The 57285-nt window shown below is 64.4% G+C and carries 54 protein-coding genes and 2 tRNA genes (2 of these 56 running past the window's edge); 29 read left to right on the top strand and 27 right to left on the bottom strand.

Annotated elements, in window-relative coordinates; translation table 11 throughout:
* Positions 1 to 158: the 3' end of a DUF559 domain-containing protein gene (locus tag AOP77_RS09445; protein ID WP_062212881.1), read on the top strand. Its footprint begins 760 nt before the window's first position; the window shows 158 of its 918 coding nt (coding positions 761-918); the start codon falls outside the window, past its left edge; it ends in the stop codon at positions 156 to 158.
* 193 nt (positions 159 to 351) lie between these two features.
* On the opposite strand, the gene thrB is transcribed toward AOP77_RS09445, so the two are convergent.
* The 5 genes from thrB to AOP77_RS09470 form a co-directional block, all read right to left on the bottom strand.
* Complete coding sequence (thrB, locus tag AOP77_RS09450; protein WP_062212884.1) at positions 352 to 1278, bottom strand: homoserine kinase; 927 nt, start codon at positions 1276 to 1278, stop codon at positions 352 to 354.
* 2 nt (positions 1279 to 1280) lie between these two features.
* Positions 1281 to 2339 (bottom strand): threonine synthase, encoded by a 1059-nt coding sequence (thrC, locus tag AOP77_RS09455; RefSeq protein WP_062212888.1) that lies wholly within the window; start codon positions 2337 to 2339, stop codon positions 1281 to 1283.
* Positions 2339 to 3631 carry a homoserine dehydrogenase gene (locus AOP77_RS09460; RefSeq protein ID WP_062212891.1) on the bottom strand — a complete coding sequence of 431 codons (1293 nt, stop codon included), beginning with the start codon at positions 3629 to 3631 and terminating at the stop codon, positions 2339 to 2341. Before AOP77_RS09460 ends, thrC begins: the two co-directional genes overlap by 1 nt.
* A 160-nt stretch (positions 3632 to 3791) precedes the next feature.
* Positions 3792 to 4013: a hypothetical protein gene (locus tag AOP77_RS09465; protein WP_062212892.1), complete on the bottom strand. Its 222-nt coding sequence runs from the start codon at positions 4011 to 4013 to the stop codon at positions 3792 to 3794.
* A 91-nt stretch (positions 4014 to 4104) separates the two neighbouring features.
* Complete coding sequence (locus AOP77_RS09470; RefSeq protein WP_062212895.1) at positions 4105 to 4299, bottom strand: hypothetical protein; 195 nt, start codon at positions 4297 to 4299, stop codon at positions 4105 to 4107.
* Between the two features lie 125 nt (positions 4300 to 4424).
* On the opposite strand from AOP77_RS09470, the gene AOP77_RS09475 reads away from it, so the two are divergent.
* On the top strand, positions 4425 to 4976 hold the full coding sequence (locus AOP77_RS09475; protein WP_062212898.1) for an arsenate reductase/protein-tyrosine-phosphatase family protein: 552 nt from the start codon (positions 4425 to 4427) through the stop codon (positions 4974 to 4976).
* A gap of 52 nt (positions 4977 to 5028) precedes the next feature.
* Here AOP77_RS09475 and lysA read toward each other — a convergent pair whose 3' ends face one another.
* The 6 genes from lysA to AOP77_RS09505 all read right to left on the bottom strand — a co-directional run bounded on the left by lysA (position 5029) and on the right by AOP77_RS09505 (position 10140).
* Positions 5029 to 6366: a diaminopimelate decarboxylase gene (gene lysA, locus AOP77_RS09480; protein WP_062212901.1), complete on the bottom strand. Its 1338-nt coding sequence runs from the start codon at positions 6364 to 6366 to the stop codon at positions 5029 to 5031.
* A 2-nt stretch (positions 6367 to 6368) separates the two neighbouring features.
* Positions 6369 to 8042, bottom strand: a complete 1674-nt coding sequence (gene argS, locus AOP77_RS09485; RefSeq protein ID WP_062212902.1) for an arginine--tRNA ligase — start codon at positions 8040 to 8042, stop codon at positions 6369 to 6371.
* 76 nt (positions 8043 to 8118) lie between these two features.
* Positions 8119 to 8883, bottom strand: a complete 765-nt coding sequence (locus AOP77_RS09490; protein WP_062212905.1) for an MBL fold metallo-hydrolase — start codon at positions 8881 to 8883, stop codon at positions 8119 to 8121.
* Positions 8884 to 8921: 38 nt separating this feature from the next.
* Complete coding sequence (locus AOP77_RS09495; protein ID WP_062212908.1) at positions 8922 to 9272, bottom strand: DUF202 domain-containing protein; 351 nt, start codon at positions 9270 to 9272, stop codon at positions 8922 to 8924.
* Positions 9273 to 9314: 42 nt separating this feature from the next.
* The gene (locus AOP77_RS09500) at positions 9315 to 9686 is read right to left on the bottom strand and encodes a YidH family protein (RefSeq protein ID WP_062212911.1); all 372 of its coding nucleotides are present in this window, start codon (positions 9684 to 9686) and stop codon (positions 9315 to 9317) included.
* 58 nt (positions 9687 to 9744) lie between these two features.
* A complete protein-coding gene (locus AOP77_RS09505; RefSeq protein ID WP_062212914.1) occupies positions 9745 to 10140 on the bottom strand; it encodes a hypothetical protein in 396 nt (131 codons plus the stop codon).
* 140 nt (positions 10141 to 10280) lie between these two features.
* Between AOP77_RS09505 and AOP77_RS09510 the strand changes: the two genes are divergently transcribed.
* Positions 10281 to 10353, top strand: a tRNA-Arg gene (locus tag AOP77_RS09510).
* Between the two features lie 15 nt (positions 10354 to 10368).
* Here the strand turns inward: AOP77_RS09510 and AOP77_RS09515 are convergent.
* Positions 10369 to 13275 (bottom strand): alpha-L-rhamnosidase, encoded by a 2907-nt coding sequence (locus tag AOP77_RS09515; RefSeq protein ID WP_084622522.1) that lies wholly within the window; start codon positions 13273 to 13275, stop codon positions 10369 to 10371.
* Positions 13276 to 13346: 71 nt separating this feature from the next.
* A complete protein-coding gene (locus tag AOP77_RS09520; RefSeq protein WP_062212920.1) occupies positions 13347 to 13952 on the bottom strand; it encodes a TetR/AcrR family transcriptional regulator in 606 nt (201 codons plus the stop codon).
* A gap of 138 nt (positions 13953 to 14090) precedes the next feature.
* On the opposite strand from AOP77_RS09520, the gene AOP77_RS09525 reads away from it, so the two are divergent.
* The 6 genes from AOP77_RS09525 (at position 14091) to AOP77_RS09550 (ending at position 21851) form a co-directional block, all read left to right on the top strand.
* The gene (locus AOP77_RS09525) at positions 14091 to 15653 is read left to right on the top strand and encodes an ABC transporter substrate-binding protein (protein ID WP_062212923.1); all 1563 of its coding nucleotides are present in this window, start codon (positions 14091 to 14093) and stop codon (positions 15651 to 15653) included.
* A 107-nt stretch (positions 15654 to 15760) separates the two neighbouring features.
* Positions 15761 to 16702 (top strand): ABC transporter permease, encoded by a 942-nt coding sequence (locus AOP77_RS09530; RefSeq protein ID WP_062212926.1) that lies wholly within the window; start codon positions 15761 to 15763, stop codon positions 16700 to 16702.
* On the top strand, positions 16699 to 18447 hold the full coding sequence (locus tag AOP77_RS09535) for a dipeptide/oligopeptide/nickel ABC transporter permease/ATP-binding protein (protein WP_062212929.1): 1749 nt from the start codon (positions 16699 to 16701) through the stop codon (positions 18445 to 18447). Before AOP77_RS09530 ends, AOP77_RS09535 begins: the two co-directional genes overlap by 4 nt.
* On the top strand, positions 18444 to 19301 hold the full coding sequence (locus AOP77_RS09540; protein ID WP_062212932.1) for an ATP-binding cassette domain-containing protein: 858 nt from the start codon (positions 18444 to 18446) through the stop codon (positions 19299 to 19301). The genes AOP77_RS09535 and AOP77_RS09540 overlap by 4 nt, the downstream gene beginning before the upstream one ends.
* A 63-nt stretch (positions 19302 to 19364) precedes the next feature.
* Positions 19365 to 21746, top strand: a complete 2382-nt coding sequence (pgmB, locus tag AOP77_RS12460) for a beta-phosphoglucomutase (RefSeq protein WP_062212935.1) — start codon at positions 19365 to 19367, stop codon at positions 21744 to 21746.
* Positions 21747 to 21778: 32 nt separating this feature from the next.
* Positions 21779 to 21851 (top strand) — tRNA-Arg (locus AOP77_RS09550).
* 2 nt (positions 21852 to 21853) lie between these two features.
* Here AOP77_RS09550 and AOP77_RS09555 read toward each other — a convergent pair.
* Positions 21854 to 22876 carry a LacI family DNA-binding transcriptional regulator gene (locus AOP77_RS09555; RefSeq protein WP_369345409.1) on the bottom strand — a complete coding sequence of 341 codons (1023 nt, stop codon included), beginning with the start codon at positions 22874 to 22876 and terminating at the stop codon, positions 21854 to 21856.
* A gap of 92 nt (positions 22877 to 22968) precedes the next feature.
* On the opposite strand from AOP77_RS09555, the gene AOP77_RS09560 reads away from it, so the two are divergent.
* From AOP77_RS09560 to AOP77_RS09600, 9 genes are all read left to right on the top strand, one after another.
* Positions 22969 to 23316 carry an L-rhamnose mutarotase gene (locus AOP77_RS09560; protein WP_062212938.1) on the top strand — a complete coding sequence of 116 codons (348 nt, stop codon included), beginning with the start codon at positions 22969 to 22971 and terminating at the stop codon, positions 23314 to 23316.
* Positions 23317 to 23469: 153 nt separating this feature from the next.
* Positions 23470 to 24996 carry a sugar ABC transporter ATP-binding protein gene (locus AOP77_RS09565; RefSeq protein WP_062212941.1) on the top strand — a complete coding sequence of 509 codons (1527 nt, stop codon included), beginning with the start codon at positions 23470 to 23472 and terminating at the stop codon, positions 24994 to 24996.
* Positions 24996 to 26054 carry an ABC transporter permease gene (locus AOP77_RS09570; RefSeq protein ID WP_062212944.1) on the top strand — a complete coding sequence of 353 codons (1059 nt, stop codon included), beginning with the start codon at positions 24996 to 24998 and terminating at the stop codon, positions 26052 to 26054. Before AOP77_RS09565 ends, AOP77_RS09570 begins: the two co-directional genes overlap by 1 nt.
* Positions 26047 to 27153, top strand: coding sequence for an ABC transporter permease (locus AOP77_RS09575; RefSeq protein ID WP_062212949.1), 1107 nt, complete (start codon positions 26047 to 26049; stop codon positions 27151 to 27153). Before AOP77_RS09570 ends, AOP77_RS09575 begins: the two co-directional genes overlap by 8 nt.
* A 9-nt stretch (positions 27154 to 27162) precedes the next feature.
* Entirely contained in the window at positions 27163 to 28245 is a 1083-nt protein-coding gene (gene rhaS / locus AOP77_RS09580; protein WP_062212952.1) for a rhamnose ABC transporter substrate-binding protein, read from the top strand.
* A 101-nt stretch (positions 28246 to 28346) separates the two neighbouring features.
* Positions 28347 to 29513 carry an L-rhamnose isomerase gene (rhaI, locus tag AOP77_RS09585; protein WP_062212956.1) on the top strand — a complete coding sequence of 389 codons (1167 nt, stop codon included), beginning with the start codon at positions 28347 to 28349 and terminating at the stop codon, positions 29511 to 29513.
* A gap of 46 nt (positions 29514 to 29559) precedes the next feature.
* Positions 29560 to 31596, top strand: coding sequence for a bifunctional rhamnulose-1-phosphate aldolase/short-chain dehydrogenase (locus AOP77_RS09590; protein ID WP_062212959.1), 2037 nt, complete (start codon positions 29560 to 29562; stop codon positions 31594 to 31596).
* Positions 31597 to 31607: 11 nt separating this feature from the next.
* Positions 31608 to 33035, top strand: a complete 1428-nt coding sequence (locus tag AOP77_RS09595; RefSeq protein ID WP_201774117.1) for a rhamnulokinase — start codon at positions 31608 to 31610, stop codon at positions 33033 to 33035.
* Positions 33036 to 33079: 44 nt separating this feature from the next.
* Positions 33080 to 34390, top strand: coding sequence for an alpha-hydroxy acid oxidase (locus AOP77_RS09600; protein ID WP_152649862.1), 1311 nt, complete (start codon positions 33080 to 33082; stop codon positions 34388 to 34390).
* 12 nt (positions 34391 to 34402) lie between these two features.
* On the opposite strand, the gene AOP77_RS09605 is transcribed toward AOP77_RS09600, so the two are convergent.
* On the bottom strand, positions 34403 to 35272 hold the full coding sequence (locus AOP77_RS09605) for an aldo/keto reductase (protein ID WP_062212965.1): 870 nt from the start codon (positions 35270 to 35272) through the stop codon (positions 34403 to 34405).
* 156 nt (positions 35273 to 35428) lie between these two features.
* On the opposite strand from AOP77_RS09605, the gene AOP77_RS09610 reads away from it, so the two are divergent.
* Positions 35429 to 36424, top strand: coding sequence for a patatin-like phospholipase family protein (locus tag AOP77_RS09610; protein ID WP_062212968.1), 996 nt, complete (start codon positions 35429 to 35431; stop codon positions 36422 to 36424).
* Between the two features lie 12 nt (positions 36425 to 36436).
* Here the strand turns inward: AOP77_RS09610 and ald are convergent, their stop codons facing one another.
* The 4 genes from ald to AOP77_RS09630 all read right to left on the bottom strand — a co-directional run bounded on the left by ald (position 36437) and on the right by AOP77_RS09630 (position 40990).
* Positions 36437 to 37516 (bottom strand): alanine dehydrogenase, encoded by a 1080-nt coding sequence (gene ald, locus AOP77_RS09615; protein WP_062212971.1) that lies wholly within the window; start codon positions 37514 to 37516, stop codon positions 36437 to 36439.
* Between the two features lie 156 nt (positions 37517 to 37672).
* Positions 37673 to 38485, bottom strand: a complete 813-nt coding sequence (locus AOP77_RS09620) for a M15 family metallopeptidase (RefSeq protein WP_236685810.1) — start codon at positions 38483 to 38485, stop codon at positions 37673 to 37675.
* 163 nt (positions 38486 to 38648) lie between these two features.
* Positions 38649 to 39668, bottom strand: a complete 1020-nt coding sequence (locus AOP77_RS09625; RefSeq protein WP_062212977.1) for a hemolysin family protein — start codon at positions 39666 to 39668, stop codon at positions 38649 to 38651.
* A gap of 8 nt (positions 39669 to 39676) precedes the next feature.
* Positions 39677 to 40990: a hemolysin family protein gene (locus tag AOP77_RS09630; protein ID WP_062212979.1), complete on the bottom strand. Its 1314-nt coding sequence runs from the start codon at positions 40988 to 40990 to the stop codon at positions 39677 to 39679.
* Positions 40991 to 41410: 420 nt separating this feature from the next.
* Between AOP77_RS09630 and AOP77_RS09635 the strand changes: the two genes are divergently transcribed.
* Positions 41411 to 45151 carry a multifunctional oxoglutarate decarboxylase/oxoglutarate dehydrogenase thiamine pyrophosphate-binding subunit/dihydrolipoyllysine-residue succinyltransferase subunit gene (locus tag AOP77_RS09635; protein ID WP_439644706.1) on the top strand — a complete coding sequence of 1247 codons (3741 nt, stop codon included), beginning with the start codon at positions 41411 to 41413 and terminating at the stop codon, positions 45149 to 45151.
* Positions 45148 to 45762, top strand: coding sequence for a GDSL-type esterase/lipase family protein (locus AOP77_RS09640; RefSeq protein ID WP_062212985.1), 615 nt, complete (start codon positions 45148 to 45150; stop codon positions 45760 to 45762). The genes AOP77_RS09635 and AOP77_RS09640 overlap by 4 nt, the downstream gene beginning before the upstream one ends.
* 122 nt (positions 45763 to 45884) lie before the next feature.
* Here AOP77_RS09640 and AOP77_RS09645 read toward each other — a convergent pair whose 3' ends face one another.
* Positions 45885 to 46973, bottom strand: coding sequence for a type IV pilus twitching motility protein PilT (locus AOP77_RS09645; protein ID WP_062212988.1), 1089 nt, complete (start codon positions 46971 to 46973; stop codon positions 45885 to 45887).
* Between the two features lie 125 nt (positions 46974 to 47098).
* On the opposite strand from AOP77_RS09645, the gene AOP77_RS12640 reads away from it, so the two are divergent.
* On the top strand, positions 47099 to 47173 hold the full coding sequence (locus tag AOP77_RS12640; RefSeq protein ID WP_371327667.1) for a 50S ribosomal protein bL37: 75 nt from the start codon (positions 47099 to 47101) through the stop codon (positions 47171 to 47173).
* A gap of 119 nt (positions 47174 to 47292) precedes the next feature.
* Here AOP77_RS12640 and rsrA read toward each other — a convergent pair whose 3' ends face one another.
* Positions 47293 to 47535: a mycothiol system anti-sigma-R factor gene (gene rsrA, locus AOP77_RS09650; RefSeq protein WP_062212991.1), complete on the bottom strand. Its 243-nt coding sequence runs from the start codon at positions 47533 to 47535 to the stop codon at positions 47293 to 47295.
* Positions 47528 to 48157 (bottom strand): sigma-70 family RNA polymerase sigma factor, encoded by a 630-nt coding sequence (locus AOP77_RS09655; RefSeq protein WP_061962769.1) that lies wholly within the window; start codon positions 48155 to 48157, stop codon positions 47528 to 47530. The genes rsrA and AOP77_RS09655 overlap by 8 nt, the downstream gene beginning before the upstream one ends.
* A 188-nt stretch (positions 48158 to 48345) precedes the next feature.
* On the opposite strand from AOP77_RS09655, the gene AOP77_RS09660 reads away from it, so the two are divergent.
* The 4 genes from AOP77_RS09660 to AOP77_RS09675 all read left to right on the top strand — a co-directional run bounded on the left by AOP77_RS09660 (position 48346) and on the right by AOP77_RS09675 (position 52104).
* Positions 48346 to 48870, top strand: coding sequence for a hypothetical protein (locus AOP77_RS09660; RefSeq protein ID WP_062212994.1), 525 nt, complete (start codon positions 48346 to 48348; stop codon positions 48868 to 48870).
* Positions 48867 to 50189 carry a 3-phosphoshikimate 1-carboxyvinyltransferase gene (aroA, locus tag AOP77_RS09665; protein ID WP_062212997.1) on the top strand — a complete coding sequence of 441 codons (1323 nt, stop codon included), beginning with the start codon at positions 48867 to 48869 and terminating at the stop codon, positions 50187 to 50189. Before AOP77_RS09660 ends, aroA begins: the two co-directional genes overlap by 4 nt.
* Before the next feature lie 8 nt (positions 50190 to 50197).
* The gene (rsgA, locus tag AOP77_RS09670) at positions 50198 to 51238 is read left to right on the top strand and encodes a ribosome small subunit-dependent GTPase A (protein WP_062213000.1); all 1041 of its coding nucleotides are present in this window, start codon (positions 50198 to 50200) and stop codon (positions 51236 to 51238) included.
* A 68-nt stretch (positions 51239 to 51306) separates the two neighbouring features.
* Complete coding sequence (locus AOP77_RS09675; RefSeq protein ID WP_062213003.1) at positions 51307 to 52104, top strand: inositol monophosphatase family protein; 798 nt, start codon at positions 51307 to 51309, stop codon at positions 52102 to 52104.
* 35 nt (positions 52105 to 52139) lie between these two features.
* Here AOP77_RS09675 and AOP77_RS09680 read toward each other — a convergent pair whose 3' ends face one another.
* The 3 genes from AOP77_RS09680 to AOP77_RS09690 are packed head-to-tail and all read right to left on the bottom strand — an operon-like array spanning position 52140 to position 54479.
* The gene (locus AOP77_RS09680; protein ID WP_062213006.1) at positions 52140 to 52580 is read right to left on the bottom strand and encodes a DUF6912 family protein; all 441 of its coding nucleotides are present in this window, start codon (positions 52578 to 52580) and stop codon (positions 52140 to 52142) included.
* Between the two features lie 4 nt (positions 52581 to 52584).
* On the bottom strand, positions 52585 to 53850 hold the full coding sequence (locus tag AOP77_RS09685) for a CpaE/TadZ family protein (RefSeq protein WP_174435923.1): 1266 nt from the start codon (positions 53848 to 53850) through the stop codon (positions 52585 to 52587).
* Complete coding sequence (locus tag AOP77_RS09690) at positions 53847 to 54479, bottom strand: hypothetical protein (protein WP_152649856.1); 633 nt, start codon at positions 54477 to 54479, stop codon at positions 53847 to 53849. The genes AOP77_RS09685 and AOP77_RS09690 overlap by 4 nt, the downstream gene beginning before the upstream one ends.
* 107 nt (positions 54480 to 54586) lie before the next feature.
* Here AOP77_RS09690 and AOP77_RS09695 point away from each other — a divergent pair, with 107 nt between their 5' ends.
* Complete coding sequence (locus AOP77_RS09695) at positions 54587 to 54793, top strand: helix-turn-helix domain-containing protein (protein WP_062213012.1); 207 nt, start codon at positions 54587 to 54589, stop codon at positions 54791 to 54793.
* Positions 54794 to 54822: 29 nt separating this feature from the next.
* Here the strand turns inward: AOP77_RS09695 and AOP77_RS09700 are convergent, their stop codons facing one another.
* Complete coding sequence (locus tag AOP77_RS09700) at positions 54823 to 55350, bottom strand: hypothetical protein (protein ID WP_062213015.1); 528 nt, start codon at positions 55348 to 55350, stop codon at positions 54823 to 54825.
* Positions 55351 to 55470: 120 nt separating this feature from the next.
* Here AOP77_RS09700 and AOP77_RS09705 point away from each other — a divergent pair, with 120 nt between their 5' ends.
* Both AOP77_RS09705 and AOP77_RS12645 read left to right on the top strand, forming a co-directional pair.
* Positions 55471 to 56262, top strand: a complete 792-nt coding sequence (locus AOP77_RS09705) for a LysM peptidoglycan-binding domain-containing protein (protein ID WP_062213017.1) — start codon at positions 55471 to 55473, stop codon at positions 56260 to 56262.
* 173 nt (positions 56263 to 56435) lie between these two features.
* Positions 56436 to 56729, top strand: coding sequence for an Rv3235 family protein (locus tag AOP77_RS12645; RefSeq protein ID WP_062213020.1), 294 nt, complete (start codon positions 56436 to 56438; stop codon positions 56727 to 56729).
* On the opposite strand, the gene secA is transcribed toward AOP77_RS12645, so the two are convergent.
* On the bottom strand, positions 56726 to 57285 hold the 3' end of the coding sequence (secA, locus tag AOP77_RS09715) for a preprotein translocase subunit SecA (RefSeq protein WP_062213023.1). The gene runs 2290 nt beyond the window's last position; the window shows 560 of its 2850 coding nt (coding positions 2291-2850); its start codon lies off the right edge, out of view; the stop codon is at positions 56726 to 56728. The genes AOP77_RS12645 and secA overlap by 4 nt on opposite strands.

A 57285-nucleotide genomic window follows, 5' to 3' on the forward strand; every position in this document is an offset into this window, starting at 1 on the left:
AGCTTGCGCACGAACGGGATATTCGGCGCGATTCCGATCTCGCGTCAATTGGAATCTTGACAGTGAGATTTGGATATTCGGACGTCATGCAACGTCCCGAATGGTGTCGCGCCAGGCTGATCAAGGTGCTGCTGCATCGCAAATCAACCACGGTGTGAACATAGGGGCCCCGGAGCCTCAGAGTTCAACCATTTCCTGAACGCTGGAGTTTAGGCGCGGGTGGTCGAGCACGTGGGGCGGGAGTGGTGAGGGCGAGGGAGGTGCAGGTGCAGGTGCAGGTGCAGGTGGACGCGCAGGTGCAGGTGGACGCGCAGGTGCAGGTGGAGGAGGCGAGCGGGTGAAGGAACCGCGCTAGATGCGCAGCGCCGTGGCTCCCGGAACCCGCTCGACCGTGTGGATCACGCGCCAATCGTCGCCGCCAAGGCCCTTGGCCCACTTCGCGTCGCCAGTGGTCAGGAACGAGTCCGCGAGCGATTCCCCCATCACCAAAACAGAAGGGCCAGCTCCCGAGATTACGGCAGCCAGCCCCTGGTCACGCAGGTAACGCATCATCTCCATGGCGGACGCCATGATGTCGGCACGGTAGTGCTGGTGCAGCTTATCCTCGGTCGCGGCAAGGAGGTCCTCGGGACGGCCCGCCAACGCGTTGACCAGGAGCGCGGCGCGCCCAAGGTTGAACGCGGCATGCGTGTGAGGCACTTGCGCGGGCAGCACCGATCGCGCCTGCTTGGTCGGCAGTACCGAGCCGGGGATCAGCACGGCAGTCTCGATCTCGGGAGCAATCGCGAGCGGGGACGCATGAGCGCCTACCTCGTCGAGCCACGCCACCGTCGCGCCGCCGTAGATTGCCGGTGCGGCGTTGTCTGGGTGCCCCTCAAACTTAGTCGCCAGATCCAGTGCGATCTCTGCAGACAGCGCCTCGGGCTCCGCGATCAGCCCGCGCGCGGCAGAGATTCCAGCCACGACCGCGGCCGCCGAAGATCCCAAGCCACGGCCATGCGGGATGCGATTGGTCGCCTTGATGTGCAGGCCCATCTGCGGGGCGTTCACGTGATCGATGGCCGCACGCAGCGCCTGCACAAGCAGGTGCGACTCGTCGCGCGGCAGGGTGTCGGCACCCTCGCCCTCAATCTCGATTGTTACCTGGCTACTGCCGAGCGCGCGCACCTCGACCTCGTCCACCAAGCCCAGCGCCATGCCGAGGGCGTCGAAGCCGGGACCTAGATTTCCGGCGGTTGCCGGAACGGTGACCCGTACATGGTCAGCACCCAGTCGCATTGTTACAGTCCCAGCGCGTGTGCCGCGGCCGCGACATCGACGGGGATCACCTCAGGCTCGACCTCGCGCCCCTTGAGCGCAGTGGCGGTGTCCTTCAGGCCGTTGCCCGTGACGGTGCAGGTAATGGTCGCGCCCTTGGGTACTTCCCCCGCGGCCGATGCTGCCAGAAGTCCGGCGATGGGTGCGGCCGATGCCGGCTCGACGAACACGCCGACGTCCGCTGCAAGCATGGCCTGGGCACGCAGGATCGCGTCGTCGGAGACGGCACGGATCCAACCGCCGGACTCGTCGCGGGCGGCAATCGCCAGGTCCCACGAGGCGGGCTTGCCGATGCGGATCGCGGTGGCGACGGTTTCTGGGTCCTTGATCGGGTGTCCTGCGACGAATGGCGCGGAGCCCTCAGCCTGGAGGCCCCAAATCTTGGGCCGCTTGGTCGCTATACCTGCGTCGGCGTACTCGTTGAAGCCCATCCAGTAGGCAGAGATGTTGCCGGCGTTACCGACGGGGAGCATGTGGATGTCTGGCGCGTCGCCCAACTGATCGACTATCTCAAAGGCCGCCGTTTTCTGACCCTGCAGGCGGTACGGATTCACCGAGTTCACCAGTGCTACGGGGTAGTCCTCGCTGAGGGCTCTCACGATGTCGAGGCACTCGTCAAAATTGCCATCTACCTGAACGAGCTTCGCGCCGTGGACGATTGCTTGAGCCATCTTTCCTGCAGCGATCTTGCCCTGCGGGATCATCACGACGCACTGGAGTCCCGCGTGTGCTGCGTAGGCAGCGGCGGAGGCGCTGGTGTTGCCAGTGGACGCGCACACCACCGTGTGGTCTCCGTCCTTGACGACTTGCGTGATCGCGGACGTCATGCCCCGGTCCTTGAACGAGCCCGTGGGGTTCATGCCCTCGTACTTGACGTAAACCTCAGCACCCACCATCGACGAAATCGTCGACGCGTGGATCAGCGGCGTGCCACCCTCGCCAAGCGAAACCACGCGGTCACCCTCGTCAAACGGCATTCGGTCCATGTACTCACGGATAATTCCGTTCCACACGTGCGCCATTACTCCCCCTCAATTCGCAGCACGGACAGCACTGCGTTGACAGCATCGTTGGCGCGCAGGTCCGAGACCATCTGATCCAAGTCCTTCTCTGGCGCTCGATGCGTCGAAATCACTAGTTCGGCGGTGCCCTCGGCACCCGCGCTCTGACGCACTGTCTCGATCGAGATGCCCTTACCCGCAAGGATCGCGGACACTGCCGCGAGTACGCCCGGCCGGTCCGCGACATTGAGTCGCAGTTGGAAACGCGTGAGCGCCGCCGAAATCGGCAGCACAGGCAGGTCGGCGTAGTTGGACTCACGGGGCCCCTTGCCGCCACCAGCGATGTGGCGGGCGACGGATACGACGTCACCCATGACGGCCGATGCTGTGGGCGCCCCGCCCGCTCCCTGTCCGTAGAACATGAGCTCACCCGCGGACTCCGCCTCGATGAACACGGCGTTGAACGCGCCACGTACTCCGGCGAGCGGGTGTGTTAGTGGAACCAGAGCCGGGTGCACGCGAACCGTCACTCCTCCGTCTGTACTTTCCGCAATAGCAAGCAGCTTGATGACGTGACCAGACTCGGTGGCCGCGGCAACGTCGTCTGCCGTCACCGCACTGATGCCCTCGCAGAAGACGTCGTCGAGCGAGACCCGCTGGTGGAACGCGAGAGACGCGAGGATCGCGGCCTTCGCCGCGGCATCATGCCCCTCCACGTCTGCGGTGGGGTCGGCCTCGGCGTAGCCCAACCGCTGGGCTTCGGCCACGACCTCGTCGTAGGGCAGCCCCTTGGTGGTCATCTCGTCGAGCACGTAGTTGGTGGTGCCGTTCACAATCCCGAGGATGCGCTGCACGCGGTCCCCTGCGAGTGACTCGCGCACCGGACGCACCAGCGGAATCGCGCCCGCGACGGCGGCCTCGAAGTAGAGATCCGCGTTGGCTGAGTCGGCGGCCTCGTAGAGTTCGGCTCCCTTTAGGGCGAGCAAGGCCTTGTTTGCAGTGACAACGGCCTTGCCAGCATCAAGCGCGCCCATGATCGCGGTGCGGGCCGGCTCAATGCCGCCCATCAGCTCGACCACGATGTCGGAGGCTGCAATAAGCGAGGCGAGATCCGAGGTAAGGAGGTCACGGGGCACCACGGCATCCCGCTCCACCGAGGTGTCGCGGACGTACACACCGCTGATCTGGACGGGTGCGCCTACACGGGCGGCCATGTCCTCGGCCTGCTCCGTGAGCAGCCGGATCACCTGGGTGCCCACAGTTCCGCATCCAAGGATGGCGATTTTCACGGGGTCAGCAGTCTGTTGAGGCACGGCTACACCTTAGCGGTTGTCCGGGCCAGGGTGGGAGTCGCCTACTCACCATCGCCCAGACATGGACAGGCCCACGGCCCCGGCGTGCTGAGGGATACACCGGGGCCGTGGGGGTCTTGTGTGAGGTCGGGCCTTCGCAGGCGGGGACCTCACAAACTCGTTAGTTGCCGCCCGGACGGGCGGGGGGAATGCTCTCTACATCGCCGGCGAGCGTGGCGTCCTCGTTGCCTTCAGAATTGTCAGGCTCATTGCTCACGACCTTCTCGCCGTCCAGTAGTGAATGTCCGCGCTCTTCGCGCTCCTTCACTACCTCTTCAGCGATCTCGTGCAGGGCCGCAGTCTTCTCATGCTCAGTTGCGGAAACGTTCTCTGAACCAGTCATCGGAACCACTCCTTTTTACGACGTCGTTGTGCGGGCCTTCACTAGTTATAACGAATAGGTCACGGAAGTATTCCGCCCCGTTCAAAGTCTATTAAATTCCCGGCGGCCTAGGAGGGATCTGAGCACGAGCCTCCCGCGCCTCCGCCTCGTCATGTTCGCGCTGGATGGGATCCTCAGTGCCGTCAAAGTGCTCCTCGAGGGCGGCATCGTTGTCAGCGTTCCGACGCGGCTTGTCGGCCTCGCCGTCCTCCGGCTTGCCTTTGTCGTGGTGCTTGAAGATAGACACGTGTCGCCTGCCTCTCGCTCGCCTTGATCCGCGTCACCATGACGCTCTCTCAATATAACTTTGTGCGCGGCCGCGTGACGGCTCAGCGGCCACATTGGGGACAACACGTCCCTTACGGTTGACCAATGACTTCCACTGCGCGCGTACTGATGGTCTGCACCGGCAACATTTGCCGCTCCCCCGCGATGCACTATCTCGCCGCGCGAAACTGGGCCGAGGCGGCGGAGGTCAGTTCCGCCGGCACGTACGCGGAGATTGGCATGGACGTCCCGTCGCCGATGCGCAGGTCGGCTTCCGCTGCGGGGCTCGCCATTCCTCGCCACCAGCCCACGCAACTCGACGAGGGCCTCATTGCGCGCGCAGATCTGGTCCTGGTGGCCACCGAGTCTCACCGGCGCTGGATAGAGGGCGAGTTTGGGACCGTTCCGGATCACGTGTTCGGACTGAAGCAGGCCGCGGAACTCGCATCGCGAGCTCCGGCGCCCCACGGCGAGACTGCGTCAGCACGACTAGCGAACGCGGCGGCAGTCCTACGGGCCGAGCACAACCGCGAACGCGCACCCCTGCGCAGCCTGGACGACCCGTGGTCGCGAGACCAGGCCACGTACGACCGCGTTTACGGCGAAATCGCCGATGCACTGGCCGAGATCGCCGCCTGGGCGCGACTTTCCGACTAGGCGCCTCGGGACGAACCCCCGGCTGCGGACCCTAAAAAGGAGGCGGACTGGCCTATTCAGCCGCGACGTCCCAGCGCAGCAGGTCGTCGAGGGTGTCGCGCCGGATCAGCACCTTGGACTGGCCGTCGCGCACGGCAACTACGGCTGGACGCAGTGCGGCGTTGTAGTTGTTCGCCATCGAGCGGCCATAGGCACCGGTGGCGGGAACCGCCAGCAGGTCTCCTCGCGCAGTGTCGTGGGGAAGCTGAACATCCCGCACCACTACGTCTCCCGACTCGCAGTGCTTGCCCACCACGCGACTTAGGGCCGACTCGGCGTCAGAGAGACGTGAGGCCAGCGTGGCCGTGTACTCGGCCTGGTAGGTAATGGTGCGCATGTTGTCGCTCATGCCGCCGTCGACGGCTACATATTGACGACCGCCACCGTCCTCGAGCTGCACCTGCTTGACCACGCCAACGGTGTAGAGCGTCATGCCAGCGGGGCCGGCAATCGCACGGCCGGGCTCAATGCTGAAGCGAGGCCAGGTGCCGCCCACCTTTGTGACGGCCGCCTCCACGGCATCGGCGATGCCGTAGGCGGCGTCACGGGTCTCGAGGGCCTCGCCGGTCTCGGTGTACGCGATCGCGTAGCCGCCGCCCAGGTCCACCTCGGGAAGCTCGGCGCCAGTGTCCGCGGTGAAGGCACCGCGCAGCCCGAGCATGCGCTCCGCGCTCTCCTGGAACGCTGCGAGCGACAGTATCTGGCTGCCAATGTGAGTGTGGATGCCCAATAGGTTGAGATTTGCGGCGTCGTGGCACGCGACTAGCGCCTCGTACGCTGCGCCGGTCGCCAACGACAGGCCGAATTTCTGGTCCTCGTGGCTTGTGGCGATGTACTCGTGCCCGCCCGCATGCACTCCAGTGGTGACGCGCACCATGACGGGCGCGGAGACGGAGAGCTCCGCGGCGAGCGCGTCTAGCACCTCGATCTCGGTGAACGAGTCGACGATGATGCGCCCCACGCCTACCTCGAGCGCGCGGCGCAACTCCGCGTCTGACTTGTTATTGCCGTGCAGACCGATGTGCTGGGGCGCGACACCCCCGCGGAGCGCAATCTCTAGCTCACCCAACGAGGCGACGTCCACACACAGATCCTCCTCGCGCATCCAGCGCGCGACCTGGGAACACAGAAACGCCTTGCTCGCGTAGTACACGTCCACCTCGGCGCCCTTGCGTCCAAACGCGGCGGAGAAGTGGTCGCGGAACGCCGCTGCACGGGCACGCATGTCCGCCTCGTCCACCACATAGAGAGGGGTGCCGTGCTCGGCGGCGAGCTCGCGCACGTCAACACCGCCCACGGAGATCGCGCCGTCGGAAGAGCGCTTGACGGACGAGGACCAGACGGAGGCCATGGTTACATCCTCTCCGGAGCGCTCACGCCCAGCAGGTGCAGGCCGTTGCGCAGCACGACGCCGGTCGCGTCGTTCAGCCATAGGCGCGTGTGGTTGAGGTCGGTGACCTCCTCGTCGCCCAGGGGCGTCACGCGGGTGCGGTCGTACCAGCCGTGGAAGGCCGAGGCGACGTCCTCGAGGTAGCGGGCAACGCGGTGCTGCTCGCGGAACTCAACGGCCTGCGCGACGATGCGGGGGAACTCGCCAAGGATGCCCAGCAGCTTGGCCTCAGCCTCGTGAGTGAGCAGGCTCGGGTCGAATGCCTTGTCCCGGGAGATGCCGTACTCGGCGGCGTTGCGGGCCACGCCAGCGGTGCGGGCGTGCGCGTACTGGACGTAGAAGATGGGGTTCGCGTTGGACTTTGACGAGAGCAGGTCGAGGTCGATGTCGATGGTCGAGTCCGCGCTCGAGCGGGCCAGCGCGTAACGTGCGGCGTCCACTCCGACCACCTCGACCAGGTCCTCCATAGTGACGACCGTTCCAGCTCGCTTAGACATGCGCACGGGGGCGCCGTCCCTCACCAGGTTAACCATCTGGCCGATGATGACCTCGACGGTCTCGGCATCGTCTCCAAACGCAGCCGCCGCGGCCTTCAGGCGCGCGATGTAGCCGTGGTGATCCGCGCCCAGCAGGTAGATGCAGAGGTCGGCGCCACGGTGGCGCTTATCGCTGAAGTACGCGAGGTCGCCGGCGATGTAGGCGGGCTTCCCGTCCGACTTGATGACCACGCGGTCCTTGTCGTCTCCGTAGTCGGTGGAGCGCAGCCACCACGCACCTTCCTCCTCGTAGAGCGAGCCCGTGGTCTTCAGGTGGTCGAGCGCCTTGGTCACGGCGCCGGACTTGTGCAGCGAGTCCTCGTGGAAATAGACATCGAAGTCCACGCCAAAGTCATGCAGCGACTGCTTGATCTGAGCAAACATCAGGCGCACTCCGCGGTCGCGGAAGAATTCCTGCGCCTCGTCGCGCGGCAACTCGATGGGGTCCACGTCGCCTGCGGCGGCGGCCTCGAGCATGACCTCGTTCGCGATGTCCTGGATGTACTGACCGGCGTATCCGTTCTCCGGAGTGTCCTCGCCCAGCACCACTGCAAGCAGCGACTTGGCGAAGTTGTCGATCTGACCGCCGTGGTCGTTGAAGTAGTACTCGCGCACCACCTCGGCGCCGTGGAACTCGAGCAGACGGGCGATCGAGTCGCCAACCGCAGCCCAGCGCGTGCCACCCAGGTGGATGGGGCCGGTGGGATTTGCGGAGACAAACTCGATGTTGACGGTCTTGCCTGTCAGCGACTCGCCACTTCCATAGCCGTCACCAAAGTCGACGATGCCCTTGGCCAGTTCGCCAGCCGCACCCGCGGCGAGGCGAATGTTGATGAAGCCGGGGCCTGCGACCTCCGCCGAGTCGATGCCGTCCGCGTCGGCCAACCGCTCGCACAGCGTCTCCGCGAATTCGCGCGGGTTGGTGCCTGCCTGCTTGGCAAGCTGCATCGCGATGTTTGTGGCCCAGTCGCCGTGCTCGCGCTGGCGCGGGCGGTCAACACGCACCTCGGGTACGTCGAAGGGGGACAGCTGGAAGTCGCTGTCGTCGATTCCGCTGAGAATGGCGGCACGAATGGTCTCGGAGAGTTCTTCTGGAGTCACCCTGTAAGTCTATCCGCGTCGCCCACGCCCCCGTGTGCGCCCCCTACCCGCGGCGGGAGCGCGAGCCCACCCCTTGCTACTGGGGCGCGACCTCGCGGGGCACGCCGCGCTCGAGGACCGCCAGGCGCTCACCGTCGCTGAAGTGCGCGAAGTTCTCGAGGAACGCTTCTCGGGGCTCGGTGAAGTGCGCCCAGTCGTCGATGTGCACGGGGACGATGCTCGCAGACGGCCACAACCCGGCCACCTGGGCCGAGCGCTCTGCATCGAGCGTCAACAGCACGTCGCCGATGCTCGCGGCCTTCGCTCCCCCGGCGAACAGTACGGCGACCGCGACGTCGGGAAAGCGCTCGGAGACCTTTCGTGCCTTGGCAACCGACGCATTGTCGCCCGACACGTAGACGGTGGGCCAGCCATCGGCTTCCAACACAAATCCGGTGACCTGTCCGGCCAGGTGCTTGACCGCACTCGTGCCGTGCCTTGCCGCGACGGCGGTGATGGTGACCGCGGCATCGGCGCCCTCGACGGAGAGCGAATCCCAGCGGGCCATCCCCTGCGCAAAGTCCAGCCGCTTTCCGCCCTCGGGCGTCGTGAGGACCAGGCCGGCGCCCGACAGCATGGCGCGTCCGGACACGTCCAGGTTGTCCTCGTGCTCGTCATGAGAGAGCAACACGACGTCCACACGGCCGATGCTGTCGCTGGGTACGGCAGGTCCTTCCAGCTTGACGAGATTCCCGTTGGGGCCGGGCGCGTCGAATGTGGGATCTGTGAGGAAGCGCAGCCCGGCATAGTCAAACGCGACCGTGGGGCCACCGATGAGGGTGAAGGTCATGGGTTGAGTCATGAACCTATTGTCGCGCGCAACTTTGAAACACGACTCCGCTAGCGAGCAAGCGCGTCGGTGACCAGGTAGATCACGCAGGCGAGGCCGAGTGCAAGAACTGCAAGTGTGAGAACCGCGGCGGGCGGACCCGAGGGCTGCAGGGACCCCGTTGCGACGAGTTCCGCGTGCGCACCGCGATATCTACGTGCGGAGGCAACATAGGTTGCCACTGCGAGCGCCATGCCGATCACGCCTAGGGCGAGGATCACCACTCCGCCACGCCCCGAAAGCACCTTGATGGATACCGCGCACGCGAGCCCAAAGGACAGCGCGGTGCGCCGCCACGCCAGCAGCGTCCGCTCGGGCTGCAGCCCCTCGTCGAACGGCTTGTCGAGGTATCCCTCGGTCATACCGACTCCGCTAGGCGCGCGGCTGTCTGCGGGCGCCGCACGTCACCACAGCAGCCCGGCACCGATCAGCACGACGCCGATCGCGATGCCTATAGAGAGGACTGGCCCGGTCATCGGCCCCGGGAGCGCTCGCCCTTGGCGTAGCGATTGCTCGGTGCGCGCCCATCCGAACCAGGCCTGGGCCGTGGCAAGGAGACCAAGGCCAACAAACAGGCTGGCGGCGACCAGGCGCAGCACGGGGTTGATCGGTACGGCGAGCGCCTCGAGCGCCACACCGGTGGCAAATAGAGCAAGGGCGGTGCGGGTCCACGCCAGGAACGTGCGTTCGTTGGCGAGGCTAAACCGAGGATCCGGCTCGTCGCCCTTCGAATACACGCGCAGAGGGAACCGCTTCCACCCGCGATCGTCGCTCATGAGACCAGTGTGCCCTGCCCTGAGCCGTTGGCATAGCCTCGTGTCTTCCGCTGTTCGGCTATGAGTCGCCCGAGTCGACGGCGATGCGTGCGATTGGGTCTGCACACTGAACGGGCTGGGATTCCGCGCACTCGTTGACCCACACCTCGATGTGGTCGCCCACCGCCAGGTTATTCGGGTCCGCCGCGAGGCCGTCTGGGTCCTCGAGACCGCCCGCAGTCGCAAGGTCAAAGGTCGTGCCGTCAAAATACTCGTAGCCCTTGTCCGCCGCGAAGCCCACGGAGACGGTCGACGCATCCTTCGAGACAGAAGTCACGACGCCTACCGCATCTGCCGGCTCCTGATGGCGGATGTCGTTGCTTCCGCCCGCCTCTCCTGCGCAAGCAGCGACGAGTACGCACGCCGGGATCAGGGTAAGTGCCCACAACTTGCGGCGCGTTCGCTTCTTGGCCATACCTTCTCAACGCACGATGCTGGCAAAGGGTTTCTATGTCACGCGACTTTGATACGAGTTTTGCGAGCGGTACCTCAAGGCAGCGCCAGCGGCCTCCGCTCACCCTGGTATTCTCGACTGTCGCGGCAAGCCCGCGTCACGCCCTCGTAGCTCAGCGGATAGAGCACCGGTTTCCGGTACCGAAGGTCGCAGGTTCGACTCCTGTCGAGGGCACCGTCCAGTCTTCCCCTACGAGCCGAGATCCCATTCCCCCGGGACCGACTCGAATCCTCGCGAGGCATTGAGACCGCCAAGGACCTGGGACAGCATCTCCCATTGATCGCGCTTGATCATCGGCAAGCCGTTGCGCAGCGTGAAGTCTGGGCGCCACCTTCCGCCATCGCTCCACCCGAGCCCGATGAAGTAACCTGTCTGCGCAAATGCGCCCATGAGCGCACCTGCCGCCGCGGGATCGTCAACCAGATCAGACAGGGGCGTGTCAAGAGTAATTCGCTCACTGTTGGACGGGACTGACAACCACGCAACTTCGCGCCGATGAGTTCCGCTGCCCACAGACTCGGGCGTCATACCAGGTAGGTCGATCAATGACTCACCGTTGGCGGGAACCGTCATCACCACGGATAGCACGTCTTCGGAAATCCTCCAGGTCACGTCGAAGCGGCCGATTGACGTGTCGAGGGATGCCGACGCGGAACTGAGGCCACCTCCCGGGCGTGGCGCGAATCGCACCCTCGCGATGCCGGCGTCCGAGCTCGCGTGCCAGGTGCGAGCCGCGTCGAGTCCAGCGATTTCGCGATGCATCCAATCTGCCACCGCGCCCAGCGCATAGTGATTGAACGAGGTCATCTCCCCCGGGTTTACTGACCCATCGGGCAGCAACGAGTCCCACCGCTCCCAAATGGTGGTCGCCCCCTGAGTAACGGGGTACAGCCATGAAGGGCAGTCAGTCTCAAGCAGGAGGCGGTAGGCGACGTCGCGATGACCGGTGGACGTGAGCGCATCGCAGATCACGGGCGTCCCGACAAACCCCGTGCGAATGCGGTAGGCATGGGACACGACGAGCTCGGCAAGGCGCGCGCCAGCGCTTTCACGACGCTCGTCGCCATCGAGGAGGCCAAAATCGATGGCGATCGCGTACGCGGTGTGAGCATCGGACGTCATCCGACCCGAGGCCGTGACGTAGGTAGCGACGAATGCCGACTTGGTCCGCTGGGCAAGCGACGCAAAACGGGCCTGGTCATCTTTCTCACCTAGCCGGCCGGCCGTCGCGGCCACGACTGTCAGCGAACGAAAGAGGTACGCCGACGCGACAATTTCCGGCTTGGTCTTGGCGTCGGCCGGATTGAAGTGAGGTGCGGTGGGGTCAAGCCAGTCGCCGAACTGGAAGCCGCCTTCCCACAGCCCAGCGTCATCGGCCTGGGCGAGAACAACCTCGACCCAGGAGACCATCGAGTCGTACGAACTCCGCAACACTGCGTCGTTGCCGAACATCCCAAAGAGCGCTGCGGGCACCAACGTTGCGGCATCCCCCCACGCCGCCGCCGGCAAGACGGGACCCGCGTCCACCGACATGGGGACAACCGACGGTACGACACCTTTGAACCGCTGTTGCTCGAGCGCCAAATCTTCGAGCCATGACTCGAGCATTGCGGACGAATCGTAGAGGTAGGTGGCCGTAGGGGCAAAGACCTGAACGTCGCCAGTCCAACCCAGGCGCTCGTCACGCTGGGGGCAATCAGTCGGGATGGACAGAAAGTTGCCGCGCATGCCCCAGACGACGTTTGAGTGCAACTGATTGAGGAGTGGGTCGCTCGACTCGAAGTGCCCGGTCCTAGTCATGTCGGTGTGCACCACGACAGCGGTGACTGAGCGCAACGCATCCTCGCTAGCCAGCCCCGAGATCTCTGCGTAGCGGAAGCCGTGAAAGGTGAAGCGGGGTGCAAAGTTGATTGTTCCCGCCGAGCCGGCAATAACGGAGTCAGTTGCCGAGGCGTGACGTAGTGGACGAGTGGCCAGTTCGCCTTCCTCGAGCACTTCCGCGTGGCGGATCGTGACGGTGGAGCCCTCTGGGACGATGGCAGACACGTCTAGCCACCCCACGAGGTTCTGACCAAAGTCAATTCGAGCAGTGCCATCGAGCCAGGTGACTTCGGCGACCTCAATGCGTTCGATTCGTCTCACCGGAGGAGCTGACGCAGGACGCAGAACCGATTGATCGGTCTCGACGACGCACGCGCTGGCGGCTGCCTCCAGAGCTGGCTTCCCGTCGCGAATGCTGCTCAGACCCTGATCGCATAGGCGATCATCTCGCTGCTCTCCCTGGTAGATGGAGGCCGACCTGGTCGGGCCCGACCAGGTCGCGGACCAGGTCTCATCGGTACCGATGCAAACGATTCGGCCGTCCTCGTATTCGAGCCGTAGTTGCATCCAGACAGACAGCGGCCCCTCATAACCCTTGGCAAACACACCGTCGAAGCCCATCCGCTCGCCAAACCAACCCTCGGCGACCTCGGCACCAACAACGTTGTCACCCTCATGCAGCAGTGATGTGACATCGGCTGTTTGGGTAAGCAGCCGGCGGCCATAAGCCGTCCACCCCGGAGCCAGCACTTCATCGGAGGCGGCGGCACCGTTGACCACTGCCTCGTAGACGCCGTGTGCCGTGGAGGTGAGTATTGCGCGCCGAAGGCCCTGCTGCACTCCGACTACTGTCGCGACACGGAAAGTGGGTCGCGGATCCTTGAGGTCTGGACCGTCGGCGGGGGCGTCCTGCGCTGTGACAAACCTGGCCGCGAGCGAATGCGGTTGCAGAGCGGCAGTACGGACGGGAATCCACCTCGAGTACTCACTCGTCGATCCATCAACACCGATCACTCGCGCTCGTAGCCGCGCGTCCGCAAAATCATCGAGGGGCTCGAATGGCCAGGTGACGCCGGACGACCGAGGTGTTGACAACCTTTCCGAGATGGTCGCACCATCGCGCTCAAGTTCCATCTCGACCTCACCCTGGCGCCAGCCATCGACGTCTGCCTCAACCATCCACGACAGGATGGGGGTAGGCGTGGGCAGAAACTCTGGGCCTCCACGTGGCCCTACATGTACCTGATCGACGACCACATTCCGAGCCTGTGACATGGTTAACAACCTTTCAGTTTTTGTGCGATTTCGCTGCCAATTATCAGCCAAGCACCGGAAAAGGAAGAGGCTTAAAGGGCGACCGTGACGAGGGACTGAAGGTGTGTGCGCACGTCTGCCACCAGGTCGAACTTGGTCCGGCCATAGAGCCACTGCAACTGCAGTCCGTCAACAATCGCCATCATTGAGCGCGCCGCGTGACCCGGCTCGACGCCAGGGCGAAGCGTGCCTTCTTCGCGCATCACGATAAAGGACTGGCGCGCCTGCGCCCCGATCCAGTCGTAGCGTCCCCGGAAATACTCATGGGCAGGGTGCTCTTCCGCCGTTCCCTCGGCAGCAAGGATCGCGTAAAGCTCTATCATCCCTGGTTCTTCACAGTTCATGCGCACGACCTCGAGGAATCCACGAAGGGCCTCGATGCCGGGAGAGGTGACCGTGGCGAAGTACTCGCGGCTCCTCTCGTCCCGCAGATCGAGCACTGCCTGCAGCAGTCCGGTCTTGGATTTGAAGTGGAACAGAATACCCGCCTGGCTCAGCCCAACCCTGTCCGCGACGGTACGCAGTGAGCCGTTGGTATAGCCGCTCTCCGCGAACACCTCGAATGCAGCATCGAGGATGTCCCGGCGTCGATCTGCCGTCTTCGCGTAGCTTCCGCGGGTTGCCGTTGTGTCGCTCATAATGCGCCACGTTAGCACCCCGAGGGCCCGCATTGGGGACGAGGTAATTGAAAACTAACCACCCCTTCAGTTTCCGTGCTACATTTCCTAGGTCGCCGGTCGAACTGTCCAGCGAACTCATACTGAGATTGGGGAACAATGAAGTTTTCATATCGCGCCACGGCAGTCACTGCGGTCGGTGTTCTGGCCTTGGCGGCATGCTCGTCGTCCGACAACGACCCGGGCGCCGAGCCCTCGAGTTCCACAGCTTCCACCGAGACGGGCGCCGCAATGGCACCTCTGCTGAACCTCGGGGTAGTCGACTCTCCTGGCCAAGGTGGCTTCGTGGCGGCGGACATGTCCTTTGCCACCAAGGCCCCGTACGGCCAGGCGATTTACGACACTCTCGTGCGCGCCACGCCGGACAATCTGCTGGAGCCTGCGCTTGCCTCGGACTGGGGATACGACTCGGGCAAGACCGAACTGACGTTGAAGCTTCGTGATGACGTGAAATTCACGGATGGCACCGACTTCAACGCCGATGCTGCGGCGCAGAACATCCTGCGATTCCGCGATGGCTCGGCCGAGAACGCAAACTGGCTAGCGAATGTTTCCGACGCTGTCGCGAAGGATCCCCACACACTTGTCATCACCCTCAGCGCGCCGGACCCGGCACTGTTGCTCAACCTGTCGCGGGCTGCTGGCTATCAGCAGTCCCCAGCCTCGTTCGACACTGACACTCCCGTGGGATCTGGTCCGTACGTGCTGGACCAGGCCGCGTCAGTCGTGGACGCGTCGTACATCTTCGATGCGAACCCCGACTACTGGGCTTCCGACTACCAGCACTATGACGAGATCGCCATGACGGTATTCGACGACCCCGTCTCTATGCAGAACGCGCTCATGGGCGATCAGCTGGACGCGGCACTTTTCACGGGTTACCAGGGGTTTGACCAGATTGAGGGCGCGGGTTACACCGCACACGAATACGCTCAGGACTGGGAAGGCCTGCTCCTGTTCGACCGCACCGGTCAACTTTCCGAGCCCATGGGCGACGTACGAGTACGCCAGTCGATCAACTTTGCGATCGACAAAGAGGGCCTCCTCCAGGGACTGGCCGGCGGGCGTGGCGAGGTCACTACACAGGTCTTCGGTAAAGAAACGCCTGGATATGACGCCGAGCTCGAATACGCGTACCCGTATGACCCCGAGAAGGCCAAGTCACTGCTTGCGGAAGCTGGCTACGCCGACGGTTTCACCATCGACTTCCCCACCGTGAGCTTTGTCCCGCAGGCCACTTTCGACCTCGTGGGCCAGCAGCTTGCCGAGGTTGGCATCACTGCTAACTTCACCGACATCGCACCCCAGGACTACTTCCCCACCATGCTGGGAGGCAACGTTGCCCTGGCATCGTTCCGCCTCGAGCAGCCGGCTACTGCATGGGAGACCTACTCTCTCGAGCTGAGCCAGGGAGCACCCTGGAACTCGTTCCACACGCCTGACGACGCAGTCGCAGGCTATGGCGAGATCATTCAGACGGGAAGCGATGCAGATTCCGCAGCTGCGGCGGCCGAGTTGAACAAGTACATCGTCGACCAGGCGTGGTTTAACCCGTGGTACCGCACTATCACCACGTTCTACACCGACGCCGAGACTGATGTCACGCCTCAGGTCGGAAACGTGTACCCCTACCTCTGGAACATCGTTCCGGTCACCAACTAGAAGTCGTTTGGGGGGCGCGGGGTGTGCCCCCCAAACGGTTTCTCAACTACCCATGTGGGAGCTCACCTCAGTAGAGACTCCTACTCACCACCACACTGGAGACTGACGTGGGACGCTTTATCGCGCGGCGCATACTGGCAGGAATCAGCCTGCTGTTCGTCATCACGAGTGCCGCCTATTTCCTGTTGTACTTGAGCGGCGGCGACGTCGCTCGCAACCTCTTGGGGCCCACCGCGAGCGACGCACAGGTGGCCGCGAAGGCAACTGAACTCGGTCTCGACCAGCCGCTCCTCAATCGCTACTGGGACTGGCTCAGCGGCGCCCTCACCGGGGACTTTGGAACCTCGTGGGCATCCCGCGCTCCGGTGACTGAACTGCTCTCCGGCCGCGTAGCCGTCACCCTGACCATCGTCGTCGCAGCCGTGATTGTGTCCGGAATAGGCGCCGTCGTACTCGGCTCGCTCGCCTCCTCACGAGGTGGCTGGGTGGACCGGACCATCCAAGTCGCATCGCTCGTCGGCGCAGCCGTGCCGGGATTCCTGATCGCCATGGTGCTGGTGCTGGTCGTCGCGATCAATCTCGGGTGGTTCGAGCCCACCGGCTACATCAACCCTTCGACGTCGATCACCGGCTGGCTATCGACCGCCGTGCTCCCCATCACCGCGCTTGCCGTCGCTGGTGTTGCCGGAGTCACCCAACAGGTCCGTGGGTCCATGCTGGACGAGCGCCGCAAAGACTACGTTCGCACCCTCGAATGCCGTGGCCTCTCCTCCCGGACCATCACCTATCAGCACGTGCTGCGCAACGCATCGGGGCCCGCCCTGAACGTATTGGCCCTGATGTTCGTAGCGATGTTAGGTGGAGCAGTCGTTGTCGAACAGGTGTTCTCAATTCCCGGCCTCGGCAAACTCACTGTTACTTCAACCCTGAGTAGCGACGTCCCCGTCATCATGGGCATTGTTGTGGTCACCGTCGTCCTCGTCGTCATTCTCAACCTGCTGATCGACCTATTGCAGGCTTGGCTCAACCCGAAGGTGCGCCTGTCATGACCGCTCCGCTTGCCCCAACCCCTCGCGTTGCCACACGCCGGCGCGCATCACTTCTACGATCCGTTCTTCGCCAGCCACTCGGCGCCGTCGCTCTCGCAGTGATTGCATTGTTTGTCATCGTCGCGATCATTGGACCGTGGATTGTGCCCGGCGACGCCTACACGGCACATCTGGACGCGATCCTTCTGCCGCCTGGGCCCGACCACATCTTGGGCACTGACCCCTCGGGGCGCGACGTCCTCAGCAGGCTCATCATCGCCACTCGTTCCAGCATGCTCGGTGCTGCGATCGCCCTCGTGGTCGCAGCGGCCATCGGGATCTCGACTGGTTTGATTGCCGGCTATTACCGTGGCTGGTTCGAATCTGTCTTCAGCTACGGCGCGTCGCTCTTCCTTGCACTTCCGTCGATGGTCGTGCTGCTTGCAGCACGCTCGGTCATCGGACCCAACCTTTGGTGGGCGATGGTGATCTTCGGAGTGATCGTGTCACCAGCGTTCTACCGGCTAACCTTCGCCACTGTCGCAGGCGTCCGCCACGAGCTTTACGTTGACGCCGCACGCACGTCGGGATTGTCCGACGTCCGCATTGTCGGCCGACACATCCTCTCCGTGGTTCGCGCCCCCGTCATCATTCAGGCGGCTGGAATTGCCGGTGTCGCCATCGGCATTCAGGCTGGCCTCGAGTTCCTAGGAATGGGCGACGCCAAGCTCATCACCTGGGGAGGGATGCTGAACGACGGGTTCCAGGCGATTTACCGGCAACCCTGGCTGCTGGCGTGGCCCACGCTCGCGCTAGTACTCATTTCTGTGGCCCTCACCCTCGTCGCCAACACCCTGCGTGACGTCCTGGAGCGGTCATCCAGTGCCCGCCGGTCTCGCTCCAGCGAGCAAGCGCCCGCGGTGTACACGATTCCGGCGGGGACAGCCCTGAGCGTGCGCGACCTTGAGGTCGCCTACGGCGACGACAAGGCGAAGCAGGCTGTAGTCGTACGTAACGTCAGCTTCGATGTCGCACCTGGCGAGGTCCTTGGCCTCGTTGGCGAATCCGGCTCCGGCAAGACTCAGACAGCCTTCGCCATCCTCGATGTACTGCCTGGTGGTGGACGAATTACTGCGGGTTGCGTGGCGTTGGCCGGCAAGGTCACGACCCAGGCTGAGCGAGCACATGAACGCGGACGCTCTGTCGCGTACATCCCTCAGGAGCCGATGTCTAACCTCGATCCGTCTTACACAATCGGCGCCCAGCTCACCAAGCCGATGCGCAAGTGCGCGAAGATGACCAAGACCGAGGCCAACGCTAATGCGCTGCGACTCCTCAACCGGGTCGGTATCGCCAATCCCGAGCGCGTGATGGGGCTCTACCCTCACCAGGTGTCGGGAGGCATGGCACAGCGCGTACTCATCGCGGGCGCCATTGCGACCGAACCCGACGTCTTGATCGCGGACGAGCCGACAACCGCACTGGACGTGACCGTGCAGGCCGAGGTTCTCGACCTGCTCAGGGACCTCCAGGCGGAGTTTGGTATGGCCATGGTGATCGTTACTCACAACTTTGGCGTCGTCGCGGATATTTGCGACCGAGTCGCGGTCATGCAGGACGGATCGATCGTCGAGACCGGAGACGTGGAGTCGGTCTTTGACCACCCGCAACACCCTTACACGCGCGAGTTGCTCGGCGCGATACTCGACGACGCCAGCGTCCGTGAGCTGCCTTCGCCCACGACTACGAATGGGGTGCTGTCATGACCGAGCCATTGTTGGCAGTTGAAGACCTGCGTGTCGCCTATCCAGGGCGAGGCTTTCGCTCGCCTGACACGGAGATCCTGCACGGCGTCTCGCTCGACATCACCGCCGGCGAAACAGTCGGCCTCGTAGGCGAATCCGGGTCGGGCAAGACGACGCTCGGTCGCGCGCTTCTGGGCCTCGCGCCAGTGACCGGCGGACGCATCAAGTTCAAGGGTGAGGACATCACCCACGCCGACAAGGCCGCGCGCCGACGCCTCACACGCGACATTCAGGTGGTATTTCAGGACCCCTACACGTCCATGAATCCCAACCTGACAATCGAGCAGACGCTCACCGAGCCTCTGCGAGCGAACGGAACGAGCAAACGGGATGCCCTCGACAAGGTAGCCGCGATGCTCGATGCCGTACACCTGCCCACCGACTCATTGGGGCGCTATCCCAACGAGTTCTCCGGCGGACAGCGTCAGCGCATCGCGGTCGCACGCGCGCTCACTCTCGATCCCTCGCTGATCGTTTGCGATGAGCCCGTGTCCGCCCTCGACCTCAGCAATCAGCGCCGTGTTCTCGACCTCTTTATCGAGATCCAGGAACGCACCGGCGTCGCATATCTCTTTGTGTCGCACGACCTGGCGGTAATCCGTCACCTCAGCCATCGTGTCGCTGTGCTCTACCAAGGCGACATCGTGGAGTGGGGCGGGTGCGACCAAGTGACAGCGTGTCCGGAACACCCGTATACCCAGCGCCTCCTCATGGCAGCGCCAGTTCCCCACCCGATCAAGCAGGCACGGCATCGCGCGGATCGCCAGCGAGTCCTTGCGGCGCAACGCGAAGCCGAACTGCAGTCCGGCGCTTAACACCACTTTCGCTCGACCTCACGGCGGGCACCCACCCCCAGTCCCGCTGAAAGGACAACCCCCATGTCTCTACCAAGTGCCGCCATTTTCGACCTTGACGGCGTGATTGTCGACACCGCTCCCTTGCACTTCAATGCCTGGCGCCACACCGCGGCAGAGCTGGGATTCGAGCTCGACGCCGCCACGGGCGAGGGACTCAAGGGAGTCGGTCGTGGAGACGCGCTCGAGATCGTGCTTCGCTCCGGCGGCATCGACCCCTCCACGGTCGATGCGGGCAGGCTCGCGGACCAGAAGAACGACCGCTACGTGAAGTCACTGGAGTCCATCTCCACTGCAGATCTGCTTCCGGGCGCACTCCAATTGCTGACGGACCTGCGTGAAGCCGGCGTCCCCGTCGCATTGGCAAGCGCGAGCCGCAACGCCCTCACTATCTTGGAGCGGCTCGGCATCGTCGGACTCTTCGACGCCATCGTCGACGGCAATCAGATTCTGCGCACCAAGCCCGACCCAGAGGTCTTCCTTCTTGCCGCCGAACTACTGGGAGTCGATGCCGCAAAGTGCGTCGTCTTCGAGGATGCCGATGCCGGGGTGGCTGCGGCGACCGCGGCAGGAATGAGGGTTGTCGGCATCGGTTTGCCGGGCACCCTTCTGGCGGCCGATGCTGTGGTGCCCGACCTTGCGCACGTCACTGAGACACCGGCGGCGCTCCTTCCCGACCTCAACGCGCTGCACGGGGTTCACCTTGACCGAGCACCATTCCACCTCGACGACGAGGCTCAGCAGTGGGTTCGTTCCACTCTCGCATCCTTAAATGGGGACCGGCGCGTGGGTCAGCTCTTCTGCCTACTTGCCGACCCCGACACCACCACACAGGCAGACGCGGATTTCGCGGTGGCGGAGCCCGGCGGCTACATGCGGCGCCCCTCGATGTCTCACGACGTCGTTTCCTTCAACACGTATCTCCAGAGCAAGGCCGACGTCCCGCTGCTCATCGCGGCTAACCTTGAAGCCGGCCCCCACGGCGTTGCCTTTGACCAGACATCCATGGGCTCTCCTCTCCAGGCAGCCGCTACGGGTGACGCAGAGAGTGCGCGCCGCATCGGCGAAGTCTGCGCCGTCCAGGGTCGCGCCATGGGAGTGAACTGGGCCTTCTCACCCATCGTGGATATCCAACTCAACTGGCGCAACCCCATTGTCCTCACGCGGGGCTTTGGATCCAACGCGAGTGTCGTTGCCGACATGGGCGAGGCATTCGTCAAGGGACTGCAGGACAACGGCGTCGCCGCTTCGGTCAAACACTGGCCGGGCGATGGCGTAGACGATCGCGACCAACACCTGGTCACCACTGTTAATACGTTGTCGACCGACGAATGGGACTCATCGTTTGGTGCCGTCTACCGCCGCATGATCGAAGCAGATGCGCTGACCATCATGGCCGCCCACATCGCCCTTCCCAGCTACTCGAGGGCGCTGCGTCCGGGCATCGCCGACGACGACATTCTGCCCGCAAGCCTCGCTCCAGAGATCACCACCGAGCTGCTCCGTGACCGACTTGGCTTCGCCGGCGTCGTCGTGACAGACGCGTCGCTCATGGCTGGAATGCAGATGTCGATGCCCCGTGCTCAGGCAGTTCCGCAGTCCATAGCCGCGGGTTGCGACATGTTCCTCTTCACTGAGGACTACGCCACCGACCTCGAGCACCTACGTGCCGGAATCGCAGCGGGGATCGTCTCAACAGCGCGACTCAACGAGGCTGTGACCCGAGTTCTCGCGCTCAAGGCCGCTCTTGGGCTGCACCACGCCTCGACTCAGGCCGACCTCGTTCCTGACTCACTGGCCCAGGTCAATCGCGGTCAGCACGAGGGCTGGGCCGCTGAGCAGGCGGCTCGCGCCATCACGCTCGTGAAGAGTGAGGAAGGCCTACTGCCACTTTCCGTAAGTGAGCGTCCGCGCGTCCTGCTTTACTCACTTCGCGGCGGTCCTATGCCGTCAACAGGTCCCGCGGAGAAGTTCCGGGATGCCCTCAATGAGCGCGGATTTACTGCCACGTTGCACGTCGATCCGCCCCGCGAGGAAACAATGTTCCGCCCCGTGGGCCAGGCTGGTGCCGTCACGGGCGCCGAACTCTTCGAGGGCTACGACGCGGTGATCTACGTCGCCGACATTCAGCCGTCCTCGAATTTCCACACCGCTCGCCCAGATTGGACCTTCTGGACGGCGGCGAACCTGCCGCGCTTCACTCACTCGATTCCTACCCTGTTCGTGTCGCTCGGCAACCCGTACCACCTGCAGGATGTCCCTCGTGTCAAGACGTATGTCAACGCATACGCCGCCAATGATGCGACCGTGGAGGCTGTCGTCAATTGCCTCACCGGCGCGGCACCCTTCCTGGGAACCTCGCCCGTCGACCCGTTCTGTGACTATTGGGATGCGAGGCTGACCTAGGTCAGCTTCCTGGGGCGGCAAGCCCGCGTCACGCCCTCGTAGCTCAGCGGATAGAGCACCGGTCTCCGGTACCGAAGGTCGCAGGTTCGACTCCTGTCGAGGGCACCCTATGTTGCGGCTGCGGCCGTTGACTCGCGCACCACGAGCTCCGGCTGAAACACCACCTGCTGACTGTCGCGCTCCTCACCAATATCTCCGAGCAAAAGTTCGACCGCCGTCGAACCGATGAGCTCGCGAGGCTGGCGCACGGACGTGACGGGAACCACTGCGGCGGCCGCAAAGCTGATGTCGTCGTAGCCGACCAGCGCCACGTCGCGGGGAATGCTCAGCGGCTCCGGGCCGCTCAGGAGGGCCTGTTGCACACCGAGAGCGACCAAATCGTTCGCGGCAAAGATGGCATCGAAGCGGCCGGTGCGCACTCCCGCTCCGACGCGGGCGCCGGCAGTCTGACCTGCGGCGAGAGTCAGGGCGCTCGTCTCGATGTACTCGACGCTGCCGCGGCCAGCGGCCTCGACCGCATCGCAGGCTCCGCGATACCGATCCGCCACCTGCCTGATTCTGAGCGGGCCGCCTACGAAGGCGATCTTGGTGCGGCCGATGGCGATCAGGTGCTCCGTCGCAATACGGCCTCCCGCAACATCGTCTACCGATACCGAAGGGAAGTCGCTGTCGGTGGCTCCACGGTCGACGAGCACCACGGGAATGCCTCGCGCACGCAGCCGGTGCAGTCGCGGCAGGTCGTCGCTCACGGGCGAGATCAGCACGCCGGCAACCCGCTGCGTCTCGAACAAGTCCAGGTACCGGTCCTCGCGCTCGGAGGACTCATCACTGTTGGCCAGTAGCACGCTCAGTCCCACGTCAGCGGCGGCGCGTTCCGCTCCCTTTGCGAGGTCCGTAAAGAACGGGTTGCCGACATCGAGGACGATCAGTCCGAGAGACGTGCTCTGACCTGCGCGCAGTTGGCGCGCTGCCGCGTTGGGGACGTAGCCAAGGTCGGCGATGGCACGGTTGACGCGCTCGACAGTGGCCGCCTTGACGCGGTCAGGTCGGTTGAGCACGTTTGAGACAGTGCCCGAGGACACCCCGGCGCGCACCGCCACGTCCTTGAGGCTGATTGTCACGTTATCCACGCTCCACTGTGTTGTGTTCCTTCACACTCTAATGGATGGTTCGAGAATTGACGACGATTCATTTATACTGCTGCGAGCGTAGGGTGTTGACCATGACGCGCATCTGCTTCCAACTCCAGGTCCGGCCCGAGCTGATCGACGAGTATGTCGAACTCCATCGGGCTGTATGGCCCCCAATGTTGCGTGCGATCGAGGATTCTGGTCGCACCAACTACTCCCTGTTCCTACGCGAGGACGGGTTGCTGGTGGGCTATTACGAGACCAATGACGATGTCGAATCAGCGCGCCGCCTTGCGGAAGATCCACGTACCGAGGAGTGGGAAGAACAGGCACAACGCTTCTTCGTGGCCTTGGAGGGAAGCCGGGCCGACCAGAGCGCCCCCTTGCTTCGCGAAGTATTCAATCTCGAGGAACAGGTCGCGACCTTAGACACCCAGTAGCCGCCGCCCACCACCCCATCTTCAACGCCTCAATTGGATTGCGCATGCAGCGGTATTACGGAATCGTTACCCGGCTCGGCTTGACGCATAGCCGACTGACACCTAAAGTTCTAACAAGTTGAAACGATTCAATTTGAGACAAAAGGACCGTCAATGTCGACAACCTCTGAGCCTGGCTCCGCCCAAGGCCCCGCGCTACGCCTCGACGGCGTCGCCAAGTCCTTTGGGCCCGTCGTTGCCCTCAAATTCGCCTCGCTGGACATGCTGCCGGGCAGCATCCACGCGCTGATCGGCGAGAACGGCGCAGGCAAGTCCACCCTCGTCAAAATCATCGCGGGTCTCTACCAGCGCGACAGCGGCGTCTTTGAGTACCAGGGCGACGTCGTCGATTTCTCCAACACCGCACAATCCAAGGACGCCGGCATCGCCGTGATTTACCAGGAGCCCACCCTGTTCCCTGACCTGTCGGTCACTGAGAACATCTTCATGGGGCGTCAGCCCACTGGCTCGCTAGGTCGGATTGACCGCAAGGCCATGCGTGCCACTGTTAAGGACCTTTTCACGCAGCTCGGGGTCAACATCGACCCCGACCGCCCCACGCGCGGGCTGTCGATCGCGGATCAGCAGATCATCGAGATCGCCAAGGCCATCTCGCTCGATGCTCGCGTACTGATCATGGACGAGCCCACCGCCGCACTGAGTGGCGTCGAGGTCGACCGCCTCTTCAAGGTGGCCCGCGGCCTCCGCGACGAGGGACGCGCGCTGCTATTCATTTCACACCGCTTCGACGAGGTCTTCGCGCTCTGCGACACCGTCACCGTCATGCGCGACGGAGAGTACGTCGCCACTTCCGCGATCGCCGAGACCACTGTCGAGGAAATGGTGCACCAGATGGTGGGCCGCGAGGTTGCCACCCTGTTCCCCAAGGAGCCCGCCGAGATCGGCGACGAGGTGCTCAAGGTGGAGAACCTGACGGAACCTGGCGTCTTCCACGACGTCTCATTCTCCGTGCGTTCCGGGGAGATCGTTGCGCTTGCGGGCCTGGTAGGCGCCGGGCGCAGCGAGATCGCTCAGGCGATCTTCGGCGTCGACGACTACGAGTCCGGCACTGTCACGATCAACGGTAAGTCCGTGCGCAAGCACGACCCCGCGAAAGCCATGGACCTAGGCATCGCGCTGGTTCCGGAGGATCGCCGCAAGCAGGGCGTCGTCCTCGACACCTCCGTGTCGCGCAACATCACACTCGCCATTCGCAAGACGCTCACCAAGGCCGGGCTGCTGTGGCCCACCGCAGAGAACCGTGCCGCGAGCCACTGGGCAGGACGTCTCGAGGTTAAGACAAACGCCCTCGACACCACCGTCGGTACCCTGAGCGGCGGCAACCAGCAGAAGGTGGTGCTCGCCAAGTGGCTGGCCACCAACCCCAGCCTGCTGATCGTCGACGAGCCCACCCGCGGCATCGACATCGGCACCAAGTCAGAAGTTCACCGCGACCTGTCGCGACTAGCCGGACAGGGGCTCGCCATCATCATGATTTCCTCCGAACTGCCCGAGGTGCTCGGCATGGCCGACCGCGTCCTGGTGGTCCACGAGGGGCGCATTACGGCCGAGATTGATCGCGCCGATGCAACGCCTGAGTCAGTCATGTTCGCCGCCACCCACTCGAAGGCGGTTGCGTAATGAGCATCTCCTCCACCTCAATCCTCGCCGAGTCGAACATCCTCGCCAAGCTCGGCCGCATCGGCAAGGCCCGCGAGCTCGGCATCTTCCTGGCCTTCGTCCTGGTGGTGGCAGTCACCACCATCCAGAACCCGAACTTCCTGTTCTCCTCCGATGGCTTTCGCGACCTGCTCGTGACGCCCTCGATCCTGATGATCGTGGCCGTCGGCCAGGCCATCGTGATCATCACCCGCAACGTTGACTTGTCGGTGGGCTCCGTCGTGGGCCTCAGCGCCTACCTCACCGGCCGTGTCTTCATCGACTACCCGCAGCTTCCGTGGCCCACCGTGTTCGTCATCGGCCTCGTGTTCGGCGCGCTGCTGGGCCTGATCAATGGTGCGCTGGTGGCGTTCGCGAAGGTTCCGTCGCTCGTGATCACCTTGGGAACGCTCTACGCCTTCCGCGGCATCAACGTGCTGTGGACCGGTAGCGACCGTATCAACGCCTCCGACATGCCCTCAAGCTTCCTCGCACTCGGCACGAGTTCGTGGTGGAAGATCCCCGTGATCACCATCATCGCGCTCATCGTGTTAGCGATCGCAGGCTTCTACATGTATACCCAGCGCGGCGGCCGTGAGCTGTACGCCATCGGATCCGACCCCGATGCCGCCAACCTATACGGCCTCAAGGTCAAGAAGCGCATCCTCGCGGCCTTCATTATGTCCGGTGCCCTCGCGGGCCTGGCGGGAGTGCTGTACGCCGCCCGCTACGGAACCGTGAACTCGCAGGTGGGCTCAGGTCTCGAGCTCGAGGCCGTGGGTGCCGCCGTGATCGGTGGCGTGGCTATCTTCGGAGGCTCGGGCAGCGTGTTTGGCGCCGCGATCGGCGCGTTCTTACTTCTCACCATCAACCGGGCACTCCCCGTCCTGGGCGTCCAGGACTTCTGGCAACGCGCCGTGGTTGGCGCCCTCATCATCGGCGCAATCGTGCTCGACAAGCTCGCCGCGAACAGACAGGAACGAAAACTCGTGGAACTGCGAGATACCGAGGCTGAGCAGAAGGAGGCGCAAAATGTCTAACGCCACCATCGAAAAGACCGCGCCTCGCACGTACAACGACTACGCGCAGCCACTGTGGCGCCGCGTGCTCCTCACCCGCGAGATGGCCGTCGTGGCCGCACTCATCGCGGTCTACATCGTCGCGGCCATCATGGTCCCCAACTTCTCCGCCCCCATCACCATCACGTACCTGCTGCTCGACGTCGCGGCGATCCTATTCATCGCGCTGCCAATGACCATGATCATCATCACCGGTGAGATCGACTTGTCAGTGGCGAGCGTCGTGGGCCTGTCGAGCGTGATGTTTGGCATCACCTACCAGGCGGGGATTCCCATTCCCTTCTGCATCCTGATCAGCCTCGTGGTCGGCGCCATCGCCGGCTTCATCAACGGCTTCCTGATCACTGTGGTGGGACTGCCCTCGCTGGCCGTCACCATCGGTACCTTGGCCCTATTCCGCGGCCTCGCGGTCGGCTTCCTCGGCACTACCGCGGTCACGGGTTTCCCGGAGACCTGGTCCGACCTCGCGACCTCGACCATCCCCGGCACTCCCATCCCGTCGATCATGGTGATCTTCGTGGTGCTGCTGGCGCTGTTCGCCCTACTCCTCCACGCCACCCCGTTCGGTCGCGGCGTATTCGCAATCGGCCAGTCGTCAGAGGCCGCACGGTTCTCCGGCGTGCGCGTCGAGCGCACCAAGATGAAGCTCTTCATCCTGAGTGGCATCCTCGCGGCGCTCGCCGGCGTCTACTACACGCTTCGCTACGGCAGCGCCCGCGGCGACAACGCCACCGGCATGGAGCTTGGAGTTATCGCCGCGGTTCTCCTCGGAGGCGTTTCCATCTTTGGCGGCCGGGGAGCACTCCACGGCGTCATCGCCGGCGTGCTGCTGATCGGCACACTTGCCAGCGCACTTCGCCTTGCCAACGTGACGTCTGACGTCATCAACATCATCACGGGAACACTGCTCGTGTTCTCCGTGGTGTCGCCAAGTTTCTTCGCTTGGGCGCGCTCCAAATGGGCTCGCTCACGAGGGAAGAGGGGGTCCGGCTCTGCATCCCAGGCTGCCGAGCCGCCCGCCATCACCCAACCCGATGACACCCCATCGAACAACAAGTAAGGGATCACAATGATGTTTTCTATGCAGTCCAAGAAGGGTGCCTTTGCCGCTCTCGCGGTCACGGCGGCCCTCGTCATGGCCGGCTGCTCCAGCAGCTCTGACGACACCACCGAGTCCCCCGACGCCGGCACCAGCCCCGCGGCTTCCAGCAGCAGTGACGACGCGATGACCAGCGACGCCAACCTCGCGATCACATTCCTACCCAAGAACCTCGGCAACGCCTACTTCGACACGTCCGATGCTGGTGGCGAGGAGGCCATCAACGAGTTCGGCGGCACTTACGCCGAGGTCGGGCCCGCCGAGGCGTCGCCCGATGCTCAGGTCAGCTACATCAACACGCTCACCCAGCAGGGTGTTGGCGGCATCGCGGTCTCCGCAAACGACCCCGAGGCGATTTGCTCGGCTCTGAACGATGCACGTGACGCTGGCGTCAAGGTTGTCACGTTCGACTCTGATACCAACCCCGACTGCCGCGACTTGTTCATCAACCAGGCGACGTCAGACGGCATTGCTCAAGTTCAGGTCGACATGATCGCCGAGCAGATTGGCGACGAGGGCCAGATTGCAATTCTGTCCGCCACCGCCAACGCGACCAACCAGAACGCCTGGATCGAGACCATGAAGACGATCCTCGCTGCTGACCACCCGAACATCGAGCTCGTGGACGTTGTCTACGGCGACGATGACGACCAGACCTCGTTCGACAAGACGGCAGCACTGCTGCAGACCTACCCCGAGCTCAAGGGCATCGTTTCGCCCACCACTGTCGGTATCACCGCTGCTGCTCGTTACCTCTCCACGTCTGAGTCAAAGGGCAAGGTCGCGATCACCGGACTCGGTACCCCAAACCAGATGCGTTCGTACGTTGAGGACGGCACCTGCACCGCATTCGCACTGTGGAACCCGGCCGACCTCGGCTACCTCGCTGCCTACGCCAACAAGGCGCTCATCGAGGGCACCATCACCGGCGCCGAAGGCGACTCCTTCGAGGCCGGCAAGCTCGGCTCGTACACCGTTGACGCAGACGGCACCGTGCTGCTCGGCACCCCGTACGTGTTCAACGCAGACAACATCGGCGACTTCGACTTCTAGTCGCCGCCTCGCATGCCCGGCTGGCCCCTCCCCTGGTTGCCGGTCGGGCATGCGCCCCTCGGGGCGCTCCACCACTCTTACTTCTTTAGACAGGAAATACCGTGACTAGCTTCGACTCGATCGCCTCCAGGCTTGACGAGCAGGCCATCGAACTGCCCTCCTGGGCCTTCGGTAACTCCGGAACCCGCTTCAAAGTATTCACCCAGCCGGGTGGCCCGCGCGATCCTTTCGAGAAGATCTCCGACGCCGCGCAGGTACACAAGCACACGGGCCTGTCCCCCTCAGTCGCGCTGCACATCCCTTGGGACAAGGTCGATGACTACGCCGCCCTGTCGAACCACGCGCAGGGACTCGGGGTCGCGCTGGGCACCATTAACTCGAACACCTTCCAGGATGACGACTACAAGCTGGGCTCGCTGACCCATTCCGATTCAGCGATCCGCCAAAAGGCGATCGACCACCACTTCGAGTGCATCGATGTCATGGACAAGACCGGTTCGCGCGACCTGAAGATCTGGCTCGCCGACGGCACCAACTACCCTGGCCAGGACGACATGCGCGGCCGCCAGGACCGCCTCGCCGACTCGCTGCAGCAGATCTACGCGCGCATCGGAGACGACCAGCGCCTGGTCCTCGAGTACAAGATCTTTGAGCCCGCGTTCTATCACATGGACGTTCCCGACTGGGGAACCAGCCTGGTGCAGTGCCTCGCCCTGGGCGACCGCGCATCGGTCTGCCTTGACACCGGCCACCACGCCCCCAGCACCAACATCGAGTTCATCGTGATGCAGCTGCTGCGCCTGGGCAAGCTCGGCTCGTTCGACTTCAACTCGCGCTTCTACGCCGACGACGACCTGATCGTCGGCGCCGCCGACCCATTTCAACTGTTCCGCATCATCTTCGAGGTGATCCGCGGCGGCGGCTACGGCTCCGAGGGCGACACCGCCTTCATGCTCGACCAGTGTCACAACATCGAGGACAAGATCCCCGGCCAGATCCGCAGCGTTCTCAACGTCCAGGAGATGACGGCGCGCGCACTACTCGTGGACCGCGAGGCGCTCGACGCCGCGCAGCGCTCCGGCGACGTGCTCGCCGCCAACTCGCTCATGATGGACGCCTTCTACACCGACGTTCGTGGCCCGCTTGCTGAGTACCGCGAGTCTCGCGGCCTTCCCGGCGACCCGATGGCCGCCTACCTGGCCAGCGGCTACGGCCAGCAGATCGCCGAGGACCGCGTAGGCGGAGTCCAGGCCAGCTGGGGCGCGTAAGCACCCACTCGCAATCTTCTTACAACACACAACTAAGGAATCCTCCGTGACTTCAAGCACCGCAGCAGACCTCATCGCCCGCTCCAACCGCCTGGGCGCCGACCCCAAGAACACGAACTACGCGGGCGGCAACACCTCCGCGAAGGGCACCGAGACGGATCCCGTCACGGGCGAACAGGTAGAGCTCATGTGGGTCAAGGGCTCTGGTGGAGACCTCGGCACGCTCAAGGAGGCCGGCCTCGCCGTCCTTCGTCTTGACCGCCTGCGTGCGCTCGTGGGCGTCTACCCCGGCGTCGACCGCGAGGACGAGATGGTCGCGGCCTTTGACTATTGCGCCCACGGCAAGGGTGGCGCCGCGCCGTCCATCGACACCGCCATGCACGGCCTGGTCGATGCTGCGCACGTGGACCACCTCCACCCCGACTCTGGCATCGCGATCGCGACCTCCGCCGACGGTGAGGCCCTGACTGCGAAGATCTTTGGCGACTCCGTGGTGTGGGTGCCCTGGCGCCGCCCCGGCTTCCAGCTGGGCCTCGACATCGCCGAGATCAAGGAAGCCAACCCGCAGGCCATCGGCTGCATCCTTGGTGGCCACGGCATCACCGCGTGGGGCGATACGTCCGACGAGGCCGAGTCCAATTCGCTGCGCATCATCGACACGGCTGCCGCCTACATCGCGGAGAACGGCAAGGCGGATCCCTTCGGTGAGGCACTGGACGGCTACGCCGCCCTCGACGCCGATGCTCGCACGGCCAAGGCTGCCGCGCTCGCCCCCACCATTCGCGGGCTCGCGTCTGTCGACCGTCCCATGGTCGGCCACTTCACGGACGCCCCCGAGGTCCTCGACTTCCTCGCATCGTCCGAGCACCCGCGCCTCGCTGCCCTCGGCACCAGTTGCCCCGACCACTTCCTGCGCACCAAGGTCAAGCCGATGGTGCTGGATCTGCCATCCGACGCATCGGTCGAGGATTCGATTACCCGCCTCAAGGAGCTCCACACCGACTACCGTGCGGACTACCAGGCCTACTACGACGCGCATGCCACGGACTCATCCCCCGCCATCCGAGGTGCTGACCCGCTCATCGTCCTTATTCCGGGCGTCGGCATGTTTAGCTTTGGCGCGAACAAGCAGACCGCCCGTGTTGCAGGCGAGTTCTACATCAACGCCATCAACGTGATGCGCGGCGCCGAATCGTTGTCGACCTACTCCCCCATTGGCGACGACGAGAAGTTCAACATCGAGTACTGGGCCCTCGAAGAGGCCAAGCTGCAGCGCATGCCCAAGCCCAAGTCACACGCCACGCGAGTGGCATTGGTCACCGGTGCGGCATCGGGAATTGGCAAGGCGATCGCCACTCGCCTGGCCGCCGAGGGTGCCTGCGTCGTCATCGCCGATCTTGACCTTGAGAAGGCCAAGGAGGCCGCGGCGGAACTCGGCAACACTGACGTCGCGATCGGCGTCCAGATCAACGTCGCGGACGGCGAGGCCGTCACCCGTGCCATGAACGAGGCCATCCTTGCCTTCGGCGGTGTGGACCTGGTGGTCAACAACGCTGGGTTGTCCCTCAGCAAACCGCTGCTCGACACCACCGAGGCAGACTGGGATCTGCAGCACAACGTGATGGCCAAGGGCTCGTTCCTGGTCTCGCAAGCAGCCGCACGCGCCATGATCGACCAGGACATGGGCGGCGATATCATCTACATCGCGTCCAAAAACGCCGTCTTCGCCGGCCCCAACAACGTCGCGTACTCGGCAACCAAGGCCGACCAGGCTCACCAGGTACGCCTGCTTGCCGTCGAGCTGGGGGCGTTCGGCATCAAGGTCAATGGCATCAACCCCGATGGCGTGGTCCGCGGTTCCGGAATCTTCAGCTCGGGTTGGGGTGCCAACCGCGCCAAGACCTACGGCATCGAAGAGGAGAACCTGGGCGAGTTCTACGCGCAGCGCACCATCCTCAAGCGCGAGGTTCTCCCCGAGCACGTCGCGAATGCAGCCGCCGTGCTGACTGGCCCAGACATGTCGCACACCACGGGCCTGCACATCCCCGTGGACGCCGGTGTCGCCGCGGCCTTCTTGCGATGACACCGCATGCGATGACCCACTCCGTCGCCGCCGTCGACCTGGGAGCCACCAGCGGGCGCGTCATGGTGGGCCACGTGGGCCCAAACGAGTTGCGACTCGAGGCCGTCTCTCGTTTCGCCAACGGCGGCACGATGCTCGCCGATGGCCTGCACTGGAATGTCTCGGGGCTCTTCGAGCACGCCGTAGCGGGGCTCACCGAGGCAGCGAGCCGAGTGCCGGGCATCGCCAGCATCGGCGTCGACTCGTGGGCGGTTGACTACGCGCTCCTTGATGGCGACCGCATGCTCTGCGAGCCGTTTCACTACCGGGACGATCGTACGGCCGTGGGCGTCGAGCGCGTCCATGCGCGAGTCACTCCCGCAGACCTGTACGCACGCAATGGGCTGCAGTTCCTGCCGTTCAACACCGTGTACCAGCTCGCGGCCGAGCTGAGGGGTCCGGGCCTATCCGGGGCAGACTCGATGCTGCTCGTGCCAGACCTGCTCAACTACTGGATGACCGGCAACAAGCGCGCAGAGCGCACCAACGCGTCCACCACCGGGCTCCTCCCCGTGGGTGGTAACGAGTGGGACCTGGATCTGATGCACCGCGTCGGGCTTCCGAGCGGGATCCTTCCCACACTGATCAACGCTGGTGACGAGGTGGGCCCACTACTGTCGCACCTCGTCACCGCGACCGGTCTGGGCCCGTCCACCAAGGTGATCGCGGTGGGTTCGCACGACACGGCATCGGCCGTCGTGGCGGCACCCATGCAGGGAGACGATGCCGCGTACATCTCGTGCGGCACGTGGGGCCTGGTCGGCCTCGAGTTGGATAGCCCCGTCGTCACCGAACGCGCACGCGAGGCGAACTTCACCAACGAGCGGGGCGTCGATGGCACCACCCGCTTCCTCCACAACGTCATGGGCCTGTGGCTCCTGAGCGAGACCATGCGCGAGTGGGAGGCCGCAGGAAGCGCGCCACCATTGACGACCGTCTTGGCGCAGGCAGCTGACGTCACTCGCTCCGTTCCGGTTTTTGACGCCAACGACCCGCGCTTCCTCGCGCCTGGACCCATGACACCCCGGATCATCCAGTGGTGCGCAGAGAACCACGTGGCGCCGCCGGCGTCCCAGCCGGAGTTTGTGCGGAGCATCATCGAGAGCCTTGCGGATGCCTTCGCGTTGGCGATCGCTCAGGCCAGCGAGCTTGCGGGTCGCCCGGTTCGCACCGTGCACATCGTGGGCGGCGGCTCGCTCAACGAACTCCTGTGCCAGCGCACCGCGGATCGCCTTGGCCTGACGGTCGTCGCCGGCCCCGTCGAGGCCACGGCCATCGGCAACGTGCTGATTCAGGCGCGGGCGCTAGGGGCTGTAGATGGCACACTGGAGGGAATGCGCGAACTAGTGCGCAAGACTTTCGCAGTGAAGCGATACACGCCAAAGGAGCCCACGCGGTGAAACTGGAACGTCATCTTCCCCGGCCGCGTGAGCTCGCGCAGTTGATGCACTTCAAGCGTTTTGAGACCGATGGGCGTGCGCGTCGGTTGGCGAAGGCTCACACGATTGCGGATCTGCGGGCGATTGCTAAGCGCCGCACTCCCAAGGGTGCGTTTGACTACGCCGATGGTGCGGCCGAGGCCGAGTTGTCGTTAGCTCGTGCCCGTCAAGCCTTTAGGGATATTGAGTTCCATCCCGCGATCCTGCGCGACGTATCCGCCATGGACACCTCGGTAGAGATCTTTGGCGAGCGCTCTGCACTTCCCTTTGGCATCGCCCCCACCGGCTTTACTCGCATGATGCAGTCCGAGGGCGAACGTGCCGGAGCTTGCGCCGCAGGTGCCGCCGGCATCCCGTTCTCCCTGTCCACCGTGGGCACCACGTCTCCCGAAGGTGTGCATGAAGCCAACCCTCACGGTCGCAACTGGTTCCAGCTCTACATGCAAAAAGACCGCGACAAGTCGATGTCGCTGGTGCAACGCGCCGCCGACTCCGGCTTCGACACGTTGCTGGTCACCGTGGACGTCCCCGTCGCCGGTGCACGCCTGCGAGACAACCGCAACGGCTTCACCATCCCCCCACAGCTCACCCCCTCCACGGTGCTCAACGCGATTCCCCGCCCCGAGTGGTGGATCAACTTCCTGACCACCGAACCGTTGACCTTCGCCTCACTGAGCGAATGGGACGGCACCATCGGTGAACTCCTCAATGAACTCTTCGACCCCACCATCACGTTCGAGGACCTCGCGTGGATTCGCGACCAGTGGCCCGGAAAGGTTGCCGTGAAAGGCATCCAAACCATCGCCGATGCCCGCAAGGTCGCAGACATGGGCGTGGACGGCATCGTGCTGTCCAACCACGGCGGACGCCAACTAGACCGCGCCCCCATCCCCTTCCACCTACTGCCCGCCGTGCGTGCCGAACTCGGCGACGACTTCGAGATCGTCCTCGACACCGGCATCATGTCCGGCGCCGACATTGTTGCCAGCCTCGCGATGGGAGCCAACTTCACCCTCATCGGCCGCGCCTACCTCTACGGACTCATGGCCGGCGGACGCGAAGGCGTAGACCGCACCATCGAGATCCTCACCTCCGAAACCGTCCGCACCATGAAACTCCTCGGCGTGTCCTCCATCGACGAACTCAACCCCGCACACGTCACGCAACTTCAACGGCTCACATCCATTGCGCGCGAACCGGGTCAGGTATCACAGCCGCAAAATACTGTGAAGACCAACACCGTCACGCAAAAGCGAGCCGCCGCAGCATCGGCCGCGGTGTCGAGCCACGCCAATCCGCGACGGCCCAAGCCATAACGGCCCGTCCACCTACGTGCTCAGCACCTCGCTGAGTTCGCGCACTTCAGCCGCAGTCAGTTCCAGATCCACGGACTTGGCCGAGTCCTGAATCGACTGCGGCCGCGAGGCGCCAGGAATAGGGATAACCACGGGCGACAGCGCCAGGTGCCAGGCGATGGTCACCTGCTGGGGGCTCACGCCGTGAGCCTTGCCGATGCGCGCGAACTCTGCATGCTTCTGGCCTACCTGCGCGGCGTTACGGATACCCCCCAAGGGACTCCACGGCAGGAACGCAATGCCCATATCCGCGCAGAGCTCGAGCTCCGGATAGCTCGACACGAAGGCCGGCGAGAACTGGTTCTGAACAGAGACGAGGCGCCCACCCAGCACCTTGTTGGCGACGCGAATCTGGTCGACGTTGGCGTTGGAAATTCCCGCCATGCGGATGACCCCCTCTTCGAGGAGTTCCGCGAGTGCGCCCACAGAGTCTTCGTACGGCACGGACGGGTCGGGGCGGTGGAACTGGTGGAGGCCAATTGCCTCGACGCCCAGCCGTGCCGCTGAAGCCTTGGCCGCCTGCTTGAGGTAGTCGGGCCTACCGTTCACCGTCCACGAGCCATCGCCTGGGCGCAGGTGTCCGGACTTGGTGGCCACTAACACGTTGTCCGTGTCACCGTCATACTGGCGCAACGCCTTGGCAATCAGGGCCTCGTTGTGCCCTACCTCGGGCGCATAGCGATGGTAGGCATCCGCCGTGTCGATCAGCGTGACGCCGGCGTCGAGCGCCGCGTGAATGGTCGCGAGTGCTTGGTCCTCGTCGGGACGACCCTCAATCGACATAGGCATGCCGCCCAGTCCGACCGCACTGACGTGTAGGTTGCCGATGTTCCGCTGCTCCATGTATTTCCTCCATGAGTAATAGGTGGTGCGGGGGCCTTTCTCCTCAGCCCCGCGGGCTCTCGGCAAGACTACGGCGCATCACCGACAGACGCGACTGGGCAGGCAGATACCGCGCATACCTCGCAATTCCCTCGCGAGGACTCTACGATGTGAGACATGATCAGGCATGACGACCTTCGCTACGAGCCGCACCTAGCCCTCGCGCTAGGCGGCGGCGGGGCGCTTGGCGCCGCCCACGTCGGAGTGCTGCAGGTGCTACGCGAACGGGGCATCACGCCCTCCATCGTGGTCGGCACATCCATCGGCTCCGTGATGGGGGCCGCATACGCCGCCGAGATCGACCCTTATGAGCTCGAGGAGCTGGTACTCAACGCCGAGTGGGGCGACTTTGGCACCTTCTCGATTGCCCCCAGCCTCGGGCTGCTCAACACCGACGGCCTGCGCAAGAGCATCGAGAACGTCGTGGGCGAGGAACTCATCGAGAACTTGCCAATTCGCTTTGGCGCCATCGCGTCGGACCTGGCCGAAGGCAAGTCAGTCCTGATGGACCGTGGCCCTCTCTACCCTGCAGTCGCGGCCTCGATCGCCGTTCCCGGAATCTTCGCCCCGACAAAGTTGGACGGCCACCTGCTACTGGACGGCGGGATCTACGAGAACCTGCCACTCGAGGCCGCGTTCGAGATGGGCGCTCGCCACGTGATCGGCGTCCGCCTCGCTCCCGAATGGGACGCGATCCCTAGCCAGTACACGTCCGTCAAGGTCCACGAGCTCGAGATTCGTACGGACGTCACGTTGATCACTCCTAAGCTCCAGCACCGTTCACAGTGGGTCAAGAAGGATCTGCCCGGGCTAGTGCTCGACGGCCGCCAGGCGGCGGAGCGCGCACTGATCGAGTACGCAATCGTGACACCGCGCCCGGCGACCGTGGTTGCGGTGCCCGACGGCATGCCTCTCGCCGAGGCGGTCAGCCTGGACGCCGACTCGGATGCGCCCGTCACACCTGAGGCGAACCCGGAGACCGACTTCATCGACTACGGCCAGAACCCGGAGGCCGAGGCCACTGGCGCTGAGAACCCGGACCTCGCGGCTAGCGACGCCGAGGCGGACGAGGCCCAGCACCGGGGTCTCGCTGCCTTCTTCCGGCGGCGCTAGGCCCCGCTGGCATCAAGCCAGGTCGGGAAACGCCCTCGCAACTACCGGGTGGACCACACGCCCACCTGCCACATTGAGCCCGGCGGCAAGTGCGGCATCGGCTGCTATGGCACTATCAACGCCGCCCACGAGCGCCTTGATGTAGGGCAGCGTGACGTGCGTGAGCGCGGCCGTCGAGGTCGCGCCGACTGCGCCCGGCATGTTCGCGACACAATAGAACACCGAGTGCTCCACCACATAGACGGGATCGTCGTGCGTCGTAGGGCGCGAGTCTTCGAAGCAGCCCCCTTGGTCGATCGCGATGTCGACCAAAACGGAGCCTTGGCGCATGCGCGACACTTGCTCATGGCTGACCAACTTGGGGGCCGTGTGCCCCGGCACGAGCACCGCGCCCACCACCAGGTCGGCTTCGGTTACCGCGGCATCAACGGCCTCTGGTGTCGAGACCACAGTCGTGACACCCGGCAGGTTCTCGGCATCGATGCGACGCAGGCGCTCCTCAGACAAATCAAGCACGGTCACGCCCGCACCCATGGCGGAAAGCAATTGCACGGCGTTGGTACCCGCGACCCCGGCGCCAATCACCACAGTTGCCGCGCGTGGCACTCCCGGAATTCCCCCCATAAGGATGCCGGGCCCTCCCTCGGAACTCAGCAGGTGGTAGCCGCCTGCTAGCGCTGCCAGTCGACCTGCGACAGCGCTCATGGGCGCGAGCAAAGGCAGCGAACCATCAGCGAGCTGGACGGTATCCAAGGATAGAGCCGTGGTGCCGGCGCTCGTAAGCGCGTCGGCGAGCGGTCGATTTGCCGCCAGGTGCAAGAAGGTGAATAGCGTCTGGGTTCCCAACCGCCCATACTCCTCTGGGACGGGCTCCTTGACTTTCAGTACTAGTTCCGCACCCCAGGCCTCGTCGACGCTGCCAATGCGCGCGCCCGCGTCGACATAGTCCTGGTCAGGAATCATGGATCCGACACCCGCCCCTGCCTGGATCACAACATCGTGACCAAGGGCAACGAGTTCACTCGCACCGCTGGGCGTGAGAGCCACTCTGGTTTCGCGGTTCTTCACCTCGGCCGGTATTCCTACGAGCATGGGCGTCTCCTCAGCAGTTAACCGTCGCGCGGGCGGCGGATGTGCCGGGCGTCGACTGAGGGTCCTCCACGATGAGGCGAATCCCCTGACACCAGCGTGTCCCTCTGACGCTACGAATGCAACCACTCGCGTAGTGCGTGTTGCTCTGCGGAGGAACTATTCCTGAACGTCGTAGTACGCCGAGGTTCCGGCGATGAACTCCCAGTGCCAGGGCTCATACTTGGATCCCTTGGCCCAACGCGGGTTGGCCCAACCGTAAATTCCGGCATTCTCGTCGAGCCATGCGCGCGCTGTGCCACTGGAGTCAGACGAGCAGAGGTCAATCGCAATAGCCCAACCGTGCATCGACGTTCCGGGAGGTGCAGCAAAGTATCCACGCGACGCCTTCAGCGAGTACTGACGGCTCAACGTGCGGTAGGAGTCCGACAGGCACAGGTCCCTACCAAAGGAGGACTTAAAGTGCTCGTTCAGGGCGATCAACGACAGCGCCGCGTCACCTCTCAGCGACTGACCGGCCGCGAACGGGAGGTCGCACAGACTCGACAGGGCTAGTCGGCCGTTAGATCCGTTGGCGGTTGACGCCCCCGAGCACTCTCCGCTGTCAACGATCGAGCCCGCCCCGCCTGAGGTCAAAATCGCGGACGCCTGCTCGTCGATGGATGGCAGGGGAAGGTCGGAGGACAGCAACTGCGGGCCGCCACCAAGAATGGCGCGTGCCGTGGAGGGGGCGATAGCGCCCTCCTGAACGTCGGGCAGGGCCTCGGCTGCGTTGCCATAAGGAGTGATGGTGCCCATGACGGGGTAGACGACCATCGCGAGCGCGAATCCCGCAAGCACACCCATCCGAGTCAGCACCTTACGGCGGCGGTGGGTAGTACGAACCTGGATCTCCGCGGTTCGCTCTATGCGAGTGTGCTTACGTGAACGGTGTCCCGAGGAGGCGTCCTCGGCACGCACACGCGTACTCACATTCGCCTCCAAACTTGTCGTTGCCCTCAGCATCAGGTGCTACCCGAAACCGACTGTGCTCCTCAGTGCCCCCAGAATGGGGGGCACTACCAATAGTAACCAAATGGTAACGGAGATGGCTAGACGGGTCGCTGTCGAATCCGTCACACCGTCTCTACGAGGACTAATCCTCGCGCGCCATAGAATCCCTTACCTCGCCCACGAGTTCCTCGATAATGTCTTCGAGAAAGACAATGCCGACGGCAACGCCATCACGGCTCACCGACGCCACGTGTGCGCCAGACCCACGCATCAGCGCCATGACGCTTTCAATCTCGTCGTCCTCAGCCACTGCAGGTAGGTCTCTTACCCTCCAACGCTGAATGGGCTCCTCACGTTCCCCGGGACGCGCATATAGTCCATCCTTGATGTGCAAGTACCCCACGAAGGTTTCGTTCTCACGCACGGGGAACCGCGAGAACCCGGTGTCGGTCACCGCCCTCTCGAGCCCTTCCACGGTGACGCCCATCTCGACGCCGCGCACGTCGGGTAGGGCGACCATGACATCGGCCGCCTTGTAATCCGAGAACTCGATCGCGCCTGTGAGAAGGCCGTCGGGGTCCGACAGTGTTCCCTCCGCGCTCGAGCGCTCCACGATCGACTGCACCTCGTCTGCGGTAAAGGCCGACGTCACCTCGTCTCGGGGCTCGAACCCCATGGCCCTCACCAGGTGGTTTGCAACCCAGTTCAGCGCGACGATGATGGGGCGAACGAATCGAGCGATTGCTACCAGCGGCGGGCCAAAAATCATAGCGGCGCGGTCGGGGCTGGATACCGCTGCATTCTTAGGGACCATCTCGCCGATGACGACGTGCAGTCCGACGATGATCATGAGGGCGATGACGACCGCCACCACGTGCGCCGCCGACTCCGACAGTCCCAGCGAATGCATCGCTGGCTCAAGTGCGTGCGCAAGCGCTGGCTCCGCAACGACGCCAAGCGACACCGAACACACCGTGATTCCGAGCTGCGCACATGCAAGCATCAGGGAGACATTCTCCATCGCCCACAGCACGGTCTTCGCCGACTTGGATCCCGCCTCCGCGCGCGGTTCAATCGAACTGCGGCGCGCAGAGATCACGGCAAACTCGGCGCCCACAAAGAACGCATTCGCCAAGAGAAGGCCAATCACCAGTAACGTCATGCCGAGGCTCACTTGTCGCCGTCCCCATCTGCGTCGGGGTCTGGGGCGATGGCCTCCAGACGCACGCGATCTATCCGGCGCCCATCCATCCGCTCCACCTTGACGCGAACGTCGCCAGTGGCTGCCTGATCGCCTACCTCGGCAACACGTCCCAGTTGGGCCATGACGAATCCGCCCACGGTCTCGTAGGCGGGCGACTCGGGAATCTCAAGCTCAGTGCGTTCGTGCACCTCGTCGGGGCGCAGGGTGCCCGGAACAATCCAAGCCCCACCGGCAGTCCGGTGAATCGGAGCCCGGCGACGGTCATGCTCATCCGCCACCTCTCCCACGAGTTCTTCAACCACGTCCTCGAGGGTGACTAACCCTGCGGTACCGCCGTACTCGTCGACCACAACAGCGCACTGGTGCCCCAGCCCCCGTAGTTCCACCAGCAAGGGCAGCATACGCATGGTTTCGGGAATGCGGGGCGCGTTCACCATCAGGGTGCCAATGCGGATTTCGTCGCGTTCGTGAGAGGGCACGGCCACGGCCTGGCGTAGGTGGACGAGGCCCACGATGTCGTCGGGCCCGTCACCCACCACCGGAAAACGTGAGTGGCCCGTCGCACGGGCGAGCGACAAGACGTCCGCCGCCACAGCATCGGCGCCAAGGGTTTGCAACCGGGTGCGATCCGTCATGACATCGATCGCGGTCAGGTTGTCGAGTTCGATGGTGTTCTTCAGCAAGAGAGCGGTGGAGGGGGCGAGAGTGCCGGCCTCTGCAGAGCGGCGCACCAGTGCGGCGAGTTCCTGGCGCGACCGGCCACCTGACAGCTCCTCTTTGGGCTCGATCCCGAGCAGACGCAGAATCGCATTGGCCAGACCATTGAGCACCGCGATCAGCGGGCGCAGCGCGACAGTGAACCCCATATTGAGGGGCGCCACCACCTTCGCCGTGCGCATGGGTGCGGACAGCGCAGCGTTCTTAGGCACGAGTTCGCCGATGATCATCGAGAACGCATTGACAAGGATCAGCGACAGCGTCCCCGCGAGCCCTGCGACCGCTGCCCGGCTCAACGGCGTCGACGATAGTGGAATGCCTAGTAACTCAACCAATGCCGGCTGTGCCGTATAGCCCAGCAGGATGGTGGTGAGGGTGATGCCAACCTGGGCGCCAGACAGTTGCGTGGACAGGTGCTTGAGCGCACGTCGCACTCGGTTCCCGCGCACGTCGTCGTCGACGTGGGCTGGGTCCAGAGCGACCAGCGAGAACTCCGCGGCGACAAAGACAGCGGTTCCTAGCGTCAGGACGATCCCAAGTCCGAGCAAGATCCAAGCGGTCATGCGAGCTCGTGGCCTTCCGGCCCGCAAGCAGGTTTGGACGTGTGTCTGTCCCCAACATTCATTGGGCAAGCATACCGATGCGGTCACGACTTCGTCATAGTCCCAAGGGCACACCAAGCAAGGTTCTCTCCTTGGCGTTGTGCCCCCCATATTCCGTAACAATTTCTCAAAAACGGGTGACACCAGGCCCTGCTGGAGCGTTTAGGCTGGAGGATAGACAAAACACCGCAATGTAGACGCATACACGCCTAAGAAAGTGAGCGGCCTCAAGTGTCCACCGACACCAGCGCGCCAGACACCGAACGAACGACCGTCACACGCGCCGCGAGCGCACCGTCGGTCGCCTCCCTCATACTGGGTTCGAACGGTGACCACCACTCCCCGGAAGCGGAGCCAGCTCAAGCGAAGCCCGCATTTGTGATCAAGCCGGCGCCGGGCACCACCCCTGGCAAGGCGGCGCCTAAGCAAGCTGCGCCCGCGGATCTGTCAGAGCCCGCACCCGTCGCGGTAGCGACCGCGGCGAACGAGCCCAAGGACGTCGGCCCCAAGAACGAGGCGTCCGTCGAGTCTCCGGCGAGCACGCCAAAGGAGGCTGCCGATGCGAAGGCTTCGCGCCCCGACATCTCGCAACCTGAGACGGTGGCCACTCCCGTGGTGACGCCCACCTCGGCCGGAGACTCGAGCGACAGCCACCAAGGCGACGACCAGACGGTGACCCAACCGATCGCCACCGCTCAGGCACCCACCGCGGCATACCTGCAAAACCACGACCACGCCGAGCGCGCCACCAAGGACGTGCACCAAGGCGTCACTCGCCTGCGCGGCCCTGCGGCGCGCGTCGTGACCAACATGGAGGCCAGCCTCGAGGTACCCACGGCGACCTCAGTGCGCACCATCCCTGCCAAGCTACTCATGGACAACCGCGTCGTCCTCAACAACCACATGGCGCGCACCCGCGGCGGCAAGGTGAGCTTCACCCACCTGATCGGCTTCGCGATCGTCGAGGCGCTCGCCGAGTTCCCCGCCATGAATGTGGCCTATGGACTCGAAGACGGCAAGCCCGCGATGATCACGCCGGCGCACGTCAACTTTGGCTTGGCAATCGACATGGCGAAGCCCGATGGCACGCGTCAGCTGCTGGTGCCCAGCATTAAGTCCGCGAACGACATGGACTTTGTGCAGTTCTGGAGCGCGTACGACGACATCGTCAAGAAGGCCCGCACCAACACGTTGCAGGCGTCCGACTTCCAGGGCACCACCATCACGCTGACTAACCCGGGCACGCTCGGCACAGTTCACTCCGTCCCGCGCCTGATGGGTGGACAGGGAACGATCATCGGCGTGGGAGCCATGGACTACCCCGCCGAGTACCAAGGCGCCTCCGAGGAGATCATCTCTCGCATGGGCATCTCCAAGGTGATGACCTTGACGTCGACGTACGACCACCGCGTGATCCAGGGCGCCCAGTCCGGCGAGTTCCTTGCTCTGGTCCACAAGAAGCTGCTCGGCCTCGACGGCTTCTATGATCGCGTCTTTGTGTCGCTGCGCATCCCATACGAGCCCGTGCGCTGGGTGCAGGATGCAGCCACCACCGAGGAAGCCGAGGCCGCCAAGCCCGCATCCATCGCGGAACTCATTCACTCGTACCGCTCGCGCGGTCACCTCATGGCGGACGTTGACCCGCTGAGTTCTCGCCCACGCAAGCACTCGGATCTTGATGTTCAGACCCACGGCCTCACGCTATGGGATCTAGACCGCGTGTACTCCACCGGCGGCTTTGGCGGCCGCGAGCGCTGGAAGATGCGCGAGGTCCTCGGACGCCTACGTGACGCATATTGCCGCACCATCGGCCTCGAGTACATGCACATCTCGGACCGCGCGCAGCGTACCTGGTTCCAGTCGCGCCTCGAGCAGGGATACACCAAGCCGGCACGCGAGGAGCACCTGCGAGTACTGAATCGCCTCAACGCCGCCGAGGCCTTCGAGGCGTTCCTGCAGACCAAGTACGTGGGCCAGAAGCGCTTTTCGCTCGAGGGTGGAGAGTCGCTCATCCCGCTGCTCGACGCCGTCATGTCCTCCGCTGCGGTTTCCGGCATTCAGGAAGTCTGCATCGGAATGGCCCACCGTGGCCGCCTCAACGTTCTCGCGAACCTTGCGGGCAAGAAGTACGGCCAGATCTTCTCCGAGTTCGACGGCACTGCCGCTCCCGGCTCGGTCCAGGGCTCCGGCGACGTGAAGTACCACCTCGGCACTGAGGGCACCTTCACCGCTGAGTCCGGCGAGACCACGCGTGTGTACCTCGCCGCCAACCCCTCACACCTAGAGGCCGCCAACCCGGTCCTCGAGGGCATCGTCCGTGCCAAGCTCGACGCCCTGGGCGCCGACCCCACCACTGATGGCTACCCCGTGCTCCCTGTGCTGGTGCACGGCGATGCGGCCTTCGCTGGCCAGGGCGTAGTCATGGAAACGCTGAACCTTTCCGCACTCAAGGGCTACAAGACCGGCGGCACTGTTCACGTCATCATCAACAATCAGGTGGGCTTCACGACCGGTCCCGAGAACTCGCGCTCGACGCGTTACTCGACCGACATCGCCAAGGGCTTCCAGATCCCCATCTTCCACGTGAACGGCGACGACCCCGAGGCTTGCGTGCGCGCCGCCCGGCTCGCCTTTGAGTACCGCGAGGAGTTTGGCCGCGACGTGATCGTAGACATGGTCTGCTACCGCCGCCGTGGGCACAACGAGGGCGACGACCCCTCGATGACCCAGCCGCGCATGTACGACCTGATCGAGGCCAAGCGCTCCGTGCGTCACCTCTACACCGAGGCGCTCATCCGTCGTGGCGACATCACCACCGAAGAGGCCGAGTCGGTCTCCAAGGACTACCTGTCGCAGCTGGAGCGCGTGTTCCTGGAGACTCGCGAGGGCTTCAAGCCTGGACCCGACACCGAATCGATTTCCGGCCTCGAGGTCCCCACCTCGCAGTCCTCGGATGCCGGCATGATGGTCGGCTGGAAGACCGCCGTGAGCGCTGGGCAGATCGAGCGCATTGGCCGCGCTCACGTGCGTCCCCCCGAGGGCTTCACGGTGCACTCCAAACTCGAGAAATTGCTGGAGCGCCGCGAGGTCATGAGCCGCGAGGGTGGCATCGATTGGGGCTACGGCGAGATCCTTGCGTTCGGCACTCTGCTCCAGGAGGGCGTACCCGTGCGTATGGCGGGTCAGGACAGCCGCCGCGGCACATTCGTCCAGCGTCACGCCGTGTACCACGACCGCAAGAATGGCTCCGAGTGGACCCCGCTGCTGTACCTCAGCGCGGACCAGGCCCGGCTCCACATCTACGACTCCTCGCTGAGCGAGTACGCGTGCCTCGGCTTCGAGTACGGCTACTCCGTCGAGCGGCCCGATGCACTGGTGCTGTGGGAGGCGCAGTTCGGCGACTTCGTCAACGGCGCTCAGACGGTCATCGACGAGTTCATCTCCTCCGCAGAGCAGAAGTGGGGGCAGTCGTCCTCCGTCGTATTGCTGCTGCCGCACGGCTACGAAGGTCAGGGTCCGGACCATTCGTCCGCGCGCCCGGAGCGGTTCCTGCAGATGTGCGCCGAGGACAACATGGTGGTTGCGGCGCCGTCGACGCCCGCGAGCTACTTCCACCTGCTGCGACGTCAGGCGTACACGCACCCGCGCAAGCCGATGATCGTGTTCACGCCCAAGTCGATGCTTCGGCTCAAGGCGGCACAGTCCGGGGTGGCGGAGTTCACCGAGGGGACCTTCCGTGAGGTCATCACGGACCCCATCGATCCGGCGAACGTCACGCGGGTGCTGATGTGCACCGGTAAGGTCTACTACGACCTGCTGGCTGCGCGCGAGAAGGCCGGCGACACCACCACCGCCATCGTGCGATTCGAGCAGCTTTACCCGCTCGTTCCCGAGGCAATCAGCGAGGCGCTCGCTCCGTTCGGCGATGCCGAATTGATGTGGGTCCAGGAGGAGCCAAGCAACCAGGGCGCCTGGTCGCACATCTCCATGTCGCTGCCGCAGATCATCGAACGCCCGCTCAAGGTGGCCTCGCGCAAGGCGTCGGCTTCACCCGCATCGGGCATGAGTTCACGCCACGCAGCCGAGCAGGCCGAGCTTGTAGAGAAGGCCTTCCGCCGATGAGAAACGTGTTCTTCGTGGGCGACGAGTTAGTCGCCGGCCACGGCGACCCGAAGGCACTTGGTTGGACCGGACGCGTGGCGGCACGCACTCTCCCTCACGCCACGGATCTTGCGTTCCATACGCTCGCCGTACCCGGTGAGACCACAGGAGAGATGACTAGCCGCTGGGACGAGGAGGCGCTGCGTCGAATCGCGCGTCCCGAGGCCGCCGACGAGCCTCGTTACGCGCTGTTTGCTGTAGGTCGTGGCGACGTCACAAGGTCGGTCTCCCCCACCATGACCAGGCTCAATCTCGCCAACGCGCTTGACCGCGCATCCGCACTGGGATTCGCGACGCTCCTGGTGGGCCCGCCCCCCGGACGCAAGGATGAGAACCAGCGGATCGCGGAGCTCGCTGCGGTATGCGAGGAGTCCGCGGCACGTCGCAGCGTGCCGTATGTCGACATGTACGGTCCCTTGGCACGCCACGATCAGTGGGCTGCAGACATGGACACCGGCCACGACGCGCTGCCGCTACAGGCGGGCTACGGGCTCATGGCCTGGCTCGTGCTCCACTCGCGCTGGCACGCGTGGCTGGGCATCAACGATGCCGAGGCGCTCAACAACTCCTAGGTACTCGCTGCGGACCTCAAATCCGACTGAGCGCCCCGCCACAAAGCGGCAACCACAAGACTCCACTCGATTCTTAGGCGCGGCAAACTACGCACTCGCGTGTCGTCTGGCGTAGTAACTACCTAACTGATGACTCCTGCGTTGCGCAGCGACACAGACAGGTCGTGCGGACGCGACGCGATTGCCACGGCATCGTCGAAGTCGACTGCGCCCTCGCTGACCAACTGGAAAAGGTGCTGGTCGAAGGTCTGCATCTTGTAGTACTCGCCCTCCGCGATCAGGTCCACGATGGGCGGCTGACTTTGCGGGTCCACGATGGCCTCGGCGGTGCGGCCAGTGTTGACCATCACCTCTGCCACAAGGGTGCGACCCTTACCGTCACTCTGACGGACCAGTCGCTGCGACACAATTCCCTTGAGCGTCTGCGATAGGGTCGCGCGCACCTGCCCCTGCTCGTGTGGCGTGAAGAAGTCGACGATGCGGTTAATGGTGTCCTGTGCGTCCACCGTGTGCAGAGTCGCGAGCACTAGGTGACCAGTCTCGGCCGCCGAAAGTGCTGCGCGCACGGTCTCGATGTCACGCATCTCGCCAACCATAATGACGTCGGGGTCCTGACGCATCGCGCCACGTAGCGCGTTGTTGAAGTCGAGAGTGTCCGAACGCACCTCACGCTGCGAGATGATCGCCTTCTTGTCGTGGTGAAGGACTTCGATGGGATCCTCGATGGTGATGATGTTGACTTCACGGTACGAGTTAATGAGGTCGACCATCGATGCAAGAGTGGTGGTCTTTCCGGAACCGGTGGGGCCGGTAACGAGCACCAGACCACGCGGCTCGAGCGCCAGGTCCGCAATGACAGGAGGCAGGCCGAGCTCGTCAAAGCTCTGGGCGCCCACGGCGACGTGGCGGAAGACCAAGGAGTCGGTGCCACGCGCGACGTACGCGTTAACGCGGAACCGTCCCACGCCGGACAGCGAGAACGCGAAGTCCGCCTCGTGGGTGTCCCGGAACTGCGCGACGAGGTCCTCGGGGAGTACCTGCGCCACCATGTTGCGAGTGTCCTCAGGGCGCAGCGGGGGAACCTGCAGCTTTCTGAGGCGCCCATCGACACGGATGCGCGGCGCTGATCCCACCTTGCAGTGGAGGTCGGAGCCGCCCGTGCTCGCTAGGGCGTGCAGGAACGGGATGACGGAAACTGGCTGGTCGCTCACGGATTCTCCATCGGCAGTTATGGGTGTTGCCTTGAGAGGCTACCGGCCGCGGCGCGCTATGCATACACAGTGTGGGAAGATAGATAGTCGAGTTTTGAACTTCCCGCGTTAAGAAAGGGGGACCCATGAGCAAGCGAGGCCGCAAGCGCAAGGCGCGTGCCAAGGGCGGAGCCAACCATGGCAAGCGCCCCAACGCATAGTTAGCACCGGTAACAACCGGAAACAGAAAGGCCGCATCGGGCATTGACCGATGCGGCCTTTTGCTTGCCCGCGCGCCCTCAAGGGCGGCGGCAGGCAGTCGCTGAGCGACGTGAGACTTTTAGGAGTCGGCGCGCGCAGACTTGATGGTGGCGAGCACACGCGAACGCAACTCGTCTGGCGCGACCTCGTCGCCGCAGTTGCCCACCAAGTTCTTGATCTTCTCGTTGATGCGGTGCTCGGCCTCGCAGGGCGGGCAATCCTTGAGGTGGTCGCCGATGTGGCGCAACTCCTCATCGGGCAACTCGTGGTCGATGTATTCAAAAATCTGATCGAGCGCCTGCTCGCAGTCGTTATTAGGCATCCGATGCCTCCCCGGAATCCGTGTTCGCCTTGTTGGCGACGGGACGCTTGTCATAAAAACCGCGCTCCGCGCCGTACTCGCGCAGGTTCTCGCGAAGCAGCTTGCGTCCGCGGTGAAGGCGCGACATCACGGTGCCTACAGGCGTATCCATAATCTCGGCAATCTCCTTGTACGCGAAGCCCTCGACGTCACTCAGGTAGACCGCCATACGGAAGTCGTCCGGCAAGTCGGCGAGTGCCTGCTTGATGTCACCATCGCCCATTTGGTCAAGGGCGTTATCTTCCGCCGAGGCCAGGCCGGTGGACGTGTGTTCCGCCGCTGCTGACAGCTGCCAGTCCTCGATAGTGTCCGCGTCCGAGCGCTTCGGTTGGCGCTGCTTTTTGCGGTAGGTGTTGATGAACGCGTTGGTCTGGATGCGGTACAGCCACGCCTTGAGGTTGGTCCCCATCGTGAACTTATCTTGCGCCGCAAACGCCTTAGCGAACGTCTCTTGAACCAGATCCTCAGCATCGGCCCCATTGCGCGTCATGCGCAGGGCAGCAGCGTAGAGCTGATCCATGTAGGACAGCGCCTCGACCTCGAAGGTCATTTCCTGGGTGTCATTCATTGCCGTGTCATTCATCACTGCGTAGCCTACTCTGCCGCGAGTGCGACGAGGTGGCGTGCGGCGGGACCGAGCCGTAGTGCGTTCCAGGGTGGCTGTCATGCTTAGGGGAACCAACGGTCCCACTAGTTCATTCCCGATGCGGCAGCGACAGCTTAGAGAACCCGCGATACACAGTCTCCAGTCAACATTGGTAGCGTAGGAGTATGTTCTTTCGCGCGATAGCCCGCCCATTGCTCGCCTCCTGGTTCATCTACGGAGGCATCGAGTCCGTTCTTACTCCCGAACGCCGCGCCGAACGCGCGGAACCCGTGGTCAAGCCGCTGCTGATCGAGGCGGGGCTTGAGGACGTCAAGATCACCGACATGGTCAAGGTGCACGGCGCTGCGACCATCGCTGCGGCCTCGATCCTCGCTCTGTCCCGCACTCCCAAGACCGCAGGATTCGCGCTCGCCGGGCTCGCGGCCGTCACGGTGGCAGCGGGCCGGCCGTTCTGGCGCGAGGACGACGAGGAGGTGCGCCTACGCGAGCGCGAGCGGTTCATGATGAATCTGTCGCTGTTCGGCGCTACCGTGATCGCAGCCACCGCCGGACACGGCTCCAAGCACAAGGATCGCGCCAAGGCTAAGAAGATCAAGGCGAAGGACAAGGCCTTGGCAGCCAAGGTGTCCAAGAACGAACAGAAGATCTCACGCAACCAGAAGGCACTCGGCAAGAAGCGGGGCAAGTGAGCGGCTCATTCCCGGCCGGCGTAGGAGTCGGCGAGGTATGGGACGCTCCCACCGCCGATGGCCCGCTTGACGCCACTGTCGACGTTCCTGGGTCCAAGTCACTTACCAATCGCTTTCTCGTACTTGCGGCTCTCGCCGACGCCCCCGTGCGCATCAAGGGCGGCCTGAAGTCCTCGGATTCTGACCACATGATTGGTGCGTTGCGCGCGCTCGGCATTGACGTCGACGACTCAGGCGACGAGTGGCTGGTCACGCCGGGGACGGTGCGCGGCGGTGTGGAGATTAACTGCGGACTCGCAGGCACAGTCATGCGCTTCGTGCCTCCCATGGCGCTCCTCGCGAATCCTGCCGATGGCCCCATCACCTTTGACGCGGCGGCCAGCGCAAAGGGGCGTCCCATGGCCCCGCTGCTCGATGCCCTTCGCTCCCTCGGCGCGACCGTCACCAGCATCGGCGAACAGACGTTCCCGTTCACGGTGACTCCCCCGGTGTCCGTGCCGTCGAGTGTCGAGGTCGACGCTAGTGACTCGTCACAATTCGTGACCGGGCTGCTGCTGACGGCGCCGCGACTTCCTCAGGGACTCACCATCCGGCATACCGGGGCGAAGCTTCCCAGCCTGCCGCACATTGACATGACGTGCGAGACGCTGCGCGACGCGGGCATCCAGGTGGAACAGCCTGATGAGCGTACGTGGGTGGTTCACCCCGGCGCCATGACCTTGGAAAACATCCGAGTAGAGCCTGATCTTTCCAACGCGGGCCCCTTTATGGCCGCAGCCATCGTGGCGGGTGGCACCGTGCGTATCCCGGGCTGGCCCACGCACACCACACAACCTGGCGCGTACTACCCGCAGGTGTTTGAGCAGATGGGTGCGACCTGCGAGTTCGAAGATGGGGTCATGTCCGTCACCGGACCCACCGACGGTATCTTTGGCATCGAGGCGGACCTGGGACCGGCCGGCGAGATCACCCCCACCGTTGCCGCGCTGTGTGCCCTGGCTAAGCAACCGTCGCTACTGACCGGAATCGGCCACCTACGCGGCCACGAGACCGACCGCCTCAAGGCGATCGCAACTGAAGTGAACCGCGTGGGCGGGCGCTGCACCGACGGGGACGACTCGCTCGAGTTTGCGGGACTACCCGCCTCCGGGTTGACCGGCGCCGTGATGGAGAGCTATCACGACCACCGCATGGCCACATTCGCCGCCATCATCGGCCTCGCTGTCCCTGGCGTGCAGGTACTCAACGTCGGTACCACGTCCAAAACCATGCCCGACTTCCCGCACCTGTGGCAGGCCATGCTCGGCTTGCCGGACTAGGCAAACGCATGCGCGAATACGACGAGTCCGACGCGAAGGTGAGGCCACCCAAGCGAGGCTCGCGGCCGCGCTCCAAGCTTCGCCCCGCACACGAGGACGCCGTCCCCGGCACCGTCGTGGGAGTGGACCGGGGCCGGTTCACCGTATGGAAGTCAGATACTGACACCACGGTGATCGCAGTCAAGGCGCGCGAGCTGGGGCGCCGCGGGCTCGTGATCGGCGACATCGTCGGCATGGTCGGCGACTCGACGGGCGACAAGGGAACACTGGCACGCATTGTGCGGCGCGAACCTCGCGCGACCGAGTTGCGGCGCACCGCCGACGATACCGACCCCACCGAGCGGGTGATCGTCGCCAACGCGAATCAGCTCGCGATTGTCACCGCACTCGCTGACCCGGATCCCAACCCGCGCATGATCGACCGCTGCCTGGTGGCTGCCTTCGCGGCCGGCATGGACGCGGTGCTGGTCCTCACCAAGGCCGACCTGGGCTCAGGCGCCGAACTGCGCGCCACCTACGAGCCGCTTGGCGTCAAGGTGCTCGAGACCACGGTGCGCCACGACACCGACGTCCTCAAGTCCCACGACGGCACTCCCGACGAGCAGGCCGGAATGGAGGCACTCCGCACGCAGGTCGCGGACGTCTCTACCGTCTTTGTGGGTTACTCAGGCGTCGGCAAGTCCACGCTCGTCAATGTGTTGGTGCCTGGCGCCGGCCGTGTCACCGGAATAGTCAACGACGTCACCGGTCGTGGTCGACACACGTCCACGTCGGCAGTAGCACTTGAACTTCCAGCCGGCGGATGGATCATCGACACCCCCGGTATCCGTAGCTTTGGTCTCGCGCACGTCGACATCGAGAACTTCATTTCGGTGTTCCCCGACATCGCCGATGCCGCGGCCGAGTTCTGCCCGCGCGGTTGCGGCCACGCATCGGCCGAGGATGGCTGCGCACTCGACGAGTGGGCCCAGACGGCGGACCAGCAAGCGCGCGTCGACTCGATCCGCCGCCTGCTCGCTACGCGGGCCGACAACGACTCCTGGCAGTAGAACTCGCGCCCGCACGGGACCACCCCCGGCTTTTGAGGACGCGCCCGCCGCGCCAGTAGGCTGAGCGCATGAATCCCACTGGTGAGTACGCCGCCGACCTGACGCTCGCACTGTCCATCGCGGACCAGGTGGACGCGCTGACGATGCGCAACGCAGACCCCGCTGACCTGACGGTGGAACTCAAGCCGGACGACTCCCCTGTCACCGCCGTGGACCGGGCGGCGGAACACCTCATCCGTAACGCACTTACGCGCGACCGGCCCGCTGACTCGATCCTGGGCGAGGAGTACGGCACCTCAGGCGACGCTACCCGGCAGTGGATCATCGACCCGATTGACGGTACGAAGAACTTCATCAGGGGCGTACCCGTGTGGGCGACTCTGATTGCGCTCTTCGACGGCGACAAGCCCGCAGTCGGCGTGGTGAGCGCGCCCGCCTTGGGCCGGCGCTGGTTCGCCGCCGCGGGTGACGGTGCGTGGGAGGGTCGCGATGCATCGGCCGCTCGCAAGCTGGGCGTCTCCGAGGTAGCCACGCTGCCGGAGGCAAGCCTTTCGTATTCGTCGCTCACGGGGTGGGAGGAGCTCGGCCGCCTCGACGCGCTGCTCGCCCTCTCACGGACGGTATGGCGCACGCGTGCATACGGTGACTTTTGGAGTTACATGCTGGTGGCGGAGGGTGCCGTGGACGCCGCAGCAGAGCCAGAACTCGAGACTTACGACATGGCGGCGCTGGTGCCCATCGTGCTCGAGGCCGGCGGGCGTTTCACGTCACTCGACGGAGTTGATGGTCCTTATGGGGGCAACGCGATCGCAAGCAATGGCAGGCTGCACAGCGCCGTAGTGGCCGCGCTCGCAGCAGGTGCTTAGCCTTCACAACAGTGAGTGTGCGCGACGGCACCTGGCTAGGGGCGCGGGATCGACGCGAGTTCCGTGACGTCGTACCACAGTAGGTCGTGATCTTCGAGCCTCTCCAAGGCATCGGGTCCGCCCGCGAGTGCCTGCTTTGCGTCCTCAAACGCCGCGAGGTCGTCTACGAAGGCGCATGCGACGGCATCAGCCGGCACGCGTCCGGTGAGCGCGACGGCCGCCGGGTGCGCGTCCGGAACTGCACTGACGTCACCGCGCGAGTAGTCGGCCACGATGACCACGCGAAGTTGTGAACCGAACTCCACCACGGACTCGATCGCCGCGGCATCGCGCGCCTGCTCTGCCAATTCCTCGTCCTCATCGAAGGAGGAGATCTCCATCAGCCTCTCGGTGACGGCGAAGCCCATGTCGGGCTCCCACTTGCCGGAGGTGCAGGAGTCGAGGTCGCCCAAAGTGGCCGGGATGTACACGCGCATGGTCTCAGTCTGTCAGGGTAGCCGCGACGGCGCGCGGGGACTCACTCATGGGAGCCATTTCCGCGCGAGACTCCTGGGCTGTTACCAGTGCCGCAGCGGCAACGACTGCGATCGCCCGCCGTGCGGGTGAGCGAGGTACGCGTTCGCGTAGTGACTGGCCCGCGAGTGTCGCCGCGTCACAGGATTTGCCGTCCGCGGGGACCATCCAGACCTTCTCCACGCCGCTGTAGCGGGCCAAGGCATCCGCGATCGCCTCTTCAGGGTGGCGACCTGCGACGGAAGAGCGCACTCGGTTCGCTACCACCAGGCGCGGGCACATGAGCTCGGCCACCTCGTCGAGCTCCGCAAGCGCCTGCACAAGGCGCTGGATGCCAAGTGGCTCGGCAGACCCCACGACGACCACGGCATCGGCGGCGGCGAGCGCACTCAGTGTCGCGCCGTTGCGTTGCGGTGCGCGCGTGTCATACAGCGCCTCCTCGTCCTGTGCGACCGAGAAACCGCAGTCCACGACGGTGACAGGGCTGTAGCGGCGCAGCAAGGGCCAGACCCCATCGAGGGCGCTGCGCGACAACTCGGGCCAGCGGTCCGCGCGGGAAATTCCTGATAGCACCTTCAACCCCTCGCCTACTGCCAGCAGATGCCGCCACAGCACATCGTCGGTCAGCGTGCCATGGAGGGAGGCGCGCGCGAGCGCCGCAACTCCAGGCGCCTCGTCGAGCAAGCCCAATGCCTGAGCGACAGCTCCTCCATAAGTATCGACGTCGACCACGATCGCCTCGCCGTCACCCACCGCGCACTCCGAGGCGATGTTCACGGCCAGCGTGGTGCGCCCAGGTGCGCCGGTGGGCCCCCAGACTGCGATCACGACCCCGTCTCCAGCCGGTATGGCCGGGACACTCTCGAGAGCGGCCGGAACCGGATTGACGGTATGAGCAACTACTGCAGCACGATCGGCGATCGTGTCGGGCTCCGCACCAGCGTCCATCACATGCTCGATGCCCAATGCTTGCAGTTCACGGCTCGCGGAGCCGGCGGAGGGTACGGCGACCAGCGCGACCCCCGCGGCGGCAAACTCGCCAAGCACGGCCCTGTTCAAGCGTGGCTGGTCTGATAGGACCACCACACCCACCATCCCCGCTTGGGCGAGGGCGAGTGCCTCGGCGAGGTCGGCGCAGCGGCGAATCAGAGCCAGTTGCGGGTGCGCTTCGATGGCACCCGCGACCGAGCTCTCACCGTCTCCCATGATGGCGACCGCGACGGCTGTGCTCATCCTTCTCCACCCGCCGCTCGGCCGACTATCGAGATCTCGCCCTCCGTGGCCACCGCACCGAGGAAATCGCTCATCGAGTCTTGCGGCACCAAGACGTAAACCGTTTGCGCAGCGCCTACTGTAAAGGCGGAGTCCTCTTGCTCCACCTGACTGACAATCAGCCCCTCCGCAACTGGAGTCGACACCGGACTACCGTCGTTGCCCGTTGTCAGCCACACATCTACCACGCTGCCTGACTCAATGTCCTGAGCCAAAGGGTTCTGAGTACGGACTGCCACCGCCCGCACGTCGACTTCCGAAGCCCCCGTCACGGCATCGGTAGGCAGTAGCTCACCTTCTCCGATCACTCGGGTGACGACCTGCCCCCAGGGTGGGTCGCCCTGAGCGGAGACGTACACGTCAGGTGCCACTCTCACTCTGGTGACGGCAACATCAGACTCGGAGACCTCCGTGCCAGGAGTCAGCACCTTAATAGCCGTGTAATACGGCTCCGTAGAATCGGACGCCCGAATGGAAGCCGATACCGCCACGACTGCGACGGCGATAAGCACCAGGCCGATGAGTAGACGCGGGTCGCGCCAAGACGGCCGTTTCAGTCGCCCCGCCACGGGACCGGAAGTGCCACTCATGAGATCTCCCTTGACTCGGTTGCCCACCATCTTGCCGGTTTTGTGCGCAAGCGCCAACCGGTTGTGGAAAACGTTGGCTTGTCTCACCGCCGTGCCACAATGAAGTCATGACGCCACGCTTCCTCCTCCTGACCGATGTACAGGAGATCCTCAACATCAGTTCGCCCCAGGCGTACGCACTCGTGCGATCGGGGGACCTCCCCGCGATCCAGGTGGGTGGCCGCGGCCAATGGCGCGTCGAGGCTACCGAGTTAGAGAGCTACATCCAGCGTCAGTACGAGGCCGCAAGGTCGCGCATCCCCACCGAGAAGTAGGGCCGACGCAAGCCACATCGCTACGTTCTTCACTCGCCCGCGAAGCCTACCGATGTCACCCGCACTATCGTGCCGAAAGGGACTACCGTAGTGGTCCGCGCCTTGAGGTTGCCGATCTCGACGTAGTCCGCGCCCACCTGGGCGATCACACCCGGCCAGGTCCCCGACGTCGTAACAATCACTACCTGCGCTCGGTCCCGCGAGAGCGCCCGCAGCGCGTGGCCCATGGTAAGTCCGCGGGCCACCGCGGAGAGGTCAGCGGCACGAACCTTAAGCCCCACCACGGCCACGATCGCGCGAGTCGGAATCCACGACTGGCGACGCTCCTCATTTACTAGGATCCAGGTTGCTGCGACCTCCGTCAGGAGTCCGGACACCTTCTCGCCATCAGCAAGTGTCACCATCACGGCACACCCGACTCCCGCGGCCAAGCGCGACGCGAAGGGTATTGCGGCACGCTCTCCACGGGTGCGTTCTGCCACGTCCGTGGCGAACTGGGCATCCACACCCGCACCCAGTTGGCCCTCGAGGTCGGCAAAGAGGTCATTCCAGCGCATAGGAACACGCTACGCCGCCAGCCGTTTCCACAGCCGCATGCCCCACCGATGGACACGCAAAGCATATTAAGGTACATCTAGTAATACCAAAAGACATCAAACGCGATGTAAGGACACGAAATGTACCTCTCAGAGAATGACGCCCCCTCCCGCGGTTACACCTGGGCTGCCCGGCTCCTACTTCTCCTCACCTGGCCCGCCGCGTGGTGGCTCGCCGTGGCAACGCTGGACTCCTGGCGAGCCGTCACCGCACAGCCCCTTGAGGTTGATTCGGCGATGGGAACCGTGGTGACGGCCTTCGGTGCGGTCACCGCTGCATACCTGGCGTTGAGTTCGGTTCCCCTCCTACTGGCGCGGCGGCGCGGCGCTCATGGGATTCCCCGCTGGCTCGGTCGGTGCACCCCACACCTGTGGCGCAAGGTCGTCGGCGTGGCTGTGGGCGGGGCAATTGGCGCATCGATGGCCACCGCGTCCTTCGCCACCGCCACCGATATCACTGATGCGGAGCCCGATGCCGGGGCAGCCTTCGCGGTCACTTCAGCAGGCTGGGTGGACAGCCCTGGCGCCTCCTCAACCGAGCTTGCGTCCCCGCTGAGCACTGCTAAGGGAACCCATGCCACGGCAACCTTCTCGACAACGATGCAGCGACTTCAGGACGAGCCGCACGCCAAATCCAACTCCAACTCCAACTCCACGACAAAATCGAAGCCAACGGTCAAAACCGTCAAGGTACGGCGCGGCGACTCCTTGTGGCTGATCTGCGAAGGACTGCTCCCCGACTCCGCGTCTGAGGCCGACATCGCGCACGCGTGGCCATTGTTGTATCGCGCGAACAAGCGGGCGATTGGGGACAACCCCTCGCTCATCTACGCGGGCCAGACTCTCGACGTCCCAGCGGAGTTGCTGTCATGACAGCGATGCGCGCCACAGTTGAGCCCGCACAGCCGGCGACCCCCCGTTCGTCGACTGCGACGAGGGCAATTGCGCCTGTTCGGACACCTGCACAGGGCGACACGGTCAGACGGGCGGACCTTTACGCACGGCGCCGCAAACCATTGGGGGATCCAGCTCCGCTGGCGTGCACAGTGGCGAAAGCCGCTCTCGAGACCGTCTTGGGCGCCAGCACCATCGAGTCACTGGTGCGTTGGCTCAGTCCCGAGGTCCGGGAGAGCCTCGCTCAGCAACACTCTCTCGCACGGCGCGCCGGTAGAATCTCTTCTCCTCCGGTCGCGATCAAACGCGCGCGGGTATGCCGGGTCAGCGCCCGCGCGGCCGAGGTCAGCATCGTCGCCTACTGCGACGGCCGCGCCCGAGCAATCGCAATGCGATTGGAGGACGCGGCCGGGCGGTGGCTCGTGACGACGATTGAAGTGGGCTAGGCCTCATTCTTCCCGTGGCACATTTTGTACTTCTTACCAGACCCACACGGGCAGGGGGCGTTCTTCGCGGTCCCTGGGAAGGTACCGCCATCGGCCTCGGTCTTGGCTGCGGTCTGCTGAGCCTTGGGCTTCGTCACCTTCGCGGTACCGTCCTCGGACGGCGACGAGTAGGTGAGCGCACCCATATTGGCCTGCATCATTCCGCTGGTTCCGGTGCTCGTTGACGCGCCAGCGGCCATCCGGCGAGGCGCCTGGGTTCCCGCGCCACCCACCTGAGTGACTTCGCCCGTCGGAGAAGTCGCGCGGATACCTGGCCCGGCAGCGGGCTGAGCGGCCTGGTCGGCTGTTGCCGGCTCACGCTTCTCGACGCGGTACAGGATCTGTAGGGAGTGCTCCTTGATGGAGTCAGTCATCGCCTCGAAGAGCTGGTAGCCCTCACGCTGGTACTCGATGAGCGGGTCACGCTGGCCCATTGCACGCAGCCCGATGCCCTCCTTGAGGTAATCCATCTCATAGAGGTGCTCGCGCCACTTAAGGTCGAGTACCTGCATCACGA

It is taken from the genome of Demequina oxidasica (assembly GCF_000975115.1).
GTDB lineage: Bacteria > Actinomycetota > Actinomycetes > Actinomycetales > Demequinaceae > Demequina > Demequina oxidasica.

Bases quoted from the DNA above. Each gene is read 5' to 3' on its own strand.
- AOP77_RS09520 (WP_062212920.1), bottom strand. From the start codon at position 13,952: ATGAGCGACACAACGGCAACCCGCGGAAGCTACGCGAAGACGGCAGAT.
- rhaS (WP_062212952.1), top strand. From the start codon at position 27,163: ATGATGTTTTCTATGCAGTCCAAGAAGGGTGCCTTTGCCGCTCTCGCG.
- AOP77_RS09595 (WP_201774117.1), top strand. From the start codon at position 31,608: ATGACCCACTCCGTCGCCGCCGTCGACCTGGGAGCCACCAGCGGGCGC.
- AOP77_RS09490 (WP_062212905.1), bottom strand. From the start codon at position 8,883: ATGACTCAACCCATGACCTTCACCCTCATCGGTGGCCCCACGGTCGCG.
- AOP77_RS09690 (WP_152649856.1), bottom strand. From the start codon at position 54,479: ATGAGTGGCACTTCCGGTCCCGTGGCGGGGCGACTGAAACGGCCGTCT.
- AOP77_RS09630 (WP_062212979.1), bottom strand. From the start codon at position 40,990: ATGACCGCTTGGATCTTGCTCGGACTTGGGATCGTCCTGACGCTAGGA.
- AOP77_RS09515 (WP_084622522.1), bottom strand. From the start codon at position 13,275: ATGTCACAGGCTCGGAATGTGGTCGTCGATCAGGTACATGTAGGGCCA.
- AOP77_RS09655 (WP_061962769.1), bottom strand. From the start codon at position 48,157: ATGAATGACACGGCAATGAATGACACCCAGGAAATGACCTTCGAGGTC.
- AOP77_RS09625 (WP_062212977.1), bottom strand. From the start codon at position 39,668: ATGACGTTACTGGTGATTGGCCTTCTCTTGGCGAATGCGTTCTTTGTG.
- lysA (WP_062212901.1), bottom strand. From the start codon at position 6,366: ATGGCCTCCGTCTGGTCCTCGTCCGTCAAGCGCTCTTCCGACGGCGCG.
- ald (WP_062212971.1), bottom strand. From the start codon at position 37,516: ATGCTCGTAGGAATACCGGCCGAGGTGAAGAACCGCGAAACCAGAGTG.
- AOP77_RS09540 (WP_062212932.1), top strand. From the start codon at position 18,444: ATGACCGAGCCATTGTTGGCAGTTGAAGACCTGCGTGTCGCCTATCCA.
- AOP77_RS09695 (WP_062213012.1), top strand. From the start codon at position 54,587: ATGACGCCACGCTTCCTCCTCCTGACCGATGTACAGGAGATCCTCAAC.
- AOP77_RS09565 (WP_062212941.1), top strand. From the start codon at position 23,470: ATGTCGACAACCTCTGAGCCTGGCTCCGCCCAAGGCCCCGCGCTACGC.
- pgmB (WP_062212935.1), top strand. From the start codon at position 19,365: ATGTCTCTACCAAGTGCCGCCATTTTCGACCTTGACGGCGTGATTGTC.
- AOP77_RS09685 (WP_174435923.1), bottom strand. From the start codon at position 53,850: ATGAGCACAGCCGTCGCGGTCGCCATCATGGGAGACGGTGAGAGCTCG.
- thrC (WP_062212888.1), bottom strand. From the start codon at position 2,339: ATGGCGCACGTGTGGAACGGAATTATCCGTGAGTACATGGACCGAATG.
- AOP77_RS09660 (WP_062212994.1), top strand. From the start codon at position 48,346: ATGTTCTTTCGCGCGATAGCCCGCCCATTGCTCGCCTCCTGGTTCATC.
- AOP77_RS09640 (WP_062212985.1), top strand. From the start codon at position 45,148: ATGAGAAACGTGTTCTTCGTGGGCGACGAGTTAGTCGCCGGCCACGGC.
- AOP77_RS09495 (WP_062212908.1), bottom strand. From the start codon at position 9,272: ATGACCGAGGGATACCTCGACAAGCCGTTCGACGAGGGGCTGCAGCCC.
- AOP77_RS09570 (WP_062212944.1), top strand. From the start codon at position 24,996: ATGAGCATCTCCTCCACCTCAATCCTCGCCGAGTCGAACATCCTCGCC.
- AOP77_RS09560 (WP_062212938.1), top strand. From the start codon at position 22,969: ATGACGCGCATCTGCTTCCAACTCCAGGTCCGGCCCGAGCTGATCGAC.
- AOP77_RS09575 (WP_062212949.1), top strand. From the start codon at position 26,047: ATGTCTAACGCCACCATCGAAAAGACCGCGCCTCGCACGTACAACGAC.
- AOP77_RS09525 (WP_062212923.1), top strand. From the start codon at position 14,091: ATGAAGTTTTCATATCGCGCCACGGCAGTCACTGCGGTCGGTGTTCTG.
- AOP77_RS09465 (WP_062212892.1), bottom strand. From the start codon at position 4,013: ATGACTGGTTCAGAGAACGTTTCCGCAACTGAGCATGAGAAGACTGCG.
- AOP77_RS09600 (WP_152649862.1), top strand. From the start codon at position 33,080: ATGCACTTCAAGCGTTTTGAGACCGATGGGCGTGCGCGTCGGTTGGCG.
- thrB (WP_062212884.1), bottom strand. From the start codon at position 1,278: ATGCGACTGGGTGCTGACCATGTACGGGTCACCGTTCCGGCAACCGCC.
- rsrA (WP_062212991.1), bottom strand. From the start codon at position 47,535: ATGCCTAATAACGACTGCGAGCAGGCGCTCGATCAGATTTTTGAATAC.
- AOP77_RS09500 (WP_062212911.1), bottom strand. From the start codon at position 9,686: ATGAGCGACGATCGCGGGTGGAAGCGGTTCCCTCTGCGCGTGTATTCG.
- rsgA (WP_062213000.1), top strand. From the start codon at position 50,198: ATGCGCGAATACGACGAGTCCGACGCGAAGGTGAGGCCACCCAAGCGA.
- AOP77_RS09700 (WP_062213015.1), bottom strand. From the start codon at position 55,350: ATGCGCTGGAATGACCTCTTTGCCGACCTCGAGGGCCAACTGGGTGCG.
- AOP77_RS09610 (WP_062212968.1), top strand. From the start codon at position 35,429: ATGATCAGGCATGACGACCTTCGCTACGAGCCGCACCTAGCCCTCGCG.
- AOP77_RS09475 (WP_062212898.1), top strand. From the start codon at position 4,425: ATGACTTCCACTGCGCGCGTACTGATGGTCTGCACCGGCAACATTTGC.
- AOP77_RS09505 (WP_062212914.1), bottom strand. From the start codon at position 10,140: ATGGCCAAGAAGCGAACGCGCCGCAAGTTGTGGGCACTTACCCTGATC.
- AOP77_RS09680 (WP_062213006.1), bottom strand. From the start codon at position 52,580: ATGCGCGTGTACATCCCGGCCACTTTGGGCGACCTCGACTCCTGCACC.
- AOP77_RS09535 (WP_062212929.1), top strand. From the start codon at position 16,699: ATGACCGCTCCGCTTGCCCCAACCCCTCGCGTTGCCACACGCCGGCGC.
- AOP77_RS09675 (WP_062213003.1), top strand. From the start codon at position 51,307: ATGAATCCCACTGGTGAGTACGCCGCCGACCTGACGCTCGCACTGTCC.
- AOP77_RS09705 (WP_062213017.1), top strand. From the start codon at position 55,471: ATGTACCTCTCAGAGAATGACGCCCCCTCCCGCGGTTACACCTGGGCT.
- AOP77_RS09605 (WP_062212965.1), bottom strand. From the start codon at position 35,272: ATGGAGCAGCGGAACATCGGCAACCTACACGTCAGTGCGGTCGGACTG.